Origin of the sequence: Erysipelothrix sp. strain 2 (EsS2-7-Brazil), assembly GCF_016617655.1 — a bacterium.
In the GTDB taxonomy this organism is placed as follows: Bacteria; Bacillota_I; Bacilli_A; order Erysipelotrichales; family Erysipelotrichaceae; genus Erysipelothrix; species Erysipelothrix piscisicarius.
Window position 1 is genome coordinate 1 of sequence record NZ_SCFT01000008.1, and the last position, 57671, is coordinate 57671.

Consider the following 57671-nt stretch of genomic DNA (forward strand, 5'->3'; position numbering starts at 1 on the left):
TCACACCTGTTCCCATCTCGAACACAGAAGTTAAGCACTTTAGCGGCGACAATATCTAGCCAAGCGCTAGTGAAGATAGTTCATCGCCAGGTAATTTGACACTCTATTTAGAGTGTCTTTTTTTTATGCGTAAAAAAACAGAATTATGTGACGGTTTATATTTTTTTCACATGTTTATTTAATATTGTTAATGGTTTTTAACACAAATACGTGTATTGACTGTTATAATAATGAAGTAACAACTGTACGTAAAATTCGTGGGTGTTCACGAAATAAATAATATCGAATATATTAAAATTACGTAATATTGTGTTTATAGGAGGAAGATGAATGATTGAAGTCAAGGACTTACGGAAAGTGTTTGATAATGGTTTTGAAGCATTAAAACAAGTTACATTCTCAATTGAGAAAGGTGATTTGGTTTGCTTACTTGGACCAAGTGGTTGTGGTAAAACAACAATTCTTAATTTAATTGCTGGATTGCTCGATCCTACCGACGGTACAATTCACAATGAAGGGATCTCAATGGTTGATAAGCATCCGAAAGATCGTGATATTGGTTTTGTATTTCAAAACTATGCACTCTACCCACATATGACAGTATTAGAAAATGTCATGTTCCCACTACGTGTTGGAGATAAAAAAATGCCTAAAGAAGAAGCTGAAAAAATTGCTCGTAAATACATGGCATTAACAGATATTGAAGAATTAGCAAATAAAAAGCCAGGGACTATGTCCGGTGGACAACAACAACGTGTAGCGATTACGCGTGCTTTAGTTCAGAATCCTTCAATTTTACTACTTGATGAACCACTAAGTAACCTCGACGCACGTTTGCGCTTGAAAATCCGTGAAGAAATTCGTCGCCTTGTTAAAGAAATTAACATTACGACAATTTTTGTTACGCATGATCAAGAAGAAGCGTTATCCATTAGTGATAAAATCGTTCTGATGAATGAGGGTGTGATTCAACAATATGATGACCCACAAAATCTTTATTTAGAACCTAATAATTTATTTGTTGCTCAATTTATTGGTAACCCTGTCATAAACATTCTTCCTATTGAAGTAAAAAATGGCATGATTGTTGGTGAGAATTTTGAATTTAGTCAAAGTACCCTCGTCCAAGATCGTATTAAAGAAACCATCATTGATGGAACTTATCTTTTAGGTGTTCGTCCTGAAGATATTATTTTTGGAGAACAAGGGATTTTCAATACAGAAATTGAAACTGTGGAACTCATTGGTCGAGAAGGTATCCTTAATTTCAAAATCGGATCTAAGAATGCTAAAGGTATTGTAAGTATTGAAGCTCTCATTGAACCAGAGACAATCGTTAATTGTGAGTTTAATTACCCACGTATCTTTATGTTTAAAGAATCTGGCGAGAGGGTCTACTAATGAAAAAGTTTAAGTATAGCGCTGAAAATCAAAGACAAGCATGGTTGTTTCTTTTGCCTGCTTTGGTAATTATTGCTTTATTTAATATTTATCCATTAATTCGTGCATTAATTATGTCGTTTCAATCCGGGACTTTAACGAATCTTAAACCGGCAGGAATTAGTAATTATCAATTTGTGCTACAAGATCCAAAGTTCCATATTGCGATGCGAAATACAGCTGTTTATGCCTTTCTTGTGGTGCCAATTTGTTTAATCATTTCAATGTTTATTGCACTTCTTATTTTTGAAAAAATTAAAAATAAGAGCTTCTTTGAAACGATTTTCTTTATTCCTTATCTAACAAGTGTTATTGCGATTGGGGTTGTATTCCGCTATCTCTTTAACGGTTCCTATGGATTTATAAACTTTCTACTTAGTTTTATAAATGTTGGACCGATCAACTTCTTAGATGATATTATGATGAGCTTACCCACCCTTGTCATTTTTGGAATTTGGAATGGTTTGGCGTTTAATATCATTATTTTACTATCAGGTCTTCGTAATATTGATCGCGAGTACTACAAGGTTGCAGATATGTTTGGTGCAACGGAACTTCAAAAATTATTCCGAATTACTTTACCACAGCTTATTCCAACGTTAACGTTCTTGTTAACGGTCAACCTAATTAATGCCTTTAAAGTTTATACTCAAGTCTTTGCGATCTTTAATGGTAAGGCAGGAATCGCCAACAGTGCCACGACTGCCGTATTCTATATATTCACTACCTTCCATGTCGATAATCGATATGGTCCGGCAATGGCCGCAACAATACTTCTGTTTGTGTTTATCCTCGTATTAACACTTATTCAGAATAAAGTGTTGAAGAAGATAGAGGAGAGATAGTTGTGAACGAAAAATCTGAATTTTCACCAAATTTAAAAATAGTACTAACAAAAATATTTAAAATTCTTGCGACAATTTTTATTGTCTTTATGGCAATTATTACCTTATTTCCATTTGTCTACATGATTCTTGCAAGTTTGATGACTTATCAAGAGGCGACAAGTATTCCGCCGACGCTAATTCCATCAGCCCCACAGTTCCACAACTTTGTGGAAGTATTTCAAACGGCACCGTTTGTTCGGTATTTCTTTAATACAGTGGTAGTTGCAGGGATTAGTACCCTTGGAATTTTAATTACCTCGACGCTTGCAGCCTTTGCGCTCGTTAAGTTAGAGTTTAAACATAAGGGTCTAATTATCTTAGTGATGGTATCACTATTAATGGTACCGTATGAGTCAACAGTCTTTACAAATTACCAAACGATTGCACGTCTTGGTTTATTAAATACGTATACTGCATTGATTGTTCCATCACTTGCCAGTGTATTCTATATATTCTATTTAAAAGGATATCTAACAAGTATTCCAATTTCATACTATAAAGCGGCTAAAATTGATGGATGTACAGATTTAGAATTTATTCGAAAAATTATGATACCTTTATCCAAACCTGCACTTGTAACAATCGGTATTCTTAGTTTTATTTCGCATTGGAACTCATTCTTGTGGCCATTGTTGGTTACAAATGATTCAAGCATGCGTCTATTAAACAATGGTTTAAGTGCATTTGCGACTGAGAGTGGAACGGATGTTCATCTTCAAATGGCAGCTGCAACATTAACGATTATTCCGGTACTTATTATTTACTTTATTTTTAGAAATCAAATTATTAAAGGAGTGTCGAAGAGTGGACTTAAAGGATAGAAAAACAAAAATTACATTTCATAGCGGTGTCCTGACAATTGGTGGTACTGTTATTGAAATTGCATATGAAGATTCACATATTTTCTTTGACTTTGGTACAGAATTCAAACCAGAGTTGAATCTTAAAAATGAATCATTGCAACAATTGATTGAACATCGTTTAGTGCCCCATTTAGAGAATATTTATGATCCCGAATTAGGATATACGTATCCATTTGAAAAAGGGCCTGACTATGCCCATACGGCTGTCTTTTTAAGTCATTGTCATTTAGATCATACGCGTATGGTTAACTATTTGGATCCGAACATTCCAATGTATGCACTTAAAGAAACCAAAGTTTTATTAAACAGTTTAAATGCACAAAATGACTTTATTCTACCAAAAGCGAACCCTTCAGATTCATTTACACGCGATATTATCGGGTGTGATAATCATGATGTTATCGAAGTGGGAAGCATTAAAGTAGAATTAAGTCGTGTTGATCATGATGCTTATGGTGCCTGTGGTCTTTTAATCACAACCCCAGATATGCATATTGCTTACACAGGTGATCTTCGTCTCCATGGTTTTGATGTGGAAGATTCACTTCACTATTGTGAACAAGCAAAAAATACAGATATGCTCATTATTGAGGGTGTATCAATTAGTTTCCCTCAAGAAGACCGCGCAACGGGTCGTATTGAGACCGAAGCAGATTTACTTAAGAAAATCGTGAATATTGTAAACAGCAACCCAAATAAACAAGTGACTTTTAATTGCTATCCGGCGAATGTAAAACGATTAGCTGAGATTGTAAAACAAAGTCCACGTGAAGTGGTGCTTGAAGCATCCTTTGCAAATATCTTGAAAGAGTGTTTAAATATGGAGTGTAAGTATTACAATGCAAATGACAACAGCTTTAACCTTGATAAGAATCTAGAGGTCGATTACAACACTCTACTTCAAGATGAGGGAGATTATCTATGGCAGGTTGTTGATCATCACGAAAACCTTAAAGGAGGTGGTGTCTATATCCATAGCGACGCTTCGCCGCTAGGAGAATTTGATCCAGCATATTTACCATTTATTCAGTTGTTGGAGGATTGCAATATTGAATTTAATCGTATAGCGTGTTCTGGACATGCTTACCCTGAAGATTTAGATCGTATTGTGAGCTTAATTCAACCGAAGTTATTAGTTCCTATTCATTCCTTAAGACCAGATTTACTTGAGAATAAATATGGAATGCGTCATTTACCAACCCGTGGGGAAACTATCTAAAGGAGACACATAAAACAAATATGGGAAATATTAAAAAGATTTTAGTAGCATTACTTGCTTTACTTGTTCTTGTAGGATGTTCAAATAAAGGTGATGATACAGCATCTGCTGATATCGTTACAGAACTAACAGAAGAAACAGAAATCCGTTTCTGGCATGCAATGAATGGTAAACAAGAAGAAGCATTAACAAAACTTACTGAAGATTTTATGGCAGCAAATCCAAAGGTTAAAGTTGTATTACAAAACCAATCAAGTTATCCGGATTTACGTCAAAAATTATCTGCTACACTTGTAAGTCCTAAAGACTTACCAACCATGACACAAGCATACCCAGCATGGATGTTTAATGCGTCAGTAGATAAACTCGTTACAGACTTAACACCGTATATCGAAAACGATACAATCGGAATGAAAGACTATAGTGATATTGTTGAAGGATTCCGTGAAGGTGGTAAAATCGAAGGTGTAACGTATGGTATGCCATTTAACAAATCAACAGAGGTTCTTTACTACAATAAAACACTTCTTGATGAATTAGGTCTTAAAGCACCTACAACTCTTGAAGAATTAAAAGAAGTAAGTAAAACTGTTTATGAAAAGAAAAATATTGTGGGAGCAGGTTTTGACTCACTCAATAACTACTATGCTACAGGATTAATCAATAAAGGCGTCGAATTCAATAAGGATATGGATCCTACAAGTAAAGAAAGTCTTGAAGTTGCATCATTCTACCAAGAAGGTGTAAAAGATGGTTACCTACGTATCGCAGGAACTGACAAATACTTATCAGGACCATTTGGTAATGGTCAACTTGCAATGAACGTTGGAAGTACAGCAGGAGAATCACACGTTCTTAAAGGTGTAGACGGTCGTTTCGAAATTGGCGTTGTGAAACGTCCTGAAAAAATCAGCTTACAACAAGGTACTGACTTATACATGTTCTCATCCGCTACACCAGCACAAAAAACTGCTGCATTTGAGTACATGAAATTCTTAGTATCTGCCGATTCACAATTATACTGGGCTAAATCAACAGGTTATATTCCAGTACGTACAAGTGTTATCGAAAGCAAAGAATACTTAGAAAGTGGTTCAATGATTGCGCCATTAATTCAAGAAATCACAAAAGATGTGTTTACAATTCCAGTATCCGCTAACTCAGATGCTGCTTATACAGAAGCAACTGTGAAGATGGAAGAATTACTTTCTGACACATCAAAAACACCAGAATCTGTTATGGAGTCATACAAAACTTCTTTACAATCAATCTGGCAATAATTAAACCGAAAGTGGATTATAAATCCACTTTTTTTTCGCTTTCTTGAATATACGACCAAAATTGTCGTATACTGTTGGTATACTTGAGCCAAGAGGTGATACATGATGAAAAAAGGATTTAATTTAAAAGATTTGATGATTGCAATGAAAGGAAATGATGTGAGCTCATTTATTAATGATCAGGCACTTCGTTTTACAGAAACCTTTGGTCTCTCATTTGAAGACAGTGTTTCCGTGACTTTAAAGTTTGTTTCTCATGAGGATGCACAGGATTTCTATAATGAGTTAAAATTCAATACGCATTACTCCAACGACTATTCGGTTGCTTCATCAGATCGTGGTGCGAATTATTTAACGGTATCGGGAGCGCAAACACTTTATGATTATTTTGGGTCCAACGAACCGAATCTATTAACGGTGAGTCGTGATCTAGACTTAAATTTTGAAATTTCATTTATCCAGACATATACCGGAACCGAATTTACCGGTGCGGTTCACCGAGGGGAATTGTTAAGTCGTCAGTGTATCGTTGAAGTGAGTGACTTGCTTCCGGAACTCTCACTGGGTGGACTTTGTCAAATAGCCCGAAGTGAATCTGAATTTAATGATCTTTTAACACGCTGTTATGTTATCAAAGGTCAAACGATCTATGAGTAAGTTAAGCAATGCTTTGGTTATGTTAGACGTATTATCCGCACGCTCTGTTGTTCCCCTTTCAGAGCTGGCGGATCTTTTGGAAATCAGTGAGCGTGGTGTGCAGCGACTCAAAGCAGAACTTGAATCGGTAGGGTATGAAATTACTACGGTCATGGGTCCAGGTGGGGGTTATGTTTTAGAATCTAAAACGCAAATACAACCGCTCGCTTTTGAACGTAATGAACGCAAGATGTTAAAGCAAGCGTTTGCGGTTTTGTTATCACAGGATAACCCGACACTCGGAAATGACTTTGTAGCTGTTGTTTCAAAATTATCACACCAGTTGGATTATAGTGGGAATGTATCTGTATCTGCTTTTCAATCGGTTAAGCTTAATGTTGATCCAAATCTCTATCAAAAACATATAGAGCTGCTTGAGAACGCCATTGAGCATCATTTGCGTATTGATATTGTTTATAGTAAAAATCATCGGGAGAAGCGTTCCTATGTCTTTGAGCCTTATGAGCTTGTGATTGTCAATAAATTTTGGTATCTTTTGGGTTATGATGAAAAGAATCGCTATTTGAGCCTAAAAGTAAATCGCATTCATGAATTATCGTTACGTGATGAGGTTTTTCGGTTTGATGACGAAACTTCAAGCAAGCATGTCTTTTCAAAATTCGGCTATAAAATAAAACCCGTCTTCGCAGAATTGGAAGTTTTTGAGCAAGATTATATTAGTGAGTATATCTGGGGTGAACACCAAGAAATTACGTGGTTGGATGATCATCGCTTTATTCTAAAAGTCGAGTTTTCGAATGAACTTGCCGTTAAAGATTTTATTTTACAAGGCGGTTCTCATATTACGGTTTTAAAACCGGAGTGGCTTCGCGAATGGATTGTTGATGAATGTCATAAAATTACGAAACTCTATCGTTAAGAGGCTTGCTTTTTTGTCATTACAAAGCTAAACTTATGAATAGAGTGTCTCTTAGGGACATGAGATGGTGGTGAGTTATGGGATTTAATTATAGCGATATATTAAATTATGTATCACGGAAAGAGGTTTATGACATGATAGTTATTGAAGGTGTTGTAGGTGTTGGGAAAAGTTCATTAATGCGTATTCTTGGTCAAGAGGGCTATGAAGAGTTTGAAGAACCGGTAGTTGATAATCCTGTTTTGGATAAGTTTTATCATGACCGTTGTCGCTATTCATTTCCATTACAAGTGTTTTTCTTAAATAAGCGTTTTGAGCATATCAAACAAGCGAAAGACGTAAGCAAAGCGGTTATGGACCGAAGCATATATGGGGACGCAATATTCGCCCGTATGTTAAACTTAAGTGGAGAAATGAGTGACGAAGAATTTCAAATTTATTCTGAGTTATTACAAAATATGCTTGAACATGTTCATGTTCCCAAATTAATGGTATATCTTGAAATAAGTGTTGATGAGGCAATGAACCGCATTAAGAAACGTGGTAGAGATTATGAATTAATTGTTGAACGCGAATATTGGGAAAAACTCAATCGTGAATACAGTAATTATTTTGATAATTACGATCTTTCACCCATGCTTAAGATTAATGTTGATCATCTTGATTTTGAAAATAATGAAGCCGATCGAATTTATGTTCTAAAACTTATCAATGAAGCGTTACTCGAATTAAAATAAGGAGTATTTTATGAGATTTTTAGAGACAGCACGTGCATATAAAAAACAAGATCCTGCTGTACGATCAGTTCTGGAGGTAATTTTACTCTATCCAGGATACCATGCGATGGGGTTTTATCGAATCGCACATTGTTTCTATCGTATTAAGTTTTACTTTGTAGCACGATTCATTTCGCAACTCGGACGCTTTTTGACACAAATCGAGATTCATCCAGGAGCACAGATTGGGCGACGTTTTATTATTGATCATGGAAGCGGTGTTGTCATTGGCCAGACTGCAATTATTGGTGATGATTGTTTAATTCATCATGGGGTTACTTTAGGTGGTAAATCACGCGAACCGGGCAAAAGACATCCAACGTTAGGAAATAAAGTACACGTCGGTGCTGGAGCACAGGTACTTGGTAATATTATGATTCATGATGAAGCCGTAATTGGTGCGGGGAGTGTTGTGACTAAAGATGTCGCACGTTGTGATATTGTTGCAGGCATTCCTGCTCGTACAATACGCAATAAATGTAGTGATGAGGGAAGATTATAGAAAAAAACGAACAGATTCTGTTCGTTTTTCTTTTACCGTAAAGGCGTACGCTTCATAATTTGGTTTCGATTTGGACCATTTGAAACAAGTGCAATATTTGTATCAATGAGCATTTCAAGTTTATTAATATAGTTTTTACAATTTTCAGGAAGGTCATCATAGCATGTAATGTGTGTAATATCTTCTTTCCATCCAGGGAATGTTTCAATTACAGGGGTTGTATGTTCTAATTCTGTAATATTTCCAAATCGCATGGATTGTTGTCCTTGATACTCATATGCCGTTACAACCTTGATTTCATCTAGATAGGAAAGAACATCAATGTTTGTGAGTGCAACATGAGTTGCCCCTTGGGTTTTACATCCAAAACGTGTTGCGACCGCATCAAAGTAGCCAACACGACGAGGACGTTTAGTATTAACGCCATACTCACCCGCATCACCACCACGTCTTCGCAATGCCTCGGCTTCTTCTCCAAAAATTTCTGAGACAAATGCACCAGCACCAACACAGCTTGAATAAGCTTTTGTGACTGCCCATACTTCGTCGATAGGATGTGGCAATCCTGCTCCGATGGTCGCATAGTAAGCTAAAGTAGATGAAGAGGTTGAATAAGGATAAATTCCAAAGTCGGGATCACGTAATGCACCAAGTTGCCCTTCGAAGAGAATGTTTTTACCTTGATCATGCGCTTCATTTAAAAAGGTGAAGACATCGCGAACATAAGGGTTAATTAAATCACGGTATTGCATTAATTCTTCAAAGATTGCATCCGCTGACAGCGGTTCTTGATGATATAAATTTACTAATAAAGTATTTTTGATATCAAGAACACGATCAATTTTACTGCGTAACCAGTCTTCATTGTATAACTCACAGACTTGGAACCCGATTTTTGCGTATTTATCGGAATAAAAAGGCGCAATCCCCGATTTGGTAGATCCAAACTGATCTTTACCCATACGTGCTTCCTCATAAACATCAAAATTCTTATGGTAACTCATCACGATTTGAGCACGATCACTTACAATAACTTGAGGATGAACACCTCGAGTCTTTAATTCCTCTAACTCTTGAATGAATGCAGGAATGTTTAACGCAACACCATTACCAATAACATTAATCGTATGTTTATAGAAAACACCGGATGGTAACATCTTTAGCGCAAACTTTCCTTGATCATTAATAATTGTATGACCTGCGTTATTGCCCCCTTGGAACCGAACAATAATGTCAGACTCACTTGCGAATACATCTGTGAGCTTTCCTTTACCCTCATCGCCCCAGTTGGCACCTACTATAGCTTTAATCATAATTACCTCCTAAAAATACAAAATGAGACACCATTGTGTCTCACTGTACACGAACTAGAATACTTTTATTTTTTTCGAGTGTCAAGATTTTTTTTCGATTGAATAAAAAAAAATACAAAACTTCTAAGTATTCGAAGCTTTGTATTTTGGTTTTTTATCTTGATGCAATTACTTTAATATTATCACGATGATTGACGTAAACTGGGGAATGTTGAATAAAATAATCCATAATGATATCGACCATTTCTTCTTGGATATCTTCTAATGTTTCACTTTCCGCAACCATGGTATAGTTCCCGCCCCCCATTGCTCGATAATTGTTTACAACCACGGTGAATTCATCACTATCTTGAACTGGTTTATCTTGATACGTTAGGCTCACTACACGTGAACCTCTCGGTTTTGAGATATCAAGGGTGTAATCCACGCCATCAAGCATATCGTAATTATAATGTTGTGGCTTGGGTTCAACGTATTCCGGTGAGGGAACAATGTGTTGGTGGGCATCGACGGTAAAATAATGGGCGCTAAATTCAATCATTTCACGAAGTGCTTTTCCACTCATTCGCTTTACCACCAACGTATTCGGATATAGGTAGGTGCTTACTAATTCACGCATTGTGATTGATTTTCTAAATCCTTGAGCCCCGTTAAAAAGGGCTACAGAAGAAATTTGTGCACCCGATCGTTCAAGTTGTATTTGATTTAAGAGTGAAACGAGCGGATGTTTATGAAGGCGTGCATCCAATTCATCGTTAATCATCACATCCATGTTTTCTAAGGTTCCAACGGGTTGGTCCAACCATGTTTGTGTTTCGTTTTGTAAGCCTTGTAGTGGTTCCAATAAATTTTGGTCTACATCATAATCGGAGGCACTGAGTCGTTTTGCTGAGGCGTTACCAGTTTCCAAATCAAGATCAATCGTAATAAATTCCTTTGCTTTAAAGGTGTTTTGAGTTACTAAAACCCCGTTAACGGTTTCGATAAAGGAACGGTGTTGATGTCCTGTAATTAGAATATCTAACCCTTCAATTTCAGTCATAGCATAACCTTCATTTTCACCAGTAAGCCGTTCAGTCGGTTCACCCGTTTGCGGATCACGCTCTAAACCACCATGGTACATAGCAATGACATAGTCGACATCATTTCGTACACGTTGAACTTCTTGTTGGAGCTGGTCAAAAGCACTTTTGAAAACCATGTTTTCGATATGAGCAGGACGTTCCCAATGTGGAATATATTGCGTTAAAACACCAATAAGTGCAATCGTTTTACCTTCATAAGTAAGAATTTGAGTTTGGCCCGGTACAGACCCATCTATTTCAAGATTTGAAGTAAGTAGGGGTGCATTGTTTTCACTTATGTATTTTTGGAGAATTTCAGGTCCATAATTAAAATCATGATTTCCTAAATTAATAAAATCATAATTCATGGCATTAAAACATTGTGCCATAGGATTGGGTACGGATTGCGCATGTTGATGTGCGTAAGTTAATAACGGAGTTCCCTGAAAAGCATCCCCGTTATCTAAGAGTAAAACATTTCCTTCCTTTCGGAATTGATTTACTGCAGTACTAATGCGTGCAAGCCCATAATCTTCGAGGTTTTCACGACTTGTATAATTTGTTGGAAAGATATTTCCATGGACGTCCGTTGTGACGACGATTTTAAGTTTCATTTTATCACCATTTCTATTATACCAAATCTCTATCACGATGTTGGGTATTGATTACTTTTTTTGAAATATATGATAAAATATATACAAATGAAAGGAGGAACTTATGAATCGCTCAGATAAATGTTTAATGTGTGTTGTTTTATTTCTAATGATTATGGCAGAGATAGTTTTTGACTTTTTTAATCAGCAAGGGGCTTTTGTGTCTCCAAGAAATAGTAAGCACCTTTTAACCCAAGTGAATAAAAATGATAATGTTGCATTATCGAGCGTCGCATTTTGTTTTGAACAAAATACTTATGATTGTCTGTGTGATTCTTTAAGTGTCTCCTAGCCCACTTATTTTTCAGCATAGATATTCATAAAAACACATGAAAATGTGTTTTTTAAGCTTTAAAGGAGAAGATACAATAATATCGAGGTGAATATGAAAAATATTAGATTTATTTCTAAATATACTGAGGGTCATCGAAAAAAAATAATTGTGATGATCTTTTCGGTAGTAGTTTATTGTGCAGTGCTTTTAGTCAATCCCTTATTACTTCAATACACCATTGATCATGTTTTAAATGATTTACCCATAACGACATCATGGATGAAAACACTTACGAATTTTTTAGGTGGAATGCATTCCGTTCGTGAACATTTATGGTATGTTGGTGTGGTAATTGTTGTGTTGAACATCTTAAGTGGTGTTGCACATTTTTGTGCAGGTTATTCAATTGGTTCTTTTTCTGAATTTTTCTCAGAAAGTTTACGTAATGATGTGTTTGATCACCTACAGAAACTTCCATACGCCTACCATGTACGAGCAAAAACCGGTGATTTAATACAACGTTGTACCAGTGATGTCGATCAGATTGGACGTTTTCTCAAATCAAAAATTCAGGAACTTGTTTATGCTTTTACCATGGTTGTAATCGCATTGACGGTATTATTCCGTATTAATGTAACGATGACCTGGATTACCATGATTTCTTTTCCCTTTATTTTTGGGTTTGCGTTTCTATTCTTTAAAAAAATGCAGGCAGTGTTTAAGCAAAGTGATGAAGCGGAAGCAGCATTATCGAATACATTTCAAGAAAGCATGGATGCCGTCCGTGTTGTGAAAGCATTTAATCAAGAAAAGTTTGAAGTTACGAAATTTGAAGCTAAAAACCAAGCCTATGCCTCCATAACAAAGGAAATGATCAGACTTCTCGGAATCTATTGGGGGACTTCTGATTTACTTTGTTTTATGCAAACATTAATTGTGCTTATCGCAAGTATTTTTGAAGTGCGTGCGGGCAATTTATCCATTGGGAATGCGATTGTCTTTATTTCTTATGTAAATATGGTGTTGTGGCCAATACGTAATGTTGGCCGAACCTTATCCGATATGGGAAAGGTTAGTGTAAGTATTGATCGTTTGAACGAAATCTTAGACCTGCCGATTGAAGATCTTGAGTCAGGATTAAAGCCTGAAATTAAGGGTGAAATTATTTTTGAAAATGTATCGTTTCAATACGATGATGCATCCACCCCCGTTCTTAAAAATTTGAATTTTACCATTCAACCGGGAGAGACGGTTGCGATTATGGGACCAACAGGGAGTGGTAAATCAAGTTTGGTTCATTTACTTACGCGCATTTATGATGTATCTGAAGGGTCCATTAAAATTGACGGGATTAACATAAACGAGATCGCGAAAAGTTCTCTCCGTAAGCAAGTAGGACTTGTTTTACAAGAACCTTATCTCTATTCAAAAACCCTTTTTGAAAACATTCGTATTGCCATTCCACACGCTTCGGAGCAAGACGTCTATGACGCGTCTCGAATTGCTTCGATTCATGATGTTATAACTTCTTTTGACCAAGGGTATGAAACACCCGTTGGTGAGAAAGGTGTTACCCTATCCGGTGGACAAAAACAACGTGTTGCGATTGCCCGGACGCTTATCGCAAATACACCGATTTTAATTTTTGATGATTCATTATCTGCATTAGATTCTCAAACTGATGCTTCCATTCGAGAAGCATTAAATCATACTAAAAATGCCACATCCATCATCATTACCCATCGTATTAACAGTGCACAAAATGCGGATAAAATTATTGTTATTCTTGATGGCGAAATCAAGCAAATTGGAACACATAATTCGCTATTGAACGTTGATGGACTGTATCGAAATATTTATGATATTCAAACCAATCAGAAAGGAGGATTTGTCGATGAGTTATAGAGAAGAAGAGCAGTTTACTTCTGAAAAATTAGATGTTGGGCTTTGGAAAAAAATCCTAATGATGCTGCTTGAGAACAAAAAGAATCTGTTTTTAGCGCTGTTTTTTGTTCTGTTTGAAGCGGTTATTGGGATTATCCTTCCCATCTTGAATCGATATGCCATTGATGTTTTCTATCAAGGTCAAGGTTCAACAGAAGCCATATTGAAGTTTGCGCTTTTATATGGAGGTTTGGTTGCGGTCCAAGCATTTCTAATTTATGAATTTATTTATCGAAGTGGTCTTATTGAGATGGATATTAGTTATCAAATCCGTCAAAATGTTATGGAAAAGCTTCAAAATCTTCCTTTTTCATATTATGACAAAACGCCTACAGGATGGATTATGGCTCGAATGACCAGTGATGTCTCACGGTTGTCGGAAATCCTCTCCTGGAGTTTTAACGATCTAGTTTGGGGATTTTTAGTCATGATGATGTTGTTGGTGGTCATGTTTACGGTCAATTGGAAACTTGCGTTAATCATTCTTGTGATTGTACCTATGGTTTACTTTGTAAGCTCGTGGTTTCAAAAACGTATCCTAAAAAACTATCGAAACGTTCGTGCGGAGAATTCAAAAATCACCCATGGATTTAGTGAAGGGATTACCGGAGCAAAGACTACTAAGTCAATGGGATTGGAGTCGATTCATTACAGTGAATTTAAAAACAACACCATGGCCATGCGATCAAAGTCCATTCATGCTGTCATACTCAGTGCACTGTATATGCCTATCATTACCATTATTTCTTCGTTAGGCAATGCGGGTATTATTTATGTTGGTGGGAACATGGCGTTACAAGGTGTTATCCAAATTGGAACTTTAATCCTATTTACACAATATGCGGAACGTTTTTTTGAACCGCTTCGTAATATTAGTAATGTGTTTGCACAGTTACAAATGGCCCAAGCATCTGCAGAGCGTGTTCTTTCATTATTGGAACAAGATTCATCACTCATCGATCGTCCAGATGTTATTGAAAAATATGGAACAATCTTAAATCCCAAAGAATCGGTCTATGAACCGATCGTTGGAAATATTGAATTTAAAGATGTTGATTTTTATTATCAAGCATCGGAACCGATATTAAAAAACTTTAATTTAACCGTTGAACCCAAACAACGCGTCGCTTTAGTTGGAGAGACGGGAAGTGGTAAATCAACCATTGTAAACCTTATTTGTCGTTTTTATGAACCCATTTCAGGTTCGATTCGGATTGATGGGGTAGACTATCGAGAACGATCGATTGGATGGCTCCACTCACATCTTGGATATGTTTTACAAGCACCCCATCTCTTTTCTGGATCGGTTCGTGATAACATCGCGTATGGGAAACCCAATGCTTCTGATGAAGCGGTCATGCGGGCTGCAAAACTTGTTGATGCACATCGCTTTATCACGGAACTTGAAGATGGATATCAAACAGATGTAGGTGAAGGCGGAAACCGATTGTCGACAGGGCAGAAACAATTGATTTCCTTTGCTCGGGCAATTCTTGTAAATCCATCAATCTTTATCCTCGACGAAGCTACAGCCTCAATTGATACTGAAACGGAAGAGATTATTCAAAACGCAGTTGAAACCGTTCTTAAAGAAAAAACAAGTTTCATTATTGCTCATCGTCTTTCGACGATTGTGAGTGCAGATCGTATCCTTGTTATTGATAAAGGAACCATTATCGAAGATGGTAATCATGAGAGTCTTATGAACCAAAAAGGTCGATATTATGAACTCTATATGAACCAGTTTAACGAGAAAAATGAAACAAAAATAATGAATACGTTAACACCTATTTCCAAATAGGTGTTTTTGTCGCTATTCTTGTCATCTTGAATATTCGCTATCATAATTCGTGTTCTGACGAAATGTTTGTGATATGATAGTTTAGAAAAAAGAGGCTCTCTGATTCCCACCAATTGACGTTACATGTGTTTAAGGGATTCATTGATTTTAGATGATTCGGTCGCATCTTTGTAGGGTGTCGTATTACATCATAATTACCGTCTTAATACTGTAAGATTATTGGATTATAGTGAGGGTCTAGAAATAGGAGAATGATATGAAGAAAAATATTACACTTGAAGAAGCATATGGTGATGTAAATTTAGAAATGCTTGCTGATTTTACGCTTACAAATGGTATCTCAGGTCACGAAAAAGATGTTGCCAATGTCTTTAAATCATGGGTTGAAGAGAGTGCGGATGATATCTGTTTTGACAATTTAGGATCAATTATTGCTCATAAAAAAGGTGCTGAAAATGGACCTAAGATTATGTTAGCAGGTCATATCGATGAAGTGGGTTTCTTGGTTCGTAGCATCGATGATAATGGTTTTTTACGAATTCACCCAGTAGGCGGATGGTGGCCACATGTCTTGCTGTCTCAACCAGTTACAATTCAAACACGTGATGGAAAAATGTATGTTGGTGTTACAGGCTCCAAGGCACCGCACGGAATGACTCCGGCGGTACGTAATAAAGTTATGGACATCACTGAGGTTTTCGTTGATCTTGGTGTAGCATCAAAAGATGAAGTTGAATTATTAGGAATTCAAGTTGGGGATACCGTAACTCCAAAATCTGACTTCCACGTGTTGGCAAACCCAAACTTCTTAATGTCAAAGGCTTGGGATGACCGTATTGGTGCGGCTATTGTTGTCGATGTTATGAGACAGCTTAAAGATGTACAAACAGCATCCCATATTTACTCAGTGGGAACTGTACAAGAAGAAGTTGGATTACGTGGTGCACGTACTGCAGCACAAACAATTAATCCAGATATTGCATTTGCTGTTGATGTCACTATCGCAACCGATACACCAGGTGAAGATAACCGTATTAAAATGGGTGTCGGTGCAACTTTAGAAGTGATGGATGGTTCTGTTATTGGTCATAAAGGACTTCTCTATTACCTTCAAGATCTTGCTGAAGAGATGAATATTGATACACAATTTGAAATCCTGGCTGCTGGAGGAACGGATTCAGGGGAAATCCATAAAGTTCATGATGGTGTTATTACGTTAACCCTTTCAATTCCTGCGCGTTACATTCACTCACACTTAGGTATTATTCATCGTAAAGATTACGCAGATACAGTTGCTCTCATTACTGAATTCTGTAAACGATGCGATGCGGATGTGCTTGAATCCTTACAAAACTACAAAAGATAAGTCTATGACTTATCTTTTTCTTTTACTCGAGACGTCTTAATATCGAGTAAGCTTTGAGTATTTATTTCTCGGTTTGTCTTGACTGTAGCCTTAACGACGAATGATGGTTATATCCTTTCACAAACTCGAACGATAAGATGCGATTTTATCTGACAAAGAGGCCTTGTTCTGTTTCAATCAGCTTGTATTAATAATAAGATATGGTACATTTAAATTATTGAAGGGGAACATCTTTAAAAATTGTAGAAGTACGCAGCTGCAGTAATAAATAAAAATCATTCGTCAAAACGGTTGTGATAATGGCTGATTTGGATGCTCTGTCAAATAAAACGGGTTGATCTAGTAGGGCGCATTTGATGCATCAGTTCGGACTCGATATTGCTTAGTTGCTCGCAATGATACCAAGATATTCTCTGTATAACTAATTTTGGGGGAGGGTTATGATGATTCACAATCACGATGTGTTTTTTACCATCGTAAGCATACTGTGTTTATTGCTAATAATGATTATGTTAGTGTTAATAGTAAATGAGACCAAAGGGTGTTGGAATAGAAAACTATTCAAATATACCAACGCGATTTATTTATTAATTTTTCCGATTATTCTCTATATAGAGAAACCGGACACAAATATAATTGTGGCCGTTTATTTTATTTTTTATCTTTGTTTTCTTATGGTTCGAAAAATAATACTAAAAAAAGAGACAGCATAGTTTCTTTCATTTTTCAAATTCAGTCGTAGCATTTTAAATTTGATGGGTTTATGTCGTTTAAGCGCAAAAAATCATGCCCTTTCATCCAATGATTTTTCTTTTGGTATCGTTGATATCTAAATTTAAAACGATAAGTCGTAGACTTATCGTTTTTTCGGTTATAATAAAGAAAAGTGAGGTAATGTATGCTTAAAGAAACAGTTTTTATTGAGGCGCCTTTAGAAGAAGCATGGGAACGTTTCGAACTTGAGTTCGCAAAGCTTTTCAAGTGTAGCCCTAAAAAGATGCTGAATCGTGAAATGAAGGCTAAGGTTAAAACCATGAATGGTCGTGATATTGAATTAAAGCAACGTGTTATTATTCATGACCGCTATAAACATTTCGCATTTGTATCCGAGAACCCTAAAGAGACCGTTACAACCCATTATGAATTTTTTGAAGACAAAGATGGCACGTTTATTTCTTCATATGATGAGAAGAGTAAGGGTGAAATGTTATATCGTCTTCCGTTTATCAAACAAAAAGTTCGTAAACAACTTAAGGGACGACTCCAACAAATTAAATTGATGATTGAAGCAGAAAAGGGAGCATAGCTCCCTTTTAAATTGGACTGGATAATTTTAAGAATCGTGCATACTTATAATGATGGTAGTCAATCGAATAGTCAAAAATTTCTCCGTTTTTAAGCATTGCCTTACTGGTTGTTTTTAAAGCCGGATCACCGAGATGCAGTCCCAGTAATTCCGCATTTGTATTATCTAAAGAACACGCTTCAATTAAGCGGTCAATATACCCAACTTCTTGTCTTAGCCCCTCTTGAATATAAGAATAAATCGAATTTTCAATAATTTCTCGATTTAAATACGGAATAAGATTACGATTAAAATATGAATACTCTACAACCCATCGATTGCCATCGACGATTCGTAATCGATTCACAAAATACAATTGGGTTCCAACTTCACAATTCATCTCAATGGCAATTTCTCGATTGGCTGAAATCTCTTGAAAGTCTAAGATTTTGGTTTCGATTCGATTTTTTTTATGATTTGAGGATAAGCCATGAAAATTTTCTAAATTAATTGCATTGATATGATCCACATCACGAACAAACATACCACTTCCTTGAACGGAGATAATATAACCTTGTCGTGATAAGAGGCCAATGGCTTTTCGAATGGTATTTCGACTAACATCAAACTCCTGCATTAAAGCTTCTTCGGTTGGAATTTTTGTATTAGAAGGATAGATACCATCCATAATACGATCTTCAATTATAGTACTAATTATTCGATACTTATGTGACATAATGTGCTCCTTTATCTCAATTATAACATGGACTAAGAAAAGTAACGCGAACGTCCTTTAGGGGTTTATGATGACCTGACTTCGAAAGGTAAGTCTAAGACTTGCGACGAACCGATATTGTTAAGATGTGGTTTTAAACCTTTCAAGAATTCCTCCTAGTAAAAGTATAGCACTTTTGCTATGATTGTCACGGAGGTATTTTTATGACACAAACAATTAAAATTACAATGAATAGTGGTAAAACCATGACTGCCGAACTCTATGAAGACATCGCACCTAAAACGGTTGCAAACTTTGTGAAGCTCATCGAAGAAAAGTTTTATGATGGATTAATTTTTCACCGTGTAATTCCTGGATTTATGATTCAGGGAGGCTGCCCTAATGGAACAGGAATGGGTGGTCCTGGATATGAAATTGAAGGTGAATTTACATCAAATGGTTTTAAAAATGACTTAAAACACAGTAAAGGGGTTCTATCGATGGCACGTGCTATGGATCCAAACAGTGCTGGAAGTCAATTCTTTATTATGGCTGAGGATGCACCACATTTAGATGGTCAATATGCAAGTTTTGGTAAACTTGTGGATGGTATTGAAGTGGTTGATGAAATCGTTCATGTTAAACGCGATCGAAATGATAAGCCACTTGAGCCTCAAATCATTCAAACAATCGAGTTAATTTAATTGGGGAAAGGTGTGTGATGCACCTTTTCTTTATTTCAAAGAGAATAGGAATTGTTGATTATTTATAGTATAATACCCCATGTATATAAAACCTTTCAAGGAGGTTATGAATGAAGAAAAAACTTGATTATATATTAAAACACAATAAAGTCTTGTTAATCGTATTTACAAAGACCCTGTCCATGGTCTTCCGATTTATTGGTTTGTTTATTCGTACTGAAGAAAATTTAATCTTAATATCTGCAAACTCTCGCGGCTATAACGATAGTCCCCGTGCCATTTATGAATATATGAAAAAAGATTCGAAATACGCACAGTATCGTTTTGTATGGGCGGTTGATGATGTTACACAAACAATCGACGGTGCCGATCTTGTTAAAGCGGACACGTGGCAATATTTTAAAACTGCGTTGAAAGCACAGTATTGGATTACAAGTGTTAATATTGAACGCGGCTTGCATTTTAAAAAGAAAAAGACGGTCTTTCTCAATACATGGCACGGTGTAGCAATTAATGAGATGGGCAATGCGGTAGCGGGTCGAACCGATTTTGATTGGTCCGATACGGATTATATTTGTTATAGTGCGGAAAATGAAAGACCCATCTATTATCGAGACTTTAATGCACGTCCAGAGTCAATGGTCCCTACAGGACTTCCTCGTAATGATGAATTGTACCATGTGGATTCGGATAAAGTTATCGAAATTAAACGAAGTTTAAACATCCCTGAAGATAAAAAAGTGATTCTCTATGCACCGACATGGCGGGATAGTGAAGACTTCGGTAAGAGTTATCAAATTAAACCACCCATTGACTGTGACGTTTGGAAAAAGGCCTTGGGTGATGAATATGTTGTTATCTTAAGAACGCATCCTTATACCAATGAATTGATGGGCGTTACCTTTGATGATTTCTTCTATGATGGAACGATGTATCCTCGTGTAAACGACTTGATGATGATTTCAGATATCCTTATCTCAGACTACTCAAGTATTATCTTTGATTATTGTGTCCTTGAAAGACCTGTAATCTGCTTTGGTTATGACTATGAAGCGTATTCTGAAAAACGTGGATTTTATATTGATTTAGAGACAGTGATTCCTAGTGGTATCATTCGTGATGAAGCGCATCTTATCGAACACATCAAATCGATGAATTATGAAGAACAAGTTGCGAAAACTAAGGTAATGAAAGAAAATCATGTCACCTATGGTGGTAATGCTACAGAACAAATTGTTAATGTAGTATTTGGATAAAAGAAAAGCTGATCATAATATGATCAGCTTTTTTAATAAAAAAAGGCAGCCATTGGCTGCCAAATGCTTTGAGGGGATGTAAAGCATTACAATCTTATGACTGCATATACATCATACCCCCTAAAGATACAGATGTAAATTAATACGAGTTCATTTCACGAGTGTTTCACTTTTTAATATCAGTAAACTCCTTCTTACATTGGTTCATGACGAAGACGCCATCCTTTGTGACATGTACGAGGTCCTCAATTCGGATACCACCGGTTCCTGGAATATAAATTCCAGGTTCAATTGAGAAGCACATTCCAGGTTCAATGATGCGGTCATTTTTTGAAGAAACATCGAGGTTTTCATGGCACTCGATACCAATTCCATGTCCTGTACGATGAACAAAATATGGACCATAGCCGGCCGCCTCGATAACCGAACGCGTTGCTTTATCAACATCGGATAAGCGTGCTCCGGGTTTTACAGCATTAATTCCAGCTTTATTCGCTGCAAGTACAATTTTATAGAGGTGTTCCATCTCAGGATTTTCACCCATAAAAAAACATCGAGTCATATCAGAACAATAATTTTGGTAGATTCCACCCATATCGATTAGAACAACATCATTTTCACGTAAAACTCGATTTGATGGAACACCATGGGGATCGGCAATGTTTTCAGTAAACAAGACAATGGGATCAAAACTCACACCCGATAAAGGTGCTGCGCTCTGTTTTTCACGGACAATTTCTGCGAGTTCAATTTCCGTCATGCCAACTTTAAGTAGCTGCTCCATTTCAAGCATAATGCGATCATTATGATGCGATGCTTCGATGAGTGTTGAACGTTCAACATCATCTTTAATAGTTCTGATTTGTTCCAAATATGGCGACCCATTTACAACGGTATACCCTTTGTGAATAAACGGGATTAAGAAACGTGATGGCCAATTCCCATCAACGGCAAATTGGTTGTCGGTCAGATGGGTCTCAATAAGAGATGTCGTATCATCACCATCTTCATAGACAATCGTCTTTAAATCTTTCGGTGCCTCAAAAAGTTTGTTTAAAAACAGAATGGGCTCATGGTCTTTGCCAACCAGTAATGCGATCATGCGTTCGCCAACATCAAAACGATATCCGGTGTAGTAAAAAATCATCATTTTATCTGAGATAATCAGTTGTTTTTCGAGCATGAGGTTTGTTAGTTTTTCGATTCGATTCATAATATCACTCCTTTCCACCATTATACGCTCGGTATTAAGGCAAATGCAATGTACATATAAGTATGTTAGAATACTATAGAAAGGATGATACACTATGAAACAAGGACAAGAATCACAAGTAATTATCGTAAATCGTAATCCTTACGATTCCAGTATTCAAATTGTCATACCGCCGTTTCGTCCGATAAATCTTTTTGAAATTGAAGATAATTTTGAAGAAGTTAAACAAGAAATCGAAACAAAAATTATAAATCAAGAAGTTGCTGAGCGCATCGTTCTCTTTGTATCTGCTTTTAAAGAATCGATGGAAGAAGGGGATGTCCTACCAATCGTTGAGTATTTTATTTCAAGTGATATTGAAAATATGGATCCCGACGAGTTAAAGATGATCTTTGATGCGGTAAAGGAATTTATAACACTGGTTAATGATGATAATCGTTTAATGCACTAAAAAATCTCCCTCAGGAGATTTTTTTTATTGATAATGAGATGTTTCGTTTCGATAAATGAGATGCGTTCCATTTTCATCCATAACAATTTTTGTAAGACTTGTTGAATCGAAGTCTTGTTGAGATGAAATCGATTCTAAATTTTCATTGATCAGATAATTTGTAAGAACTTTAAGAGTAATTCGATGCGAAACCAATGCGATGGTTTTCCCCGCATATTGCGTTTTGATGTCATCAACCACAGGGGTGATGCGTTGATGGACATCTTTAAACCGTTCACCATGACCAACGGGGCTGTAGTGAAGTGGATTATTGAAAAAAGCATGCCATTGATTCGGGTATTGCTGCTTAACATCTTGGTGCAGTTCGCCTTCCCAAGCGCCCATTTCAATTTCACGAATTCGTGATTCTAATTTTAGCGACTGATTCGGAAAGACAAGGGATGCTGTTTCTTGTGCGCGTTCACTTGTACTTACGATAATCTCGTCAAATGATATTGGTTCTAATCGTTTTTGAAGGAGCAGGGCTTGTTGTTTCCCTTCGTCCGTTAACGGTGAATTTTTAGATCCCTGCATTCGATGCTCTTGATTCCATAATGTTTTTCCATGACGAATGAGGTAGATTGTTGTTTTCATAGGACTCCTTTATTCTATTTAATAAAAAAAGCACGTAAGTGCTAATTGTTTTCGTTCTTATTTTTAATATCTTGTAACTGAATGGTAAGTGCTTCTATTGATATAGAAAGTTCCTTTAGTAAATAGACCAATGAAATAACAAGTAGAACTAAACTGAGTGCAAATACTATATGAGAGAACGTAACCATGGCTGCGTTATATTGTGCAAAGAGCGTAAGGAGCATGCTAAGCACAGCCCCAATAAAACTCATAGCTCCAAGGACCTGCATGGATTTAATGTATTTCATCCGTGTTTGAAGGTTAATTATCTGAGCGAGAATCTGTTTATTTGGGGAATCTTGATGTTTTTCGTAAAGATCGCGTATCAGCCCAGCAAGCACGACAAAACGGTTTGTATAAGCGAGCATGAGCAGAGAAATTGCAGGAAAAATCATAGCGGGTGTTTGTAATGTGAATTCCATAATTTAATCTCCTTTTTAGTTGTCAAAACGATAACGAAGTGAATGTGAAATATAAATTCACTTTAGTTGAATTATATCGCAATGGTCTTTAAAATGAAAGTGGATGTGGGAGATAGAGAGTGAGGTAACAAGTATGAGATACTTAAAAAATCCATCAACAAATCCTTATTTTAATTTAGCACTTGATGAGTATGCGATGAAGCACATCAATTGTGATGAGGATTTTTTCTTTCTATGGCAAAATGAGCCAGCGGTAATTATTGGGAAAAATCAAAATACCGTCGAAGAAATTAATCAGAAATTTATTGATGATAACAAAATCAAAGTTGCACGTCGTGTTTCAGGTGGTGGTGCAGTGTATCACGATTTTGGAAATCTTAATTTTACATTTGTGATTAATGTGGATGACCCAGGAAAAGTCAATTATAAAAAGTATGTTCAGCCAATTATTGATGCACTTGCAAGTATGGGTATCAATGCGGAGGCGTCAGGACGTAATGATATTTTAATTGATGGACTTAAGATTTCAGGAAATGCACAACGCATGGCAAATGGAAAGCTCATGCACCATGGTACGTTGTTGTTTGATGTTAATATTGAGGATATGGTTCAAGCGTTAAATGTTGATCCTGATAAAATTACATCAAAGGGTGTAAAATCAGTGCGATCACGAGTAACCAATATTAAGGAACATTTACCTGAAGGGACTGATCTTAAAACCTTCTGGGATGAGTTACAATACTTTTTATCGAATAAGGGGCAAGATGAAGAAATTATTCTCGCACCTGAAGAAATTGCGAAAATCGAGTATGAGGCAATCAACCGATTTGGCACATGGGATTGGATTTATGGTGCATCACCAGAGTTTAATCTTAAAAACAGTAAACGATTTGCGGGCGGACGTGTTGAAGTCTTGATGGATGTCAGCGAAGGCCATATCGATCACGTTCGATTTATTGGAGATTACCTCGGATTAGAAGATGTCGCGGATGTCGAAGCGCGCCTTCAAGGTGCTCGTTTCAAACAAAGCGATGTCGACGCCGTGCTTTCGGAAATGGATTTACGAAAATACTTTGGTAATATCACAAAAGAGGAATTATTAGAGTTGATGTTTGATTAGGTTCAAACATCAAATGAATTTTGCTCGAAAGTAGCAATATCGTTGAATGAAATGCGCTTACGTGTTACATTTAAACTGTAATTAGGCATTACCACTTAATGACCTAAGCAAGATATAGAAGGGAAATGGAAATTTCAATGGCACAAGTTAAGAAAGATAAAGCGTTGGATTTCGCTGCTCAACTGAAAAATGTTGAAAAGCTTTACCCAACATTCCAGATTCTTGATGAAACTGGGAAAGTTGTTAACAAAGAAATGTTACCAGACTTAAAAGATGAGGAGTTAGTAGAACTCTTTGAAAATATGTTATGGTCACGAGCATTAAACGACCGTTCAACTACATTAGCACGTCAAGGACGTCTTGGATTCTTCGCTCCTACAGCTGGACAAGAAGCAAGTCAAATGGCGAGTCACTTTGCATTTAATGAAGGGGATATTTTATTCCCAGGATATCGTGATATTCCTCAATTAGTAAAACACGGATTACCACTACATAAGGCATTCTTATGGAGCCGTGGACACGTTGAAGGAAACAACTATCCAGAAGATTTCAATGCAATGCCACCACAAATTATTATTGGTGCACAAATTATTCAAGCTGCAGGAGCTGGAATTGCACTGAAAAAACGTGGAAAAGCACAAGTAGCATTTACATATACAGGAGACGGTGGATCATCACAAGGTGATACTTATGAAGGTCTTAACTATGCGGGAGCATTTAAAGCACCTGTAGTGTTCTTTATTCAAAATAATGGATATGCGATTTCAACACCACGTCACGTCCAAACAGCAGCACCTACACTTGCTCAAAAAGCAGCAGCTGCAGGTATCCCTGGTGTTCAAGTAGACGGTATGGATCCCCTAGCAGTCTATGTTGCAACAAAAGCAGCACGTGATTGGGCAATTGAAGGAAATGGTCCAGTGTTAATTGAAACACTGACATCACGTTTCGGTCCTCACTCACTTTCAGGTGATGATCCAAAACGATACAGAACGCAAGCAAGTTTTGATGAATGGGATAAAAAAGATCCATTGATCAGAATGCGTAATTTCTTAACAGAAAAAGGTCTTTGGGACGAAGAAAAAGAAGTTGAATTGATTGCTCAAATTGATGATGAAATCAAAGAAGCTGTTAAACTTGCTGATTCAGCACCAAAACAAAAAGTTTCTGACTTCTTGAAGAATATGTTCGAAGAACCAACAAATACTATTGCAGAACAAATTGAATATTTTGAAAACAAGGAGGGTAACAAATAATGGCACAACTAACAATGATTCAAGCCATTACTGAAGCGCTTGATATTGCCCTTGAACGTGACGAAAATACATTGATTTTCGGTGAAGACGTTGGGAAAAACGGTGGAGTATTCCGTGCAACTGACGGACTTCAAGAAAAACACGGTGAAGACCGCGTATTTGATACACCATTAGCTGAATCAGGTATTGGTGGATTAGCAATCGGATTGGCATTAGAAAAATTCCGTCCAATTCCTGAAATCCAATTCTTCGGTTTTGTATTCGAAGTAATGGACTCAGTTGTTGCACAAATGGCACGTACACGTTACCGTTTAGGAAACACACGTAACATGCCTATTACTATTCGTTCACCATTTGGTGGTGGTGTTCACACCCCTGAACTCCATTCAGATAACTTAGAAGGTCTAATGGCACAATCACCTGGAATTAAAGTGGTTATCCCATCAAACCCATATGATGCGAAAGGTTTACTTTTAGCTTCTATTGAAGATAACGATCCTGTTGTTTTCTTAGAACACATGAAATTATACCGTTCATTCCGTGAGGAAGTTCCAGAAGGATACTATACAGTTCCTTTAGGAAAAGCGAATGTTGTTAAAGAAGGTAATGATGTAACAATTATTACTTATGGTGCAATGGTTCGTGAATCAATGAAAGCTGTTGAAACACTTGCAGCAGAAGGTATTTCTGCAGAAGTAATCGACTTACGTACAGTTTCACCAATTGACTTAGATACAATTATCGAATCTGTAACGAAAACAGGACGTTTAGTTGTTGTACAAGAAGCACAACGTCAAGCCGGAGTAGGCGCACATGTTATGTCGGAAATCGCAGAACGCGCAATTCTTACATTAAAAGCACCTGTAGGTCGTGTTGCAGCACCAGATACAATTTTCCCATTTGGTTTAGCTGAAAACGATTGGTTACCAAACGAAGAAGACATCACTAATAAAGTACGTGAAATTGTTAACTTTGATTAATTTAGGAGGCGAAGTGCATAATGTCATTTATATTTAAAATGCCTGACGTAGGTGAAGGAATTGCTGAAGGAGAAATCGTTAGTTGGTTCGTTAAAGAAGGCGACACAATTAAAGAAGATGAACCTCTATTAGAAGTTCAAAACGATAAACTCGTTCAAGAAATCCCATCCCCAGTATCAGGAACAATTACAAAAATTATGGTCGAACCAGGAACTGTAGCTACAGTTGGTGACGATCTCGTTGAAATCGTAGCAGAAGGCGCAGTAGCATCTGCACCTGCTAAAGAAGAGACAGCAGCACCTGCACCTGCAGCAGCTGCCGGATCATTTGTGTTTAATATGCCAGATGTGGGTGAAGGTATCGCTGAAGGTGAAATTGTACAATGGTTCGTTAAAGTCGGTGATGACATCCAAGAAGATGCACCACTATTAGAAGTTCAAAATGATAAGCTTGTTCAAGAAATCCCATCCCCAGTATCTGGAAAAATTATGAATATCATGATTGAAGCGGGTACAGTGGCAACAGTTGGACAACCACTCGTTGAATTTGCGGCAGAAGGACATGCACCAGCATCAACTCCTGCACAAACAGCAGCTCCAGTTGCAACTGCAAGCCAGGCTGTTGCGGGAAATGGTGAATCGTTTGCACAAAATAAAATTGCTGGACGCGTTCTAGCAATGCCATCGGTTCGTCAGTTTGCGCGTGAAAATAATGTTGATTTAACACTTGTTACAGCAACAGGTAAACACGGACATATCCGTAAATCAGATGTTGAAGCATTTATCGCAGGCGGCGCAGCTGCACCAGCAGTTGAAACTCCAGTCGTTGAAGCTACACCATCCGTTGAAACAGCACCAGTAGCAAAACCTGCAGCTAAACCAGCTCCAGTTGTTGTTACAGGATCAACTACACGTGAAAAAATGACACCAACACGTAAAGCAATTTCTAAAGCAATGGTTACAAGTAAGGCAACAGCACCACACGTTACATTATTTGACGAAGTGGATGTTACAGAACTTGTAAATCACCGTAAGAAATTCAAAGAAATTGCAGCTGCACAAGATGTTAAACTAACATTCTTACCTTACATTGTTAAGGCGCTAACTGCAGTTGTGCGTAAATACCCAATCTTAAATTCAAGTGTTGATGACTCAACACAAGAAATTGTTTACAAAAACTTCATTAACATTGGTTTTGCAGCAGATACACCTCACGGTTTATATGTTCCAAATATCAAAAATGCTGATTCAAAAGGAATCTTTACAGTTGCTAAAGAAATCTCAACATTGGCAGCCGCAGCAAATGATAATACATTAGCTGGAGCAGATATGCGCGATGGTTCAATTACAATTAGTAATATTGGATCAGCACGTGGACTCTGGTTTACACCAATCATCAACTACCCAGAAGTAGCGATCTTAGGTGTAGGACGTATTGATAAGAAACCAGTTGTTCTAGCAGATGGAACAATCGGCGTTGGAAATATGTTAGCATTATCATTAAGCTTCGACCACCGTATCATCGATGGTGCCCTAGCACAAAATGCCATGAACGAACTCAAGAGATTGTTAAACAATCCTGAGCTTCTATTAATGGAATCTTAATTGGAAGGTGGAATAGTACATGGTAGTAGGAGATTTAGCTCTTGAATTAGATACAATTGTTATTGGTTCAGGTCCTGGTGGATATGTTGCGGCAATTCGTGCAGCTCAATTAGGACAAAAAGTAGCAATTATTGAAAAAGATAATATTGGTGGCGTTTGCCTTAACGTTGGATGTATTCCTTCAAAAGCGTTAATTAATGCAGGTCATCGATACCAAGAATCAATGAATTCAGAAACATTTGGTGTTACAGCCGAAAATGTTAAAATTGATTTTACAAAAACACAAGCATGGAAAGATGAGCAAGTTGTTAATAAACTTACATCTGGAATTGCAATGTTATTAAAGAAAAATAAAGTTGAAATCATCCGTGGTACAGCATTCTTTAATGACACGCATCAATTACGTGTTGTAAATGATGAGTCAGCTCAATCATATACATTTAAACACTGTATTATTGCAACAGGTAGTCGTCCAATTGAAATCAAAGGATTTAAATTTGGAAAACGTATCATTGACTCAACAGGTGGATTAAACTTAAAAGAAATTCCTAAGAAACTTGTTGTTATCGGTGGAGGCTATATTGGTTCAGAATTAGCAGGTGTTTATGCTAATTTAGGATCAGAAATTACAATTCTTGAAGGAGCGCCTTCAATCTTACCTCAATTCGATAAAGACATGATTAAACTTGTTGAAAACGAATTTAAGAAAAAAGACGTTACAATCGTAAATAATGCTATGGCAAAAGATGCTAAAGAAACAAAAGATGGAGTTGTTGTTACTTATGAAGTAGATGGCAAACCCGCTACAATCGAAGCAGATTACGTTATGGTTACAGTTGGACGTCGTCCTAACACAGATGATCTTGGCTTACAAGTTGCCGGTGTTGAGACAAACGAACGTGGACTTATTACTGTAGATAAACAAGGACGTACAAGCCAAAAACATATCTTTGCTATTGGTGACGTAACTCCAGGTTTAGCATTAGCGCACAAAGCTTCATACGAAGCAAAAGTTGCTGCTGAAGCAATCTCAGGCCAACCTTCAGAAATCGACTATGTTGCGATTCCAGCGGTATGTTTCACAGACCCTGAATTAGCAACTGTTGGATTAACTGAAAAAGAAGCTAAAGATCAAGGATTAACAGTTAAAGTATCAAAATTCCCATTTGGTGCAAACGGTCGTGCACTTTCACTTAATGCAGGTGAAGGATTCGTAAGACTTATATCAGAAAAAGACACAGGATTACTACTTGGTGGACAAGTAGCCGGTGTTGGAGCAAGTGATATTATTGCTGAAATCGGATTAGCTGTTGAAGCACGCATGAATGTTGAAGATCTTTCATTAACAATCCATGCTCACCCAACACTATCAGAAACAGTTATGGATGCATCTGAAATTTCACTCGGATTGCCAATTCATATTTAATCTATATAATAAGGATGCGAAAGCATCCTTTTTTTTATTCATTCGAATTTGTAGTTTTTTTGTATTATCTTGCATTAATTTCTGAAAGTTGTTTCAGGAATTTCGGACGCTTCACGCCAAACTATGGATTTTTTGTGATATATTAGAATTACTTTTCATGATAAATATTCATACAACTTAAAATATTCGTCATTAAACGCACTAAACAGTGGATATTTCATAGAATAACAGCAAATGTAAATTGTTTCAGAGATTTTATGATTTATTTTCATAAAATTGATAATATACTGAAAAACCAATTGACAAATTTTCTGTATCCTATATAATACATTCATACAGTATCACTTATCTGTATCAATGTTTGACAACAAAAGGAGGAGAATTACCATGAAAAAATTAATGATTGCATTCGTTGCAGCGTTATTGGTTCTTACTGGTTGTGGATCACAAGGTTCATCCAGTACATTAACGGTTGCGGCCCCTGCTTCACAAAATGGTGACTTTGTGGAAGGGTTCGGATCGAATGCCTATGACCGATGGGCAACTAACTTAATGCACTTAGGTGCAAGCGTTTTCTATATTGATCGCGATACTTCAGAGATCAAGCCAAATCCTAACTTCGTAGAAAGCCATGAAGTTAAAGCAGACAGCGAAGGAAATAAAACTTATACCTTCAAAATCAAAGGTGGCAATAAATACTCTGATGGAACAGAAATCACAGCTAAAGACTACGTTATGGCTATGTTGTTCCGTTCACATCCAGCTTGGATGAAAGTTGCATCAATGGAAAGTACCGGAGATGAACTTTTAGGTTATAACGCATACAGCACAGGGGAATCAAAAGTTTTCGAAGGGGTTAAATTAATCGACGACAATACATTCTCATTAACAATCGATAAAGCAAACTTGCCATACTACTTTGAAGCAAGTAAAGCTGATATCTCACCTGAACCAATGCATGTTTGGTTTAAGGATGCTAAATTAAATGCTGAAGGAAACGCATTCGACAACACACCTGAAGAAATTCAAGCAGCTGTTGAATATGTTTCAACAACTGAACGATACAAACCAACTGTTGTAGTAGGTGCGTATAAGTTAGAAAGCTATGAAAATGGTACAACAATTCTTGTTAAAAATGATCAATATGTAGGAAACTACGAAGGTCAAAAACCAGAAGTTGAAAAAGTTGTAATCCGTCAAGTTGACTCAAACGTTACAGTACAAGCGATCGAAAAAGGTGAAGTTGATTTATCACCAGGAAACATTGAGGGTGAATACATCAATAAAGCAAAAGAACTTGAATTACAAACTGTTAACTATCCACGTAATGGATTTGGTAACATCACATTAAAAGCAAATAAAGGACCTACTCAATACAAAGAAGTACGTCAATCAATTGGTTACATGTTAAACCGTAACGAATTTGTTCAAAAAATTGCTGGTGGATACGGTTCTGTAGTTAATGGACCATTCGGATTATCACAATGGTTCTATAAAGATAACAAGGACAAGATTGAAAGTTCACTTATCGACTATACTTACAACATTACTAAAGCAAATGAATTACTAGATCAATCAATCTACAAATTCGAAAAAGATGGTGTTACACCATTTGATGCAAGTAAAGCAAGTAAAGATTATGCTCGTTATGATGCAGATGGAAATAAACTTGTTGTAAAACACTTTGGTTCTGAGAAGAACTCAGTAACAGATTTAATTGTATCTCAATTAGTTCCTGCAGCTGAAAAAGCTGGTATGGAATACTACATTGAACAAGGTGAATTTGCTACTTTAGGTGCATACATGCAAGGACGTGAAGAGAATGACTTTAATGCATTTAACCTTGCAACATCATTCACATCACTTTATGATCCATGGCAAAACCATTCAAAATATGTTGGAACAGGTTTAAACTGGAGTGATATTTCAGATCCAGAACTTGATGCAGCTATTGAAAAGGTACGTCGTATTGAACCAGGAAATCGTGAAGCTTATTCAGAAGCAGTTGTTGAATACTTCCAACTTTGGAATGACCTCTTGTTCCAAATCCCTCTCTACTCAAATCTATACCATGACATCGCGTCAAACCGTGTTAAAGGTTTAGAAAAAGTAACACCAGAGATGGACTGGTCAAAAACTATGGAATATATCTCAATCGAAGGATAATTTGAGTTATAATTGAATGTAAGTACTATAAGAAGTGTCAATCGGCACTTCTTATAGTCGTGTTAAAAGGAGAAAAACGATGTTTAAGTATATGATAAAACGGATTATGTCGTTGATTCCTGTTGTGATCATCATTTCAATCATGCTGTTTTCATTAGTGAAAATGATGCCTGGTGATCCCGTAATAGGAATGATAAACCCAGCGATCAAAGATCCAGAACAATACCAAAGGGCTTACGATGAGGCTGCAGAGCGCATCGGTCATAACAAGCCACTCCCAGAACAATATGTTCGTTGGGTAAAAAACACACTTTCGGGTGATTTAGGAATTTCAACTTCTAAAAATAAACCCGTAAAAGAGGTTATTGCAACACCTCTAAAAAATACAGTATTTCTGAATATAATTTCTACAACAATTGCGTTTGTTATTTCAATTATTGTAGGTATTAAATCAGCCGTGAATCGTGGCGGAAAATTTGATAAATTTTGGCAAGTCTTTTCACTTGTCGGAATGTCAATGCCAACATTGTTAATCTCGATCTTGTTAATTTACTTCTTTGCAATTAAATTAAGCATCTTCCCTACAGGTGGGATGCCACTTGCTGGAACTACAGGGATTGCATATGTGGGGCAATGGTTCCGTTATGCAGCCTTACCAATTATCACATTAACCATTGGTTCATTTGCATCGACAATTCGATATGTCCGAAATGCAATGATTGAAGTGTTAAACAGTGATTATATTCGTACTGCACGTGCCAAAGGGTTATCAGGAAAAGTCATTGTCTATTCGCATGCGTTTAGAAATGCTCTAATTCCAGTTGTAACGGTTCTTGCAGGTTCGATTGCTGGTATTTTTGGGGGTGCCGCAATTACTGAACAAATCTTCTCGTGGAACGGGATTGGAAACGTCTTGATTCAAGGAGTTGGTAGTCGTGACCTCATGCTTGTATTAGCGATGAACATGTTCTATGCAATCTTATCACTCGTTTCAAACATTGTTATGGATATTGGATACGCGATGGTTGACCCACGTGTTAAATTAGATTAGGGGATTTTGATATGGACAATAATAAGAAAAATTCATTTTGGTCAAGTATCAAATCGATGTTTGCTAATCTATTTAAGAGTGGTGGACAACGACGCGAAGAACTTGAAGATTTAATCGCAGAAGATGTGGTTATCAGCCCATCAAAACAAATTGCGAGAAACTTTTTTGAAAACAAACTTGGAGTAACGGGACTTATTGGTTTTGTATTAATTTTTGCGATTGTTTTTGGGACAACGACATTCAGACCGTATAACTCATACGAACATGAAACCGTATTAAATAACCTTGCTCCAGGAACGAAGTATTTAAATATTCCCAAGGAAATACAAGGGAAAAACATTGAGACAATTAGCAGTGGTACTTCCTATTCTGTTGCATTAGATGACGCAGGAAAAGTACATTTCTGGGGACAACGTCCTGATAAGAAATTTAAAGTTGATCAAATTGTCGAAAAGACGAAAAATAGTAAAATTAAATCACTAGCATCCGGAGATAAATTTGTTGTTGCAGTCACCGAAAACAATCAATTTATTGGTGTGGGTGAAAATACCTTCTCTCAAACAGAACTACCATTTGATGTCATGGAAGAACTTGGTAGTGACAACATTGTTAAAGTAGCAGCAGGGAAACGCTTTACTGCAATTGTTACAGATAAAGGAAAAATCTATACATGGGGTAGTGTTCTTGAGAACAACCTCGATAATATTCCCAAAAGTATCCAAGGTCGTGTTAAAGACATTGCCATTGGACAATTTAATATCATCGCTTTACTTGATGACGGATCATTAGTAGCATTCGGTCAAGGTGGTACTGAAGTTGGTGCTATCCCGACAGAATTAACAGATGGTTCTGTTAAAGTCACTCAAGTTGAGCTTACAAAAACATCAGCAATGGCTTTAGATGCTGATGGTAATGTTCATACATGGGGTTCACATGGTAAATTCCAAAGTGTTCCTGAACTTGATGGTAAAGTTGTTCAAATTTCATCAACATTAACATCCTTTAACGCACTTACTGAATCGGGTCACGTCTATGCTTGGGGTGAGGGCAAATTTAATTTAACAGATGTTCCAACATCAGTAACAAACGTTAAAAACAAACAAATTTTCTCAGATCACTTCCAATCATTTGCTGTGAGCGAAGATAATCAAATTAACGGTTGGGGAAATAAAGGATTTATTTTGGGAACCGATGACATGGGACGCTCAATTGGAGAACGCTTGCTTTACGGTGGTCGTATCTCATTAACCGTTGGAGCGATTTCAATGATTATTTCTACACTCATCGGTGTTCTTGTTGGTTTAATTGCTGGATTCTACGGTGGTTGGGTTGATAACTTATTAATGCGTATTGCTGAAGTTATTAGTGCTTTCCCATTCTTGCCGCTTGCAATTACCTTATCGGCTTTATTACCTTCATCAACAACACAATCACAACGTCTTGCGATGATTATGGTTATTTTGGGGGTTATCTCGTGGCCGGGTGTTGCACGTCTAGTACGTGGACAAATCCTAGCTGAACGTGAGAAAGATTTCGTTCTTGCCGCACGCGCTTTAGGATTAAAAGAAAAAACAATTATTATTCGCCATATCTTACCAAGTGTATTTAACTTTATTATTGTTAATATGACGCTTGGATATGCTTCCAGCTTGCTAACAGAAGCCGGACTCTCATATTTAGGATTTGGTGTTAAGCCACCTTCACCATCATGGGGTAATATGCTTAATGGTGTTGCAAATACAACAGTTATTGAAAATTACTGGTGGCAATGGCTTCTACCAGCACTCTGCGTTATGCTTACAGCCTTGTCTGTTAACTTAATGGGAGATGCACTTCGTGATGCTATGGATCCGAAGTCGAACCAGAAATAGGGGATGGTAGATAAAATGACAAATACAGTAAAATTAAAAAGTAAGGATGGGATTATATAATGGAAAATAAAGATAATCGCGTTCTCATTAAGGTTGAACACTTACAAAAATATTTCCCAATCAAAAAATCAAGTATTTTCCAACGTAAACAAGAATATGTAAAAGCGAACAAAGATATCTCAATTGAAATTTTTGAAGGCGAAACATTAGGACTTGTTGGAGAATCAGGTTGTGGTAAATCCACGTTTGGTCGTACATTAATTCAATTGTACGATCAAACAGGTGGTGTATCACTTTATTATGGTGAAACAATTGAAGAAATGATGCCTGAGTACGTACGCGGAGTATACAAATCAATACCAAAAGTTTTTGGTAAACATGATGCGGAATACCAAGCGATTAAAGACCTTGAATCAAAAATTGAAGGAACATCAGGCGAAGAATTTATTGAACTTAATGAATCATTGCGTCTTTTAAAGATTGCATATGAGACAACTTACGGAAATATTTTCCGTCTTGCCGGTGGGCTTCTTGTTCATGATAATCTGAATGAAGTAAGCAATTTACTCCTCTCAAAATATCAAAAAGGGAGTGCTGTTGCGAAGTTACATAAAGAACTTGAAATGGAAACATTACGCAATACCATGCACGATAAAAAAGCGAATGGTAATGTCACAAGTTTAAAAGAAAAATTAGAACAAGCGCAAAAAGAGTTGAATGACGTTAATGTGGTTATTAACGAAATGAAGGCGAAATTATCATCTCATGATAATTTTGAAGAATATGAATCTTTACTTGATGATGGTATCGATTTATCATCATTAAATAAACAAGAGATGCGTTTCTTACGTAAGGATTTACAAATTATTTTCCAAGATCCATATTCATCACTTGATCCTCGTTTTACCGTAGGAAACATCATTGGAGAGGGTCTGATTGCTCATAAACTCTTCAAGGATGCAAACAGTGATGAATACAATGAATACATTATTGATATAATGGAAAAATGTGGACTTCAGAAAGAATTTATTCACCGTTATCCTCACCAATTTTCAGGTGGACAACGTCAACGTATTGGGATTGCACGTGCATTAGCACTTCGTCCTAAGTTTATCGTTTGTGATGAAGCGGTAAGTGCATTGGATGTTTCAATCCAATCACAAGTTATTAACTTACTTCAAGATCTTAAGGATGAACATAACCTAACATACCTCTTTATTACACATGACTTGGGTGTGGTTCGCTATATTAGTGACCGTATCGGTGTTATGTATTTTGGTAATTTGGTTGAACTTGCACCTGCTGAAGAAATCTTTAGCAATCCACAACATCCTTATACGAAACAATTGCTTGCAGCGATTCCTCGTATGGAAAAAGATGAAGCAGAAATTGCCGAACTCCTTAAAGTTGTTCCTAATGGCATTTTCGATTTCACATTTGAAGAAACGGGTGAAGCCGATAAAGATTGGTATGAAGTGGCACCAGATCACTTTGTAGCATGTCGTCTGCTTAATGCCGAAGCGAAGAACAAGAAAGGAGGTATGTAAGCATGGCTTTATTAGAAATTAAAAACCTACATACCTACTTCGATACAAAACGCGGGTTAGTAAAAGCTGTTAACGGTGTATCCTTCTCCGTTGATGAAGGACGTACACTGGGTATTGTTGGTGAATCAGGAAGTGGAAAGAGTCAGACAGCGATGTCAATCTTACAACTTTTTGAGTCAAACCAACGTATTTATGAGGGTGAAATTGTCTTTAATGGTGAAGTGCTCTCTGATTACACTGAGGAACAATTACGTAAAATTCGTGGAAATGATATTTCAATGATTTTCCAAGAACCAATGACAAGTCTAAACCCTGTCTTTACCGTTGAACGTCAAATCAGTGAAGTATTAATGCTTCACCAAGGAATGAGTAAACAAGAGGCAAGTCAACGTGCACTTGAGATGCTTGCATCTGTTAAAATTCCTCGCCCTGAAAAAGTATTAAAAAACTATCCTCACCAATTATCAGGTGGGATGAGTCAACGTGTTATGATTGCGATGGCACTTGCATGTAATCCTAAGCTTCTCATTGCGGATGAGCCTACAACAGCGCTTGACGTTATCATTCAAGCAGAGATTCTAAAACTTATGAATGATCTTAAAAATGATTACAATACCTCAATTCTCTTTATTACCCATGACCTTGGTGTTATCAGCCAAATGGCAGATGATGTTATTGTTATGTATGGTGGTAAGATTGTTGAAGCTGCACCAATTAAAGCAATCTTTACGGATGCAAAACATCCATATACAAAACGCTTATTAAATGCGTTCTTAAAAACCGATATTAGTGGACGTAAAGATCGTAAAGAAGTTGAGGCAGACCTCTATGCTTCTGAAAACGATGTTTATGATTTCCATAACTTTAAAACAAATGCAGTTGCAGATGTTGATTGGCATAATGTTGGCGAAAACCATTATGTTGCATGTAATTTAAAGAAATAGTTATGTTGAATAAACGAAAAAAGCGAAAATTACTAACTGAAGAAGAGATTCAAGAAAAGTTTAAAGGTGTTGAGTTTGAGAAAAATGATACGACAGCAATGATTATTGCTGCAATTGTCACACTCTTACCGGCATTACTCCTTGTTTTAGGATTAATTTATGGACTTTTATGGTTGATCTTCATTGGCTAAAGACACTAAGGAAGCCGTCTCTGGACGGCTTTCATTTATTTATCACAGTGTCTTTTTCTTTTTTGATATAATTAGTTAGTCGTTTAACTAAAGGAGAAGATTATGGAATCTGTATTATCAAAACTTTATCGTGCTTTAGAGCGAAAACATCGTAGTGTTGTTCAAACGTATCTTGATACCTTAGGACTCTATATTGGACAACCACGTTTTTTGTTTGAACTCTATCGAAATCCTGGAATGACCCAAAGAGAGTTAGCAGAGGCATTGGTGGTTACAAAGGAAACAGTGTCGATTGCAATCAAGCGTCTTGAACAAGGTGATTTTATTCGCCGGGAAATACCCGAAGATGATAAACGTTGTCGTCAGCTTTATCTAACCGATAAGGGAGAAGCAACAATCGTTGAGCTAAAGAAAAATTTTGATTCCATAAACAACTCAATGTTCCTAAACTTAAACCCAGAACAACAACTTCAGTTAGAAGCGTTACTTACAGAAATGATTAAAGGATTGGAGGCAAGAGAGACAAATGAAAACATTCTTTAAATATTTTAAACCTGAAATCCCAATCGCGTTATTGGGGATAATCTTTGTCGGTAGTGTGGCCTTCATCGAATTGTATCAAATTCAATTGATGGCGCAGATTATTGACGTAGGGATTGCGAATCAAGATTTTACAGTAATCCTAAATGTCGGACTCAAGATGGTGGGGTTAGCCTTGCTGGGTGCCGTGATTGCGATGCTTGGATTGATTTTTCCATCCCAAGCGTCCAATAATTTTGCGTTAAATTTACGTCGTGATATTTTTAAACGAGTCCAAACCTTTTCGTTAAAAAATATGTCACAATTTCAAACCGCATCTTTAGTGACACGACTTACCAATGATATTAACTTTTTACAGCGAACGATTATGATGTGCTTACGTCTTTTGGTTCGGGCACCTGTATTTCTTATTAGTACTGTTGTGATGACGTACATGATAAGTCCAGATTTATCACTTGTTATGTTGGGGGCAGTAGTTGTTTTATCTCTCGTTCTTTTTTATGTAATCAAAGAAGGGTTTCCACGCTTTGTAAAGTTACAAGATAAAGTCGATAAGATGAATCGAAAAGTACAAGAATCCCTCATGAACATTCGTGTTATTAAGTCTTTTGTACGCGAGGATGAAGAATCACATAAATTCAAAGATGAAAACGGTGAGTTGTTTGATGCTTCCGTAAGTGCAATGAATTTAATGGTGGTCATGAATCCTGCATTAATGGGAGCCATTCATTTTGCCACCCTATTTATTGTGTGGATATCAAGTTTTCTCATTGTCGATCAAAACTTAATTAATATTGGAGATCTATTAGTTTTTATTAATTACCTTCGTTTTACGATGTTCTCAATGATGATGATCACAAACGTTTTAATGATGATTTCACGATCAAAAGCATCCGTAATTCGTTTGAAAGAAGTATTGGAAACGGAACCGGATATTATCAATGCATCAATTTTAGATACGCTTCCGGAAAATCCAAGAGGGGATATACATTTTGATAATGTTTCATTCCGTTATTATGAAGATGCAAGTGATATTCTTACCAATATTAACTTCGCAATTAAACCCGGTGAGCACGTTGGAATTATTGGATCGACAGGTTCTGGGAAATCAACGTTAATTAACCTCATGGTTCGTTTGATTGATGTAACTGAAGGAACCATTTATCTCGATGGGAAAGATATTCGAACTCTTGATTTAAAAGCGTTACGAAGTCAATTCGGCTTTGTTCCGCAAAAAAATGTTTTATTTACTGGAACGATTGAATCAAACCTAAAACTTGGAAATCCAAATGCAACACATGAAGATCTTGTACGTGCAACAAAGGCTGCTTCAATCTATGACTTTATTATGGAACAAGAAGAAGGCTTTAAGGCCCCAATCCAACAAGGTGGGACCAATCTATCAGGAGGTCAACGACAACGCATGTGTATTGCACGGGCTCTTGTCGTAGAACCTAAAATTCTTGTGTTAGATGATAGTACCAGTGCATTGGATGCAGCTACAGAACAACGCGTTAAAGAATCCGTTCAGAGTCTTTATGAAGATGTTACGGTAATTAGTATTGCGCAAAAAATTAGTTCTGTATCCGACAGTGATATGATTTTAGTCATGGATGAAGGTCAAATTGTCGGACAAGGAACCCATACAGGCTTGTTGGAGTCCTGCAATGTATATCAAGAAATCTATGAGAGCCAACTACGAAAGGGGGATGAATAGCATGAGTGAACGTAAAGTTGTAATTGGTCATAAACCACGAAACCAACAAAAAACGCTAAAACGATTATTGGGATATTTAGGGCAAAATAAAGTACTGCTCATCATGGTTATCATCGCATCCATTATCTCTACCCTTGGCGGGCTTTATGGATCCTATTCGATTTCTCCGTTAATTAAAATTATTGAAAATGGGTTAAATGGAACGATTACCCGAGATTTGATGTTCCAACAGCTCTTTAGTAAACTTATTTTTCTTGCAATCATTTTCGCGATTGAGGTTTTGGCGATGCTTTTTTCAAACCGGATGATGGTGAAAATTTCGCAGCGTACGGTAGAAACAATCCGAAAAGATATGTTTGATCATGTATTGAAAATGGATGTTAAGTATCACGATCAAAATGCACATGGGGATTTAATGAGTCGTTTTACAAACGACATTGACCTTGTAGGGGAGGGGTTAAACTCTGCAGCTGCGTCGATTGTGATCAATATCTTTACCTTATTGGGAACCATTGTTGTGATGTTTATCTTAAGTCCAACACTCTCTCTTGTGACTTTGATAATTCTTCCGCTTCTTTCAATTATGGCGAATGCGATTGTGAAGCGCAGTCGTATTTACTCAAAACGCCAACAACGTTCTTTGGGAACCTTAAACGGGTATATTGAAGAGTCAATGGAAGGTCAGATGGTTATGCAACTTTTTAATCATGAAACAGAGGCAGAGAAAGATTTCCAAGTCCTAAATCAAGATTACCGGAAGAATTCTCAAAAAGCTCAAATCACCTCAATCATGATGTTTCCATTAATGCAAAATGTGAATACGATAAGTTATGCAATCATTGGGATTGTAGGGGGATATCTTGCAATTAATCATGGATTAAGTATTGGAGACTTGGGTGCTTATGTAAATATGACACGTACTCAAGGAAAACCCATTAATGAAATTTCCAGCCAATTCACAACACTTCAGTCTGCAATTGCTTCCGCAGAACGAATCTTTGAATTATTGGACTGGAGTTTGGAATCTGAAAATGAGACCGATTTGATTCTGGAAGAGGTTGAAGGATCGGTTCGATTTGAAAATGTAACATTTGGTTATAATCCCGGGGTTCCTGTTTTAAAAGATGTTTCGTTTTGGGCGAAACCGGGACAAAAAATTGCTTTTGTAGGGTCTACCGGAGCAGGGAAAACAACGATCACAAACCTTATTTCGCGATTTTATGACATTGACGCAGGCACAATCTTAATTGACGAAAAACCCTTGGATCGCATAAATCGTTACAGTTTACGAAAACATATTGCGATGGTACTTCAGGACACTCATTTGTTCAGTGGTACTGTTATGGAAAATATTCGCTATGGAAACCTTGAAGCAAGTGATGAGGCGTGTATTGAAGCTGCGAAGTTGGCGAATGCTGATCACTTCATTCGCCAACTTAAACATGGCTATCAAACCGTTCTTGGGGGCGATGGGGATGATTTATCACAAGGGCAGATGCAATTACTCAATATTGCACGTGCAGCCGTAGCCAATCCTGAAATTCTTATTCTTGATGAAGCCACCTCTTCCATTGATACCCGTACGGAACGTATGGTTGAAAAAGGGATGGACTCAATTATGGAAGGACGTACTACATTTGTGATTGCGCACCGTCTATCAACAGTTCGGAATGCGGATGCAATTATTGTCTTGGAACACGGTGAAATCATTGAACGTGGAAGTCATGATGATTTGATACAATTAGGCGGACGATATGCTTCATTGTATTCAGGTCAATCACAGTTATCTTAGAGTAGCATAATGCTACTCTTTTTCGTGTTATAATAAAAGGAAGGGGGGCATTATCATGGTAAATGTAGAATATATTAATAATGCGGGTTATGTTGTGGAAACAGAAAAAGCAATCTATATTTTTGATTATGTGGAGGGACTGTTACCGTCTCGATATTTGTATAGTGAAAAAGAAACATTCTTTTTTGTGACAAGTCGCCATCGTAATCACTATAATGATGCAATATACAGCTATGGGAAGACGGTTATCTTATCTTCGGATATTTTAGTTTCGCCTTATCGTAATGTATTTATGATGGAGCCGGGTGATGAAATTCACTTGGGATTTGCGAAAGTGCGTACATATGAAAGTACGGGTGGTGGAGTGTGTTACTTAATTCAAGAAGGTGACTTAAAAATCTTACATGCAGGCTCTTTGAATAATTGGCATTGGGATGATACCTTTACCGTTGCGGAATCACGCTTTGAAACACATCGTTTTCATGAAATCCTCCACGATATTGCGGACTTTGCGCCCATTGACCTCATGATGTTTACGCTTGAACCTTCAATGGGGAAAAATTTTGATCGTGGTGCCCGTGAAGCGCTGGATTTACTTCAACCACTTTGCTTTTTTCCGATTAAAACCAAACATGATGATTCACGCTTTTTCAAATGGGCGGCTTCCCGTCCAATCACTACATGTTATGAACCAAAGCATGATAATCAAATATTTAGACATGTAATTTAGAAAGTTGGTCTCAAATGGCATTTATTTTTGATTTAGATGGAACGTTATTAGATTCAATTGATGATTTAGGAAATAATTTAAATACAGTACTGCAACGTCATGGGCTTCCCACTTATGATCGCACCCAATACAAAAAATTTGTTGGTAATGGGATGAAAAAACTTGTTGAACGGGCTTTACCAAGTGATTACGAAGGATTTGAAAGAATCCTTGAAGAATACCTTGATGAGTACAGTCATCACTACACGGAGGCATCCGTTCCTTATGATAAGGTGTGTGAAACGTTAAAAACGCTCAATCAGCGTAACATTCCAATCGCAATTTGTACAAATAAGAAACAAGAGTATACAGATGGTATTGTGAAACATTACTATGGAGATATTGATTTTATTGCGACGATTGGTGATAGCTTTGATGGCAAGCATAAACCCAATCCATACTACCCATTAACGATTGCTTCAAAAATGGCGATCGACCCTTCTCTAATTTATTTTGTAGGGGACAGTGATGTGGATATGAAGACAGCGAAAAATGCGGGTATGATACCTGTAGGCGTGTCATGGGGCTTTCGTAGTGTTGAAGAACTTCGAGAACATGGTGCTCAATATATTATTGACTCAATTGAAGACGTTCTAAGTTTGCCACGTCTTACAAAATAACTTTGTGTATAAAAGCACCACAAATCACAAACGATTTACGGTGCTTTTTATTTTGTGACATGAGTTCCGTTTTTTAGAACAAATCATTCCCATAATAGAGTCTTTGTGAAATATTTGGTTAATTTAACTTATAGAATGCTTGATTCATTGTTGCACTTTGCATAAAATATTAGTAGAGAACTTACGATTTTAAAAAGGATGGTATCACAATGAAATATGTAGAAGTTAAGCATTTTGAAATGAAAAAAGGAACTGGTCGTGATTTTGCCGAGAATTTTTATAATCGTACGGTAGTTAAAGATTTTCCAGGGTTTGTAAGTATTCGTGTAGGATTGAACGAATCATGCCATAGTTATGATTGTGTAGATGTATCGTTTGTTTGGGAAAATGAAGATGCTTATACAAACTTTAAGCGCAGTGATGTACATAAAGAAATTCATCGAACACGTAAACCAAATCCAAATATGATTAAGCATTCATCATATCGCTACGATATGATTCATGAAGACTAAACACTGAGAAATCAGTGTTTTTTTATAAAGTAATAAAAAAGCAAGATGCTCAAAGAAACTTGGTGTATGAAATATAAACAGAATAAATAACGCAACATTGAAATAGAATCGGTGAGTTATACCCATAAATAGTGTTTAATTGCGGTTCTTTTTCACAGGGTCATCTTTATATATTAAGTAGATATGATAAACTAATATTAATGACTGAAAGGGAAATTATATGAAAAACGAAAAAGATTTAATCTATATTTGTGGACATCGTCATCCAGATACGGATTCAATTGTATCGTCAATTGCATATGCTCATTTAAAAAACATTCTTGGTGCTCCAGCAGTGCCATGTCGTTTGGGTGAACTGAGTGATGAGACCAGCTATCTTCTCGATCGCTTTGGTTTTGAAACGCCAACACTCCTTAAAGATGCACGAGCAACGCTTGATGAAATTGAAATGGATGATGCGGTTAAGATTCATTTGGATACCTCCATTAAGGAAGCAATGGAAATTATTTCAGATAAAAGACAAACACTTGCGGTGGTTGATGATCGGGATCAACTTATTGGACTTGTGACCAGTTCAAATCTTGCGCATATCGCGATGGGGGATACGAAACATTCAATCGCACTCTTAAAGAAAACCCCTATGTGTAATATTGCGCAGGCGATCGACGGTGAATTAATTTATGAACCCAAACATTTTCATTTTAATGGAAAAACAAGCATTATTGCGATTTCCAAGACGAAATTGGATAATTATGAATTAACAGACCGTTTGGTGATCATTGGGAATGATACGGAGTCACAATTAACGGCTATACGTAAAGGTGCTTCGTGTATCGTGACGGTATGGACGGATGAGATTGAGGAATCTGTGTTATCGCTTGCGAAACTTCATGATTGTGGGATTATTCGATCAACACATGGAACGATGAATACATCGCGTTATTTACTCTTTGCACCAAGTGTTCGGGAAGTCATGTCAACAGACTTGGTAACATTTAATTGGAATGAATTTGTGGATGATGTTGGAAAGCGCATGCTTAAAACACGTTATCGTGCCTATCCAGTATTGGATGATCAAAATAAGATTTATGGTTTTGTTTCACGTTATCATATTCTCAATTCATCCAGTAAAAAAATGATTCTTGTGGACCACAATGAGGCTTCACAGAGCGTTGATGGGATCCAACAAGCAGAAATACTCGAAATCATTGATCATCACCGTATTGGCGATTTACGAACCGTTAAACCAATATATTTCAGAAATGAGATTATCGGTTCAACTGCGTCGATCATCACAAAGATGTATCTGGAGCATGGTGTTGAAATTCCCAAAGATATTGCATCTTTACTGCTCTCAGCATTGATATCCGATACGTTAAACTTAAAATCACCAACAACAACGCCTAAAGATTTTGAGATTGCACAGATTCTTCAAGATCGTTCCGGGCTGGATCGTAATGAATTTGCACGCGATATGTATGAAGTCACATCCGGTCTAAAAAATAAACCGTATGAAGACATCATTAACCAAGATATTAAGAAATTCTACATCTCTCAAAAAGAGGTTATGGTATCACAATTGGTCATTTACCATTTTGATGAATTGGATGATATCTTAGATTCATTTGAAGAAGTAATGGAACAGTTTGTAGTTCAACATCATCTTGATTTATTGGTTGTCGTCTTTACCAGTGTAGAAGATAATGGATCCATTATTGTCGCTTCAGGAAGTCTAAAAGAAGCCGTCTTGGATGCATTCCCAAATAAAGATGGCGAAGCACGTACGTTCTTACAAGATGTTGTTTCAAGAAAGAATCAAATTATTCCACGTTTGTCTGCAGCAATCTCGCAGTACTTAGGAACGGGAATGTAAACACAAAAAAACTTCTTAGCACTTTAAGAAGTTTTTTTATGTTTAGTATTTAAATATTTCGCCCATAACCTGTTCTTCAATCCATTGATTGCCATCACGTGCTAATAAATCATGAGCACGTTTCGGACCGGATGAATAAGCAGCATAGCCTTCAGGACTCTCATTGCCTTTATGCTTTAGGATAGTTTCAACCAAACTCCAACTTAGATGGACTTGCTTAAAACTTGCGAATAAGGACTGATCGGAATCCATGGCTGCCTTGAGAAGACGCTCATACGCTTCCGGCGTATTTTCCCTATTTTCGTAATTACAGCTCTGGCAGAAATCCATAAAGACTGTCTGACTATCATGAGTTTGGCCCGGTTTTTTAATATTAAAACGAAGATAGACCCCTTCGTCCGGTTGAACTTTGATAATGAGTACATTAGGTTGTTCGTGGTCTTTTTGATTAAATTCAATCATAATCTCCGTGGAACGCTTATGCATACGTTTCCCCGTACGAATGTAGATAGGGGTATCTTGCCATTTAGGAAGTGATGAGGCAAGTTTTAATGCAACATAGGTTTCGGTTGTGGAGTCAGACTGCACCTTATCTTCCTGTATATAAGACTTCGAATCTTTATTTTCAAGATATTGACCGTACACTATATCATTTTCGTAATCTTTAACATACAGACTTTCCAACACAGCTTCTTGTTCACGGTGGATGTCAGCAGCATTAAATGCTTGTGGTTCATCCATAAGAACAATGGATAATAACTGAAGCAAGTGATTTTGAAACATGTCTTTTAAAGCACCTGTATGATCATAGTAATTCCCACGATTTTCAACACCAACCGTTTCCGCGGCGCTGATTTGAATATTATTAATGGATGCACCATTCCAACTATCCGCAAAGATCATATTAGAAAAACGAATCGTAAAGATGTTTTGAACCATTTCTTTCGCAACATAGTGATCAATTCGGAAGATACGATCTTCATCAAAAATATGCGTTAACGTATTATTGATATCGATTGCGGATTTTAAGTCATTTCCAAAAGGTTTTTCAATGATAACCTTGCTCTTGGAAACCAATTGATGACGCGCTAATTGTGTTGCAATTGTTTCAAAGAAAGAAGGTGCAACGGCAAAATAATAAAGAACGTGTGCTTGAGGATCAAGCGCCTCAAAATATGTTTTAAGACGTGGATATCCTTCATCTTCCGTAAATGTCATTTTAAAATAGGACACGTATTCGAGAAAGACATCCAATGTTTCTTCTTTGACATCAAAACGAGCCTGTTCACGAAGCCATGGCTTTACCAACTCGTGGTATGCCGCTGTCGTTAAATCTTGTCGTCCAATTACAACAAGATGAAATGAATCAGGAAGACTCTTGGTTTCAAGAAGGTTATAAAATGCAGGTAACAACTTTCGGTAGGTTAGGTCACCCGTACCTCCGAAAATTGCGACTATATGATTATTTGCCTTCATTACTAGGATTCCATTCGTGGTGGAAACTACCTTGTTTATCAACACGTTCAAAGGTATGCGCTCCGAACAAGTCACGTTGAGCTTGAATCAAGTTTGCATTTGAACGACCATTACGGTATGCATCGAAATAACTGATTGCATTGGTAAAGGCAGGAACACTGATTCCAGATTGAATGGCAAGACCACACACATCACGTAAACTACCTTGATAATCAAGCAGACTTTCTTTGAATGATGCATCCAACATTAAGTTTTGTAACTCAGGATTTAATGTATAAGCATCTGTAATACGATTTAAGAATTTCGCACGGATAATGCATCCTTCACGGAATACTTTCGCAATCGCACCAAAGTCTAAGTCCCATCCATATTCAATGGATGCATTTTTCATCAAGTCAAAACCTTGTGCATAGGCAATAATCTTACTTGCATATAACGCTTGGCGAACTTGCTCGATAAAGGCTTCACGATCATTGATTTGTGCATGAGGTGCTTCAAACCCAAGAATATCTTGTGCTTGTACACGTTCTTCTTTTTTCGCTGAAATAAAACGTGCAAAGACTGCGGATGCAAGTAAGGAAGCATCGGTACCTGTATTTAATGCTTCTTCGGCTGTCCATTTACCAGTTCCCTTTTGAGCGGCTGTATCTAAAATAACATCCACCATGTGTTTACCGGTATCCGGATCAATTTCACCAAAAATCTGTGCTGTAATTTCAATTAAGAAACTATCAAGTTCACCGTGATTCCAATCGGTAAAGATTGCTTCAAGTTCTTCATTCGTAAAACCGCCAACATGTTTTAAAATTGAATAACTTTCTGCAATTAATTGCATATCTGCATATTCAATGCCATTATGAACCATCTTGACATAATGACCGGCACCATTTTCACCAATATACGTACAACATGGCTCACCTTGTGCTTTAGCAGAAACATCTTCCAATATATTTGAAACAAATTGATATGCGTCCTTACTTCCACCTGGCATAATAGCAGGGCCGAAACGTGCGCCTTCTTCCCCACCTGAAATACCAACACCTAAATAACGGAATCCGAGTGCTTCGATTTCTTGGGTACGACGAATCGTATCTTTAAAGTTTGAATTACCACCATCCATGATGATGTCACCCTTATTAAGGAGTGGAATTAAATTTTCAATTACTTTATCGACAGCAGGTCCTGCTTTTACCATTAGGATAATCTTGCGCGGAGCTTCAAGTGAAGTCACAAATTCTTCTAAGCTTTCAAAAAGGCTTAAATTTTCGTGTGGGTTTTCTTGAATTACTTTTTGACCAACAGCATATGTACGATTATAGATCGATACATTATAACCGTGATCAGCCATATTTAGGGCTAGGTTTGACCCCATGACTGCAAGTCCAATAACACCTATATCATTTTTTTTCATAATTACCTCCAAAGTCTATTACTATTGTACAAAAATCCGGGCTAATAAACTAGCCTAATAACTTAGACCAATATTAAAAAAAACGAGTGAGACTCGTTTTATTTTACTTATTTCGCTTTTCCTTGGTTTGCGACTGCTTCCATTTTAGCTTTCAGTGCTTCTTGGTCACCGAGGTAGTATTTGTTTACGACATTAAAGTCATTATCAAATTCATAAACTAAAGGAACACCTGTAGGAATGTTTACCTTCATAATTTCATCATCAGTCATATTGTCGAAGTATTTAACAAGTGAACGTAATGAATTACCGTGAGCAACAATAAGAACACGTTTTCCATCTAACATTTGAGGTTTAATTGTTTCTTCAAAATAAGGAACAGCACGTTCAATTGTTTCTTTTAAGGATTCGTGTAATGGTAAAATATCTTTATCTTCTACATTACGGTATGCTTCCATATTACGTGGAGCACGTTCATCGGTAGGATCTAATTTTGGAGGTTTCACATCAAATGAACGTCTCCAAATAAGAACTTGATCTTCACCGTATTTTGCAGCAGTTTCTGCTTTGTCTAAACCTTGTAACGCACCGTAGTGACGTTCGTTAAGTCTCCAATCTTTAACGATTGGTAACCATGTACGTTCCATTTCATTTAAAATATTGTCCATTGTGTGGATTGCGCGTTTTAAGTATGAAGTATAAACGATATCGAAATCGTAACCTTCTTCTTTAAGCATACGTCCACCAAGTTTAGCTTCTTCTACACCTTTTTCTGAAAGTTCTACATCAGCCCATCCAGTAAAGAGGTTTTTTTCGTTCCATTCACTTTCACCGTGACGAACAACAACTAATTTCATCATAATCAATTCCTCCTAGTTCTTTAATCATTTTACACCATTCCTTTTCTAAAATCTACATTAACCAGATTAGTTCACAAACTTGAAAATTACACAAACAATTTTAGAGCATATGGTTTGAATTAACATAGTCAATAACTATATAATATAATTCGTAAAACATAGTGACTCAGGAGGTAAAATGTCATGACGAAGATTTTTGAAGATTTAGAACTTCGACGTTCTCGATATGGATTATCAAAGGAAGCGGTATTAACCGAAGATGAAGTAATTGAGTTGGTGGAGTCATCAGTACAACATACACCATCAGCATTTAATGCTCAAACACAACGAGCAGTCGTTTTATTTGGAAAACACAGTGATACATTTTGGGACTTAACACGTGAAGCATTACGTAAAGTAGCACCTGAAGAAGGCTTTGAAAATACTGTTGCGAAATTGGAAAGTTTTAAACAAGGTCAAGGTACCATTCTTTATTATATTGATACCGATGTTGTGAATGGGTTACAAGACCAATTTGCACTTTATGCGGATAATTTCCCAATTTGGGCTGAGCAAGAGAATGGTATGTTGCAATTGGTAACATGGACTGCTCTTGCCGGAGCTGGAATCGGTGCATCCGTCCAACATTACAATCCAATTGTGGATGCAAGTGCTGCAGAGGCATTTGAAATACCATCAAGTTGGAAATTAGTTGCGCAAATGCCATTTGGTAAAGCAATTGACGAAGTCCAACCCAAAACACTACAAGATGTGAAGGGTAAAGTTAAAGTTTTTAAATAAGTATAAAAAAACAATCAGATCGAAACTGATTGTTTTTTTATTCTACTTTATATATTTGAATGGTGTCATCGTCATCGAAGAAATGGTATGCCAAATCGGAAAACGATTCGGGATGAGCCAAAACTGCGGGATGTTTACTCTTTTTAAATAAATAGATCGATGTGTGACGTACTTTTTTGAGCAAACAATTATAGATTTGGATGTAATGACATTTACGAATGCGCTGATCATCACGACATCCCGTTAAAAGAAGGGGAGCACGTAGGTTACTCAAATCATCGAAGTAGGGTGTATTCCCAAATTCTAAGATTGCATTGGTTTCATTAACCACTGTTGTATGCCATTTTTTTCCATGAATCCTTCGGAGGTTAAACTTTCCGGGTATACTGGAAAGTAACTTGCGACGCTCACGTGCAAGCGATTCAAGAAATTGCGGGCTTGATGATTCACCCTGAAAGTTATCGGCAATGATTTTATGAATCCGTCCGGGTTCTTTGAGTGCAATATTCACTGCAACAATTGCACCACCGCTCATTCCAACTAATTTTACATCTCGATAATCTTTAATATGAATCAATTCTAAAACTTGAGCAGCCTCATAAGCCCAAATATCAAGTGGGAATGTATCAATCTGCTCGGATTTTCCATAACCTAAAAAATCAATGAGAACGACTTTAAAGTCATCTTTATATAAATCAATAATCGGTTTAAATACATCAGATGATGATGCATTACCATGTAGGAAAATCAAGGGGTCTCCCATACCGAATTCTTCATAAAAGATCTCATGCCCCATAAAATTGAAATAAGACATTGTGTAACCTCCAAAATTACAATATCCACATTATAGCAAACTCTTTGTAATAAAACACAAAGAATGATTAAGTTCTCTAAATTACACGATGTAGTTGTTTAAGAAAAAAAATTATTAGGATAAAAAAGAGTATGGTAAAATAAAAATCGAAAGGAGGTTTTTTAGGAATACAAGCGCCTGGCTCATATTGAGCGACGAGGAAAGAGGAGAATCGAGACTTCGGCGGATGCCTCTTCGGTTATATGGAATCGTAAGATAAGGACAAATAGAACAAATCCCTTATCAACCATAATCTTAAAATAATAGGAGATATATAATATGTGTGGAATTGTAGGATATGTTGGCACGCGTAATGCTGTCGACGTTTTAAGCGTGGGATTATCCCACTTAGAGTACCGAGGGTATGACTCAGTTGGTTTAGCGATTCAAGAAAGAAAAAAAATAAAAACGTATAAAGAAAAAGGAAAAATTAAGAATTTAGAAATGCAACTTGAAGCAGCTCGTAAAGGTGAACCTTCCTGTGGTATTGGTCATACGCGTTGGGCAACGCATGGTCGTGCATCTAAAAATAACGCGCACCCACATGGCACAGAAAATGTAGTGTTGGTACATAATGGCATTATTGAAAATTATTTAGAGTTGAAAGAAGAATTATTAGCACTTGGTTACAGTTTTGTATCAGAGACAGATTCTGAGGTTGCGGCCAAGTATTTGGATTATCTAATAAAGCAATCAATCTCAAATCAAAAAGCCATTGAATTACTGTGTGACCGGATTCGTGGTAGTTATGCTTTTGCGATCATGTTTTTAAACGAACAGGATGTTCTTTATGGTGTTCGGCACGGCAGTCCATTGTGTTTAGGTATTGGAAAAGATGAAATGTTTCTTGGTTCGGATATGTCACCCATTTTGAGTTATACCAATGAGTATATACTTCTTGATGATCGTGAAATTGTCCGTGTTGAGTCGGATTCGTTTGTGGTGTACCGATCCGATGGTATCGAAGTTAAAGATAAAGTAATTCATTTTGCGAATTGGAATCAAGAATCATCCGATCGACAATTGTTTGAGCATTTTATGCTTAAGGAAATACATGAACAACCCGATGTACTTGACCGAACTTTAAGAACTTATACACAAGCTGATGATGAGGGTTCGTTAAATGTTTCCTTGCCCATCCCGTGTGATTTCTTTACAAACATTAAAACCATCCACATTATTGCATGTGGAACGGCCCTTTATGCAGGGTTATGCGCAAAGTATTGGATTGAAGCTGAAACAGATTATCGAGTCATGATTCATACAGCAAGTGAGTTCCGTTATTATCCTTTAAAGCTCGGTGAAGCAGATTGTGCATGGTTTATTTCGCAAAGTGGTGAAACGGCAGATAGTCTTGCCTGTTTACGCATGGTTTCTGAGCAAGGAATTAAGACGCTTGGAATTGTGAATACTCAAGGGTCTTCAATCGCACGCGAGGTCGATGTGTGTATTTATACATGTGCGGGGTTTGAAAAATCTGTGGCGAGTACAAAAGCCTACACGGCACAGATCGCATTGTTGTATCTTATCACATTATTACTTCAAGAATCGAAACATCCACATCAAGCCCTTGTGATGCTTCAACAATGTATTCGTGCACAACAAGATCTGCTTGAACAAAAAGATGACATTCAAGCGCTCGCACGAAAATACTTGGGGATTTCTTCAGTGTTTTTCTTAGGTCGTGGACTGGACTTCGCAACCTCGGTTGAAGCATCGCTGAAACTCAAAGAAGTTTCTTATGTTATGAGTGATGCTTATCCGGCAGGGGAATTAAAACATGGAACCCTTGCTCTTATTGATCCAAAAGTACTTTCAATTGTGACCTTAACACAAATGGATACTAAAGAAAAAACCCTGAGCAATTTACAGGAGGTGCAAGCACGATCAGGTCAACTTCTGTTGATGACCAGCGACCCGATGCTTTCGAGTTTTTGTGATGATGTGTTCGTCGTGCCAAAGGTTGATGATAAAACCATGCCGTTTATCAGCATTATTGCACATCAATTGTTTGCCTATTACAGTGCAAAAATCAGAGACTGCGACATCGATTGTCCACGAAACCTGGCAAAATCAGTTACCGTAGAATAACAAAAGAAAAACGTATCCTTCGATACGTTTTTCTTTTGACGGTCAGTACGTGGATAAATCTCCAATCATCTTAACCACTATTTCACTAGGGCGAGAGCTCCCATTGGATCCCATGGTTCAAGCTCAATGACGTGATCACTTTCAAGGGCTTCAAGATAATCTTTCGGTACATATTTCTTGTCGACCATAACTTGGTAGTTGTATTCATCAAACCATTCATCAGTCATGGTGTAATAGCCTTTACGTGCATTACGATCTGTTCCCCAACTGTTTTCAACGTTCCAACGTGTTGGTTTTCCGTTTTCATCCAGATTAACCCCAACGAAAACCATGGCGTGGGTCATCAAACTGTCGCCATAATCAAGACGACCGGATTTATCAAGGTTTAATTCAGTATTAAGAACGCCTTTGAAATCAAAGGCATCTTTAGCCATAATTCCATTTTCACGATCGTGCATTTGCCCAACATCGCATCCAAACCATACTGGTTTTCCATCTTGAAGTTGTGCGATGGCTGCTTCTTTTAAAATTTGACTCGGTGCATTCACATACTTGATGGGATCTGCTTCCTTCACCGTTCCAAGATATTTAACTGTAAATGCTTTTCCATAAGGTTTATCAGCGGTTGGTGCATTGATAATGCTTACTTTATCTTTAAGATTCCATCCAACATATTCATTCATAAACGCTACAGGTGTGATGGTGTCGATTTTTTTATAATTACCATCTTTATCATGATACTCGTAGCTAAAGGTTTCTGGAGGTGTTCCAAGACATAAACATAAAATATGGTAGATTTCATATAACATTTCATCTTTGCTACGTGGGTTTTCAGATTCGCGCAGTTCATAAGCAAATTCGCGCAGTTTTGACGTGATGATTTTGTTCATGAAGGCAGAGTTTGAACTGTGATATGTTTCGGGCATGACTTCTTTCGGTACAACACCATATTTTTCTAAAATTCCTTTAAACATATCCCACTGACCACCATCTTGAATGGGACCAGAGAGTAGATGTTGGATTAAGCGACCATCAGTTGGTTCATCCTTTGTCTCAATAATGCTTTCAAGGAAGTAATTTGCCTTCTCTAATTTATCCCAAAAGAAAGGGTAACTTTCTGAGAATTCAAAGGTATCAACATTAAGACAACCCAGAACATCAGCACGCATTGTGTTTAGTGATGCAAACATCCAACAACGTCCGCTTGCTTTCTGATTGGTAATGTGACCCCCTTTAGCCTGAACAGAAAATGCATCAGGATAACGTGATGAGAGTGTGTGATCGACGGCAGTATCGTGAATGCCGCTGTGTGTTACTGCATTTTCAAGGGTGCGCGCCGTTTTATTATTTTGATATTCCGATTTGAATTCGGATAATAATGATTTTGAAATAGCCATTATAAGACCTCCTATATTAAATTAGGGTCACCTAATTTAATTGGTATTATACGCCTGATTAATTATCGTGTCAAGAAAGGTATACCTAATTATTTGTGAATTAGCACTCATGTATTGACAGTGCTAATGAATGTGATATACTAAAGGTGTAATAGCACTCTTTATAAGCGAGTGCTAAAATAGGAGGCGGACATATGAAACAAACAGTTAGACCGACAACACTTTTAGAAAGCTTATTTGGTGATGATTTTATGAATAATGCAGGCTTTGGCACCGGAATTGATATTTATCGTGAATCTGGGAATTATCATGTTGATATTGAGATGCCTGGATTTGAAAAAGAAGATATTGATGTAGAATTTAGTGGTGACATCTTATCGATTAAAGCAGAACATCGCACAACTGAAGAAAAAGAAGAAAAGAATTATTTCTATCGTTCACGAAATCAAAAGAGCGTTAAACGACAAATTCGCTTTGCGGATGTTGATGCAAATGCCATTGACGCAACTTACGAACGCGGTATCTTATCAATTACTTTACCGACAAAAGTTGAAGAACAACTTTCGAATAAGATTAGTGTTAAATAAAAAAGAGGGTAATTCCTCTTTTTTTTGATTTGTTAATTTTTGGTGAACAATGCTCACCTTCGTGCGAAGGGTGTTATAATTTATATGGAGTTGATGCAAATGATTACGTTATCTCAACAAATCGAATCTGTAATGATGGAACTTACTGACCGAGGTTTTGAAGCTTTTGTGGTTGGTGGGTTTGTTCGTGATGCGCTTATGGGCCATCGATCATTTGATATTGACTTATGTACTAACGCTTTACCCGAACAACTTCTAAAAATTTATAAAAATTATTCAATTGAACCGATTGGTCACGATTATGGTATTAAGTTTAGGGTGGATGAAGAGCATTTTGAAATTTCTACTATGCGACTTGAGGGTGATTATGAAGATGGCAGACGTCCATCACGCGTCGAGTTTATCAATCATCTCTATGATGATTCATTGCGTCGTGATTTTACGGTCAATGCGCTTTATTATCATCCACGGCATGGTTTGGTTGATTACCATCAGGGTGTTGACGATTTACACAATCGTAAGTTAAGGGTCATTGGCGACCCAAAGGTTCGTTTCGGAGAAGATGTATTGCGTCTTGCACGTTTGTATCGATTTAAATCTGAGCTTGGTTTTGACATCGAGGCGAAAACGTTGCATGCAGCTCAAAATCAGTTGGAGTCGCTTCACCGATTGAAGCTTGTGCAACTTTATCCAGACCTTACGCGATATCTAAATGGGCCCTATTTTGTAGAGACGAGTTTGCTTTGTCCCGAGTTTTTAATGACGGTATTTCCACCGTTAAAGGATACACTCGCGTTTGATCAACAGAATCCATTTCATGAATACACCCTTTACGAGCACACGATTCGTACCGTACAAGGAATTCCCAATCGAATGGATTTAAAGTTGGTTGGATTGTTTCATGATTTAGGAAAGGTCTTTGTGCAAACTGTAGACGATTCTGGAATTGCTCATTATCCCGGTCATGCGCAAGCAAGCGGTGTCATCGCACGTCCTTTCTTTGAAGGGTTTCAATATTCAAAAAAGAAAGTCACATATTTAGAGCGATTGATTCTCGAACACGATTTAAAAATTCAACCCGAGTCGGCACAAATCCAGCAACTTATTCGGGTTCATGGTATCGATTGGGTTCGAGATTTGATGATTGTGAAGCGCGCAGATAACTTGGCAAAAGGATTGGGTGCGCAGTATCAATTACAACGTTGCACGCATATCAATCATATTATTGATGAAGTTATCAGTCAAAAACGCCCCACATCCATACGAGATCTTGATATCTCGGCATCAGATTTAAAAAAGTTGGGCATTGAAGGAAAAAGGATAAATCAGTATCTCAATCTGTGTTTGGATCGTGTCATCGAAGGAACACTTCCCAATACACAAAAATCACTGTTGAATTGCATCAAGGAGGTTAATGCAGTATGAGTTATATTGAAGTTAAAGATATTACAAAAATATATAAAGTTGGAAATGTTGAAATATCAGCCTGTGCAGGTGTTGATTTTTCAATTAATAAAGGTGAGTTTATTGTCATTGTAGGACCATCTGGTGCAGGAAAGACAACGGTGATGAATATTATTGGAGGGATGGATTCGCCCACTTCCGGTACAGTTACAATTGATGAAAAAGAAATCACTGGAATGAGTGATCGCGAAATGACGGCGTACCGTCGTGACGATGTGGGTTTTGTTTTTCAGTCGTATAATTTAATTCCAAACCTTACGGCGTTAGAGAATGTTGAACTGGCAACCCAAATTTGTAACGATGCAAAAAATCCCCAGATGATTTTAGAACAAGTTGGTCTTGATAAACGGATGGGAAATTTCCCAGCACAAATGTCCGGTGGTGAACAACAACGGGTGGCGATTGCACGAGCGATTGCAAAGAATCCGAAGTTACTTCTTTGTGATGAACCAACCGGTGCACTTGATACGGAAACAGGGCAACAGGTGTTGCGTGTTTTACGTGATTGTTCCGATATTTATAATATGACCGTGGTGATTATTACGCATAATCAAACCATTACACAAATTGCTGATCGCGTTATCGAGATTAAAAACGGTAGAGTCGAACGTAATTGGGTTAATGATGATGTAAAGTCAGTGGATGACATCTCATGGTAAAAGATATCCTACGCGAAATTAAGGCGAAATGGTTTCAGTTTGTTGCGATCCTTATAATCACCGCGTTGGGGGTTGGTTTTTTTGTTGGGATTCGTGTAACCGGATACGATATGCGTGCAACCGGTGATCGTTATATGAAAGAAAGCGAAGTGATGGATTTAGAATACCGTCACAGTCTTGGTATCGATCAAGCCATGTTGGATCAACTGAGTGACATTGTCGATGGTGATGCCGTCGGTGTCTATGATGGCGATGCTTTTATGAATCTGCGTGATGTTGATGGGGTTATGAAAGTTATTGACCTAAACGATCAGACAGAAAAAGACATTACACTTGTTGACGGGAGGATGCCGAGTCACAAAAACGAAGTGGTCGTGGATAAAGTGCTCCAAGAGCACCGTGGATTTTCGTTGGGGGACACAATAAAGTTAAAGAAAAATG

Annotated in this window: 52 protein-coding genes and 1 rRNA gene (1 of these 53 running past the window's edge); 42 read left to right on the forward strand and 11 right to left on the reverse strand. The window is 37.1% G+C overall.

Going from position 1 to position 57671, the window contains the following annotated elements; all coding sequences use genetic code 11:
* From rrf to cysE, 10 genes are all read left to right on the forward strand, one after another.
* A 5S ribosomal RNA gene (rrf, locus tag EPJ90_RS08730) occupies window positions 1–92 on the forward strand; the annotation flags it as partial.
* Between the two features lie 238 nt (window positions 93–330).
* Window positions 331–1401, forward strand: coding sequence for an ABC transporter ATP-binding protein (locus tag EPJ90_RS04975; protein ID WP_161636714.1), 1071 nt, complete (start codon window positions 331–333; stop codon window positions 1399–1401).
* Complete coding sequence (locus EPJ90_RS04980; protein ID WP_161636713.1) at window positions 1401–2285, forward strand: carbohydrate ABC transporter permease; 885 nt, start codon at window positions 1401–1403, stop codon at window positions 2283–2285. Before EPJ90_RS04975 ends, EPJ90_RS04980 begins: the two co-directional genes overlap by 1 nt.
* 2 nt (window positions 2286–2287) lie before the next feature.
* The gene (locus tag EPJ90_RS04985; RefSeq protein WP_125164803.1) at window positions 2288–3148 is read left to right on the forward strand and encodes a carbohydrate ABC transporter permease; all 861 of its coding nucleotides are present in this window, start codon (window positions 2288–2290) and stop codon (window positions 3146–3148) included.
* Window positions 3132–4409 (forward strand): MBL fold metallo-hydrolase, encoded by a 1278-nt coding sequence (locus tag EPJ90_RS04990; protein WP_161636712.1) that lies wholly within the window; start codon window positions 3132–3134, stop codon window positions 4407–4409. The genes EPJ90_RS04985 and EPJ90_RS04990 overlap by 17 nt, the downstream gene beginning before the upstream one ends.
* Before the next feature lie 20 nt (window positions 4410–4429).
* Entirely contained in the window at window positions 4430–5689 is a 1260-nt protein-coding gene (locus EPJ90_RS04995) for an ABC transporter substrate-binding protein (RefSeq protein ID WP_161636711.1), read from the forward strand.
* A gap of 102 nt (window positions 5690–5791) precedes the next feature.
* Entirely contained in the window at window positions 5792–6346 is a 555-nt protein-coding gene (locus EPJ90_RS05000; protein ID WP_237558272.1) for a hypothetical protein, read from the forward strand.
* On the forward strand, window positions 6339–7265 hold the full coding sequence (locus EPJ90_RS05005) for a helix-turn-helix transcriptional regulator (RefSeq protein WP_125164801.1): 927 nt from the start codon (window positions 6339–6341) through the stop codon (window positions 7263–7265). Before EPJ90_RS05000 ends, EPJ90_RS05005 begins: the two co-directional genes overlap by 8 nt.
* A 134-nt stretch (window positions 7266–7399) precedes the next feature.
* Window positions 7400–8002, forward strand: coding sequence for a deoxynucleoside kinase (locus EPJ90_RS05010; protein WP_237558271.1), 603 nt, complete (start codon window positions 7400–7402; stop codon window positions 8000–8002).
* Between the two features lie 10 nt (window positions 8003–8012).
* The gene (cysE, locus tag EPJ90_RS05015; protein WP_125164799.1) at window positions 8013–8543 is read left to right on the forward strand and encodes a serine O-acetyltransferase; all 531 of its coding nucleotides are present in this window, start codon (window positions 8013–8015) and stop codon (window positions 8541–8543) included.
* Between the two features lie 32 nt (window positions 8544–8575).
* On the opposite strand, the gene EPJ90_RS05020 is transcribed toward cysE, so the two are convergent.
* A complete protein-coding gene (locus EPJ90_RS05020; protein WP_200542744.1) occupies window positions 8576–9856 on the reverse strand; it encodes an adenylosuccinate synthase in 1281 nt (426 codons plus the stop codon).
* Between the two features lie 154 nt (window positions 9857–10010).
* On the reverse strand, window positions 10011–11534 hold the full coding sequence (locus EPJ90_RS05025) for a bifunctional metallophosphatase/5'-nucleotidase (protein ID WP_161636708.1): 1524 nt from the start codon (window positions 11532–11534) through the stop codon (window positions 10011–10013).
* A 103-nt stretch (window positions 11535–11637) separates the two neighbouring features.
* On the opposite strand from EPJ90_RS05025, the gene EPJ90_RS05030 reads away from it, so the two are divergent.
* The 5 genes from EPJ90_RS05030 (at window position 11638) to EPJ90_RS05050 (ending at window position 18264) form a co-directional block, all read left to right on the forward strand.
* Window positions 11638–11865: a hypothetical protein gene (locus tag EPJ90_RS05030; protein ID WP_125164796.1), complete on the forward strand. Its 228-nt coding sequence runs from the start codon at window positions 11638–11640 to the stop codon at window positions 11863–11865.
* Between the two features lie 93 nt (window positions 11866–11958).
* On the forward strand, window positions 11959–13752 hold the full coding sequence (locus tag EPJ90_RS05035; protein WP_161636707.1) for an ABC transporter ATP-binding protein: 1794 nt from the start codon (window positions 11959–11961) through the stop codon (window positions 13750–13752).
* Window positions 13742–15592 (forward strand): ABC transporter ATP-binding protein, encoded by a 1851-nt coding sequence (locus tag EPJ90_RS05040; RefSeq protein ID WP_161636706.1) that lies wholly within the window; start codon window positions 13742–13744, stop codon window positions 15590–15592. Before EPJ90_RS05035 ends, EPJ90_RS05040 begins: the two co-directional genes overlap by 11 nt.
* 256 nt (window positions 15593–15848) lie before the next feature.
* Complete coding sequence (locus EPJ90_RS05045; protein ID WP_003773008.1) at window positions 15849–16958, forward strand: M42 family metallopeptidase; 1110 nt, start codon at window positions 15849–15851, stop codon at window positions 16956–16958.
* Between the two features lie 898 nt (window positions 16959–17856).
* Window positions 17857–18264, forward strand: coding sequence for a hypothetical protein (locus EPJ90_RS05050; protein ID WP_161636704.1), 408 nt, complete (start codon window positions 17857–17859; stop codon window positions 18262–18264).
* A 7-nt stretch (window positions 18265–18271) separates the two neighbouring features.
* On the opposite strand, the gene EPJ90_RS05055 is transcribed toward EPJ90_RS05050, so the two are convergent.
* Window positions 18272–18979 (reverse strand): GntR family transcriptional regulator, encoded by a 708-nt coding sequence (locus tag EPJ90_RS05055; RefSeq protein WP_161636703.1) that lies wholly within the window; start codon window positions 18977–18979, stop codon window positions 18272–18274.
* A 203-nt stretch (window positions 18980–19182) separates the two neighbouring features.
* On the opposite strand from EPJ90_RS05055, the gene EPJ90_RS05060 reads away from it, so the two are divergent.
* Both EPJ90_RS05060 and EPJ90_RS05065 read left to right on the forward strand, forming a co-directional pair.
* Entirely contained in the window at window positions 19183–19662 is a 480-nt protein-coding gene (locus EPJ90_RS05060; RefSeq protein ID WP_125164792.1) for a peptidylprolyl isomerase, read from the forward strand.
* A 110-nt stretch (window positions 19663–19772) separates the two neighbouring features.
* Window positions 19773–20918 carry a CDP-glycerol glycerophosphotransferase family protein gene (locus EPJ90_RS05065; RefSeq protein WP_125164791.1) on the forward strand — a complete coding sequence of 382 codons (1146 nt, stop codon included), beginning with the start codon at window positions 19773–19775 and terminating at the stop codon, window positions 20916–20918.
* Window positions 20919–21084: 166 nt separating this feature from the next.
* On the opposite strand, the gene EPJ90_RS05070 is transcribed toward EPJ90_RS05065, so the two are convergent.
* Window positions 21085–22131, reverse strand: coding sequence for a M24 family metallopeptidase (locus EPJ90_RS05070; RefSeq protein WP_161636702.1), 1047 nt, complete (start codon window positions 22129–22131; stop codon window positions 21085–21087).
* Window positions 22132–22225: 94 nt separating this feature from the next.
* On the opposite strand from EPJ90_RS05070, the gene EPJ90_RS05075 reads away from it, so the two are divergent.
* Complete coding sequence (locus EPJ90_RS05075; RefSeq protein ID WP_161636701.1) at window positions 22226–22582, forward strand: hypothetical protein; 357 nt, start codon at window positions 22226–22228, stop codon at window positions 22580–22582.
* Between the two features lie 24 nt (window positions 22583–22606).
* Here EPJ90_RS05075 and EPJ90_RS05080 read toward each other — a convergent pair whose 3' ends face one another.
* Both EPJ90_RS05080 and EPJ90_RS05085 read right to left on the reverse strand, forming a co-directional pair.
* Window positions 22607–23215, reverse strand: a complete 609-nt coding sequence (locus tag EPJ90_RS05080) for a histidine phosphatase family protein (RefSeq protein WP_161636700.1) — start codon at window positions 23213–23215, stop codon at window positions 22607–22609.
* 41 nt (window positions 23216–23256) lie between these two features.
* Window positions 23257–23676 carry a DUF2721 domain-containing protein gene (locus EPJ90_RS05085; RefSeq protein WP_161636699.1) on the reverse strand — a complete coding sequence of 140 codons (420 nt, stop codon included), beginning with the start codon at window positions 23674–23676 and terminating at the stop codon, window positions 23257–23259.
* A 133-nt stretch (window positions 23677–23809) separates the two neighbouring features.
* Between EPJ90_RS05085 and EPJ90_RS05090 the strand changes: the two genes are divergently transcribed.
* From EPJ90_RS05090 to EPJ90_RS05175, 18 genes are all read left to right on the forward strand, one after another.
* On the forward strand, window positions 23810–24796 hold the full coding sequence (locus EPJ90_RS05090) for a lipoate--protein ligase (RefSeq protein WP_161636698.1): 987 nt from the start codon (window positions 23810–23812) through the stop codon (window positions 24794–24796).
* 125 nt (window positions 24797–24921) lie between these two features.
* Complete coding sequence (pdhA, locus tag EPJ90_RS05095; RefSeq protein ID WP_161636697.1) at window positions 24922–26052, forward strand: pyruvate dehydrogenase (acetyl-transferring) E1 component subunit alpha; 1131 nt, start codon at window positions 24922–24924, stop codon at window positions 26050–26052.
* Window positions 26052–27032, forward strand: coding sequence for an alpha-ketoacid dehydrogenase subunit beta (locus EPJ90_RS05100; protein ID WP_125164787.1), 981 nt, complete (start codon window positions 26052–26054; stop codon window positions 27030–27032). Before pdhA ends, EPJ90_RS05100 begins: the two co-directional genes overlap by 1 nt.
* A 20-nt stretch (window positions 27033–27052) precedes the next feature.
* On the forward strand, window positions 27053–28636 hold the full coding sequence (locus EPJ90_RS05105; protein WP_161636696.1) for a dihydrolipoyllysine-residue acetyltransferase: 1584 nt from the start codon (window positions 27053–27055) through the stop codon (window positions 28634–28636).
* A gap of 19 nt (window positions 28637–28655) precedes the next feature.
* On the forward strand, window positions 28656–30062 hold the full coding sequence (gene lpdA / locus EPJ90_RS05110; protein WP_161636695.1) for a dihydrolipoyl dehydrogenase: 1407 nt from the start codon (window positions 28656–28658) through the stop codon (window positions 30060–30062).
* A gap of 387 nt (window positions 30063–30449) precedes the next feature.
* Entirely contained in the window at window positions 30450–32228 is a 1779-nt protein-coding gene (locus tag EPJ90_RS05115; RefSeq protein ID WP_161636694.1) for an ABC transporter substrate-binding protein, read from the forward strand.
* 79 nt (window positions 32229–32307) lie between these two features.
* Entirely contained in the window at window positions 32308–33279 is a 972-nt protein-coding gene (locus EPJ90_RS05120) for an ABC transporter permease (protein ID WP_161636693.1), read from the forward strand.
* An 11-nt stretch (window positions 33280–33290) separates the two neighbouring features.
* Window positions 33291–35150, forward strand: coding sequence for an ABC transporter permease subunit (locus tag EPJ90_RS05125; RefSeq protein WP_200542745.1), 1860 nt, complete (start codon window positions 33291–33293; stop codon window positions 35148–35150).
* 59 nt (window positions 35151–35209) lie between these two features.
* Entirely contained in the window at window positions 35210–36697 is a 1488-nt protein-coding gene (locus EPJ90_RS08645; RefSeq protein ID WP_125164782.1) for an oligopeptide/dipeptide ABC transporter ATP-binding protein, read from the forward strand.
* Window positions 36698–36699: 2 nt separating this feature from the next.
* On the forward strand, window positions 36700–37641 hold the full coding sequence (locus tag EPJ90_RS05135) for an ABC transporter ATP-binding protein (protein ID WP_161636691.1): 942 nt from the start codon (window positions 36700–36702) through the stop codon (window positions 37639–37641).
* Between the two features lie 2 nt (window positions 37642–37643).
* Complete coding sequence (locus EPJ90_RS05140) at window positions 37644–37832, forward strand: hypothetical protein (RefSeq protein WP_125164780.1); 189 nt, start codon at window positions 37644–37646, stop codon at window positions 37830–37832.
* Window positions 37833–37934: 102 nt separating this feature from the next.
* The gene (locus tag EPJ90_RS05145) at window positions 37935–38375 is read left to right on the forward strand and encodes a MarR family winged helix-turn-helix transcriptional regulator (RefSeq protein ID WP_161636690.1); all 441 of its coding nucleotides are present in this window, start codon (window positions 37935–37937) and stop codon (window positions 38373–38375) included.
* Entirely contained in the window at window positions 38359–40089 is a 1731-nt protein-coding gene (locus EPJ90_RS05150) for an ABC transporter ATP-binding protein (protein WP_161636689.1), read from the forward strand. Before EPJ90_RS05145 ends, EPJ90_RS05150 begins: the two co-directional genes overlap by 17 nt.
* Before the next feature lies 1 nt (window position 40090).
* Window positions 40091–41881 (forward strand): ABC transporter ATP-binding protein, encoded by a 1791-nt coding sequence (locus EPJ90_RS05155; RefSeq protein ID WP_161636688.1) that lies wholly within the window; start codon window positions 40091–40093, stop codon window positions 41879–41881.
* A gap of 55 nt (window positions 41882–41936) precedes the next feature.
* Window positions 41937–42611, forward strand: a complete 675-nt coding sequence (locus EPJ90_RS05160; RefSeq protein ID WP_207106268.1) for a metal-dependent hydrolase — start codon at window positions 41937–41939, stop codon at window positions 42609–42611.
* A 14-nt stretch (window positions 42612–42625) separates the two neighbouring features.
* Window positions 42626–43270, forward strand: coding sequence for an HAD family hydrolase (locus tag EPJ90_RS05165; RefSeq protein ID WP_161636687.1), 645 nt, complete (start codon window positions 42626–42628; stop codon window positions 43268–43270).
* A 209-nt stretch (window positions 43271–43479) separates the two neighbouring features.
* Window positions 43480–43782 carry an antibiotic biosynthesis monooxygenase family protein gene (locus tag EPJ90_RS05170; RefSeq protein WP_161636686.1) on the forward strand — a complete coding sequence of 101 codons (303 nt, stop codon included), beginning with the start codon at window positions 43480–43482 and terminating at the stop codon, window positions 43780–43782.
* 220 nt (window positions 43783–44002) lie between these two features.
* Complete coding sequence (locus tag EPJ90_RS05175) at window positions 44003–45655, forward strand: putative manganese-dependent inorganic diphosphatase (protein ID WP_161636685.1); 1653 nt, start codon at window positions 44003–44005, stop codon at window positions 45653–45655.
* 42 nt (window positions 45656–45697) lie between these two features.
* On the opposite strand, the gene zwf is transcribed toward EPJ90_RS05175, so the two are convergent.
* The 3 genes from zwf to gpmA form a co-directional block, all read right to left on the reverse strand.
* The gene (zwf, locus tag EPJ90_RS05180; RefSeq protein ID WP_125164772.1) at window positions 45698–47131 is read right to left on the reverse strand and encodes a glucose-6-phosphate dehydrogenase; all 1434 of its coding nucleotides are present in this window, start codon (window positions 47129–47131) and stop codon (window positions 45698–45700) included.
* Entirely contained in the window at window positions 47118–48542 is a 1425-nt protein-coding gene (gndA, locus tag EPJ90_RS05185) for an NADP-dependent phosphogluconate dehydrogenase (RefSeq protein WP_161636684.1), read from the reverse strand. The genes zwf and gndA overlap by 14 nt, the downstream gene beginning before the upstream one ends.
* A 107-nt stretch (window positions 48543–48649) precedes the next feature.
* A complete protein-coding gene (gpmA, locus tag EPJ90_RS05190; protein WP_414650432.1) occupies window positions 48650–49402 on the reverse strand; it encodes a 2,3-diphosphoglycerate-dependent phosphoglycerate mutase in 753 nt (250 codons plus the stop codon).
* Window positions 49403–49582: 180 nt separating this feature from the next.
* Between gpmA and EPJ90_RS05195 the strand changes: the two genes are divergently transcribed.
* Window positions 49583–50179: a nitroreductase family protein gene (locus tag EPJ90_RS05195; RefSeq protein ID WP_200542746.1), complete on the forward strand. Its 597-nt coding sequence runs from the start codon at window positions 49583–49585 to the stop codon at window positions 50177–50179.
* A 37-nt stretch (window positions 50180–50216) separates the two neighbouring features.
* On the opposite strand, the gene EPJ90_RS05200 is transcribed toward EPJ90_RS05195, so the two are convergent.
* On the reverse strand, window positions 50217–50993 hold the full coding sequence (locus EPJ90_RS05200; protein ID WP_161636681.1) for an alpha/beta fold hydrolase: 777 nt from the start codon (window positions 50991–50993) through the stop codon (window positions 50217–50219).
* Window positions 50994–51311: 318 nt separating this feature from the next.
* Here EPJ90_RS05200 and glmS point away from each other — a divergent pair, with 318 nt between their 5' ends.
* Window positions 51312–53123 (forward strand): glutamine--fructose-6-phosphate transaminase (isomerizing), encoded by a 1812-nt coding sequence (gene glmS / locus EPJ90_RS05205; RefSeq protein WP_161636680.1) that lies wholly within the window; start codon window positions 51312–51314, stop codon window positions 53121–53123.
* Between the two features lie 77 nt (window positions 53124–53200).
* On the opposite strand, the gene EPJ90_RS05210 is transcribed toward glmS, so the two are convergent.
* On the reverse strand, window positions 53201–54520 hold the full coding sequence (locus tag EPJ90_RS05210) for an aminopeptidase C (RefSeq protein ID WP_161636679.1): 1320 nt from the start codon (window positions 54518–54520) through the stop codon (window positions 53201–53203).
* A gap of 194 nt (window positions 54521–54714) precedes the next feature.
* On the opposite strand from EPJ90_RS05210, the gene EPJ90_RS05215 reads away from it, so the two are divergent.
* The 4 genes from EPJ90_RS05215 to EPJ90_RS05230 all read left to right on the forward strand — a co-directional run.
* Entirely contained in the window at window positions 54715–55107 is a 393-nt protein-coding gene (locus EPJ90_RS05215; RefSeq protein ID WP_200542747.1) for an Hsp20/alpha crystallin family protein, read from the forward strand.
* A gap of 99 nt (window positions 55108–55206) precedes the next feature.
* On the forward strand, window positions 55207–56532 hold the full coding sequence (locus EPJ90_RS05220) for a CCA tRNA nucleotidyltransferase (protein WP_161636678.1): 1326 nt from the start codon (window positions 55207–55209) through the stop codon (window positions 56530–56532).
* On the forward strand, window positions 56529–57230 hold the full coding sequence (locus EPJ90_RS05225) for an ABC transporter ATP-binding protein (RefSeq protein WP_125164749.1): 702 nt from the start codon (window positions 56529–56531) through the stop codon (window positions 57228–57230). The genes EPJ90_RS05220 and EPJ90_RS05225 overlap by 4 nt, the downstream gene beginning before the upstream one ends.
* Window positions 57224–57671, forward strand: partial view of an ABC transporter permease gene (locus EPJ90_RS05230; protein ID WP_200542748.1) — the 5' portion only. 2570 nt of this gene lie beyond the right edge of the window; only the first 448 of its 3018 coding nucleotides appear in the window; it begins with the start codon at window positions 57224–57226; the stop codon falls past the right edge of the window. Before EPJ90_RS05225 ends, EPJ90_RS05230 begins: the two co-directional genes overlap by 7 nt.

Excerpts from the sequence above, each read along its gene's own strand:
- EPJ90_RS05030 (WP_125164796.1), top strand. The coding sequence starts at position 11,638 with ATGAATCGCTCAGATAAATGTTTAATGTGTGTTGTTTTATTTCTAATG.
- EPJ90_RS05160 (WP_207106268.1), top strand. The coding sequence starts at position 41,937 with ATGGTAAATGTAGAATATATTAATAATGCGGGTTATGTTGTGGAAACA.
- EPJ90_RS05220 (WP_161636678.1), top strand. The coding sequence starts at position 55,207 with ATGATTACGTTATCTCAACAAATCGAATCTGTAATGATGGAACTTACT.
- EPJ90_RS05090 (WP_161636698.1), top strand. The coding sequence starts at position 23,810 with ATGAGATACTTAAAAAATCCATCAACAAATCCTTATTTTAATTTAGCA.
- EPJ90_RS05040 (WP_161636706.1), top strand. The coding sequence starts at position 13,742 with ATGAGTTATAGAGAAGAAGAGCAGTTTACTTCTGAAAAATTAGATGTT.
- glmS (WP_161636680.1), top strand. The coding sequence starts at position 51,312 with ATGTGTGGAATTGTAGGATATGTTGGCACGCGTAATGCTGTCGACGTT.
- EPJ90_RS05055 (WP_161636703.1), bottom strand. The coding sequence starts at position 18,979 with ATGTCACATAAGTATCGAATAATTAGTACTATAATTGAAGATCGTATT.
- EPJ90_RS05000 (WP_237558272.1), top strand. The coding sequence starts at position 5,792 with ATGATGAAAAAAGGATTTAATTTAAAAGATTTGATGATTGCAATGAAA.
- EPJ90_RS05025 (WP_161636708.1), bottom strand. The coding sequence starts at position 11,534 with ATGAAACTTAAAATCGTCGTCACAACGGACGTCCATGGAAATATCTTT.
- EPJ90_RS05115 (WP_161636694.1), top strand. The coding sequence starts at position 30,450 with ATGAAAAAATTAATGATTGCATTCGTTGCAGCGTTATTGGTTCTTACT.
- gndA (WP_161636684.1), bottom strand. The coding sequence starts at position 48,542 with ATGAAAAAAAATGATATAGGTGTTATTGGACTTGCAGTCATGGGGTCA.
- EPJ90_RS05010 (WP_237558271.1), top strand. The coding sequence starts at position 7,400 with ATGATAGTTATTGAAGGTGTTGTAGGTGTTGGGAAAAGTTCATTAATG.
- EPJ90_RS05165 (WP_161636687.1), top strand. The coding sequence starts at position 42,626 with ATGGCATTTATTTTTGATTTAGATGGAACGTTATTAGATTCAATTGAT.
- EPJ90_RS05035 (WP_161636707.1), top strand. The coding sequence starts at position 11,959 with ATGAAAAATATTAGATTTATTTCTAAATATACTGAGGGTCATCGAAAA.
- EPJ90_RS05215 (WP_200542747.1), top strand. The coding sequence starts at position 54,715 with ATGAAACAAACAGTTAGACCGACAACACTTTTAGAAAGCTTATTTGGT.
- EPJ90_RS05085 (WP_161636699.1), bottom strand. The coding sequence starts at position 23,676 with ATGGAATTCACATTACAAACACCCGCTATGATTTTTCCTGCAATTTCT.
- EPJ90_RS05140 (WP_125164780.1), top strand. The coding sequence starts at position 37,644 with ATGTTGAATAAACGAAAAAAGCGAAAATTACTAACTGAAGAAGAGATT.
- EPJ90_RS04975 (WP_161636714.1), top strand. The coding sequence starts at position 331 with ATGATTGAAGTCAAGGACTTACGGAAAGTGTTTGATAATGGTTTTGAA.
- EPJ90_RS05100 (WP_125164787.1), top strand. The coding sequence starts at position 26,052 with ATGGCACAACTAACAATGATTCAAGCCATTACTGAAGCGCTTGATATT.
- EPJ90_RS05195 (WP_200542746.1), top strand. The coding sequence starts at position 49,583 with ATGACGAAGATTTTTGAAGATTTAGAACTTCGACGTTCTCGATATGGA.
- EPJ90_RS05050 (WP_161636704.1), top strand. The coding sequence starts at position 17,857 with ATGCTTAAAGAAACAGTTTTTATTGAGGCGCCTTTAGAAGAAGCATGG.
- EPJ90_RS05135 (WP_161636691.1), top strand. The coding sequence starts at position 36,700 with ATGGCTTTATTAGAAATTAAAAACCTACATACCTACTTCGATACAAAA.
- EPJ90_RS04980 (WP_161636713.1), top strand. The coding sequence starts at position 1,401 with ATGAAAAAGTTTAAGTATAGCGCTGAAAATCAAAGACAAGCATGGTTG.
- lpdA (WP_161636695.1), top strand. The coding sequence starts at position 28,656 with ATGGTAGTAGGAGATTTAGCTCTTGAATTAGATACAATTGTTATTGGT.
- EPJ90_RS05150 (WP_161636689.1), top strand. The coding sequence starts at position 38,359 with ATGAAAACATTCTTTAAATATTTTAAACCTGAAATCCCAATCGCGTTA.
- EPJ90_RS05200 (WP_161636681.1), bottom strand. The coding sequence starts at position 50,993 with ATGTCTTATTTCAATTTTATGGGGCATGAGATCTTTTATGAAGAATTC.
- EPJ90_RS05170 (WP_161636686.1), top strand. The coding sequence starts at position 43,480 with ATGAAATATGTAGAAGTTAAGCATTTTGAAATGAAAAAAGGAACTGGT.
- EPJ90_RS08645 (WP_125164782.1), top strand. The coding sequence starts at position 35,210 with ATGGAAAATAAAGATAATCGCGTTCTCATTAAGGTTGAACACTTACAA.
- EPJ90_RS05105 (WP_161636696.1), top strand. The coding sequence starts at position 27,053 with ATGTCATTTATATTTAAAATGCCTGACGTAGGTGAAGGAATTGCTGAA.
- EPJ90_RS04995 (WP_161636711.1), top strand. The coding sequence starts at position 4,430 with ATGGGAAATATTAAAAAGATTTTAGTAGCATTACTTGCTTTACTTGTT.
- EPJ90_RS05045 (WP_003773008.1), top strand. The coding sequence starts at position 15,849 with ATGAAGAAAAATATTACACTTGAAGAAGCATATGGTGATGTAAATTTA.
- EPJ90_RS05210 (WP_161636679.1), bottom strand. The coding sequence starts at position 54,520 with ATGGCTATTTCAAAATCATTATTATCCGAATTCAAATCGGAATATCAA.
- EPJ90_RS05020 (WP_200542744.1), bottom strand. The coding sequence starts at position 9,856 with ATGATTAAAGCTATAGTAGGTGCCAACTGGGGCGATGAGGGTAAAGGA.
- EPJ90_RS05125 (WP_200542745.1), top strand. The coding sequence starts at position 33,291 with ATGGACAATAATAAGAAAAATTCATTTTGGTCAAGTATCAAATCGATG.
- EPJ90_RS05065 (WP_125164791.1), top strand. The coding sequence starts at position 19,773 with ATGAAGAAAAAACTTGATTATATATTAAAACACAATAAAGTCTTGTTA.
- pdhA (WP_161636697.1), top strand. The coding sequence starts at position 24,922 with ATGGAAATTTCAATGGCACAAGTTAAGAAAGATAAAGCGTTGGATTTC.
- EPJ90_RS05080 (WP_161636700.1), bottom strand. The coding sequence starts at position 23,215 with ATGAAAACAACAATCTACCTCATTCGTCATGGAAAAACATTATGGAAT.
- EPJ90_RS05075 (WP_161636701.1), top strand. The coding sequence starts at position 22,226 with ATGAAACAAGGACAAGAATCACAAGTAATTATCGTAAATCGTAATCCT.
- zwf (WP_125164772.1), bottom strand. The coding sequence starts at position 47,131 with ATGAAGGCAAATAATCATATAGTCGCAATTTTCGGAGGTACGGGTGAC.
- EPJ90_RS05145 (WP_161636690.1), top strand. The coding sequence starts at position 37,935 with ATGGAATCTGTATTATCAAAACTTTATCGTGCTTTAGAGCGAAAACAT.
- cysE (WP_125164799.1), top strand. The coding sequence starts at position 8,013 with ATGAGATTTTTAGAGACAGCACGTGCATATAAAAAACAAGATCCTGCT.
- EPJ90_RS05120 (WP_161636693.1), top strand. The coding sequence starts at position 32,308 with ATGTTTAAGTATATGATAAAACGGATTATGTCGTTGATTCCTGTTGTG.
- EPJ90_RS05225 (WP_125164749.1), top strand. The coding sequence starts at position 56,529 with ATGAGTTATATTGAAGTTAAAGATATTACAAAAATATATAAAGTTGGA.
- EPJ90_RS05175 (WP_161636685.1), top strand. The coding sequence starts at position 44,003 with ATGAAAAACGAAAAAGATTTAATCTATATTTGTGGACATCGTCATCCA.
- EPJ90_RS05060 (WP_125164792.1), top strand. The coding sequence starts at position 19,183 with ATGACACAAACAATTAAAATTACAATGAATAGTGGTAAAACCATGACT.
- EPJ90_RS05070 (WP_161636702.1), bottom strand. The coding sequence starts at position 22,131 with ATGAATCGAATCGAAAAACTAACAAACCTCATGCTCGAAAAACAACTG.
- EPJ90_RS05155 (WP_161636688.1), top strand. The coding sequence starts at position 40,091 with ATGAGTGAACGTAAAGTTGTAATTGGTCATAAACCACGAAACCAACAA.
- EPJ90_RS05005 (WP_125164801.1), top strand. The coding sequence starts at position 6,339 with ATGAGTAAGTTAAGCAATGCTTTGGTTATGTTAGACGTATTATCCGCA.